Source organism: Cedecea selenatireducens, assembly GCF_042138895.1.
Taxonomy (GTDB): Bacteria; Pseudomonadota; Gammaproteobacteria; order Enterobacterales; family Enterobacteriaceae; genus Cedecea; species Cedecea selenatireducens.
In genome coordinates, this window is the sequence record NZ_JBHIKW010000007.1 from 115,344 (window position 1) to 173,014 (window position 57,671).

Sequence of the window (57,671 nt, forward strand, 5' to 3'; positions counted from 1 at the left end):
ATGCACTTGATAATGCTTCATCTATTACTTGGTACTCCCGTGGAGGAGATGAGCGTATTATTCATGAATCATTGCTACCTCTAATTGAACAATATAGATATGTAACATATATACCGCAAAAAGTTGACTGGACGCATGAGCGTGAATGGCGGTGGCCATATCGAGGTGATATTGATAAATACCTCAGTCAAATTAAAGAGTATGGTATTTCTGAGGATGTTGAAAGCACACCTGGACTTGATCTTAAAACAATCAATATGATAGGGGGAGGAGTAATAGTTCCATTTCGTTCTGATATTCCAGTCATAGCGCATGATATACTAACGTTAATAGATCAAGGTATTATTAATAAAGATGCTTTTAAATTTATTATAGCAATGGATAATCTGCAGTCATTGGACAGCATTTTTGAACCAGAGAAGTTGCTTTATTATATCAATGAAAATACTTTTGATTTCGACATTTTCTTTGATTTACCTGAGTCAGAAGTGAAAAGTTGTGCTAACTCTGTTATGCAATATGTAGATGATTTACTTGCGGATAAAAGCTATTTTAATACTGCTTTTCCTAAAGAGTATGGTAATGCTTGGGTCTGGATTCAGGATAATCAGTCTCCAACGGTTAGAGCATTAGTGCAGGCTGGTTTGATTAAAGTTAATAAGGAAGGTAGATATTTACTAGATATTAAATTAGGTGGAAGAGACTGGGAATTAAGGAAAAAAGAGGCGTTTGCTAGCCATGTTGCTGATTGGCTGGTCAATCGTTTTGATTTACAAGCTACGAGTTTTTCAGTCGCAGGTTCTTACGACTATGATAGGTTGCCATATTATACTGATCCATTAGAGGAACAGCACCCTTTCTATAATAATACTATAGAGATTGATTGGTGACTTCTAATGAGTTGAACGGAGGTCATGTTTTAATATTTGTTAGGTGAGCGCAAATAAATTTTAATAAATACGCATATAGAGTATTCTCCATTGGAGATAGCAGCACTAAGTATTATTGGTGCTGCTCTAATCTGAATTTATAAGTAATAGTTAATGGGATAAATGTAAGTTTCTCAATGAAATATGCCAATGATTATATGTCGACTGAAATCGTATTTTGCAAGCTGCGATGGGAATATTTCTATTAGTACTAATAGTTGGAGGGTTTACTGAATTTATAGATGCCATGAAAATTAAATTTAATAATAAATGGTGTATTTATAGAGTGAGTTGCTGGCTCAGTTAACTGATGCTTCACAAGCCAATAAATTGAGATAAATACCATTATGGCAAATGTGATAATATTTTCACAGGGCTTCCTTTTGGAATGAAATATTAATTACCTTACCCAAAAGGAACCCGAATGTTATTTAGTGATTATAACCCTGACACGTTTATATAGAACTGACCTTTACCTTCATCATTTTTTTGTATCCGGTAGGTGATTGGCAGAGAATTTTGCAGATCAGGTTTTGTGAACGTTAAATCAGCCGCACACTGATAAACGTCAAGACCTGATTCATGGCTTATTGTTCTGACATTTTCAACTGAAATCCGCACATCCTTATCCAGTGTCATGCCTTTCTCGATTGTCTTTCTTGCAATATCTACGACCAGATTTTTTGCATCATCACTACTGCATTTTGGCGTTTTTTCGCCGCAGCCAGCCAGAAAACCAGCAGCAATTAATACCAGAAGTATTGCTCTTTTCATCTATAGTTCCTTCGTAAATTAATGATACTTTTATTTCTTATTAAACAGACCATCCATTGCGCCTGCCGCAGAAGCCCCGCAGTATCCCTCGCAACCACGAGTCATAATGCTGGTCTTACCGTTTTTCAGTTCACTGATAATTGCAACACACTGGCTGGTATTGTCATTCCAGACCCAGCGACGCTTCTGGCTTTCTCCGGCAGCTATTTGCTGTGCTGTCCCCTCCATATTGCATACGCCCGAACCATCCCCCGTTGAGGCATTAATGTTGAATTCAGCATTGTCTTTTCCCGGATTCAGGGTTAGAACTGCTCCGGGTTTTACGTACTGCGCTGCTGCGACAGGTAGCGTTATGGCTGCCATCAATAAGGCCAACAGTTTTCTGTTCATTAATTAATTCCCTGTTAAGTGATACGGATGTTTTTGGCTATTTTCCCCAGTGCCAGCGGTCTGCGTTTTTCCACAAAGAAATAAACGACGTTGAATGCGGACTTGCGATGATTCCCTCGACCAAGAGAAGGCCAGTTGCGGAAGGATTCGATCTGTTCTTCTGAATAAGGCGTGTCAGAGAAGTCAAACAGCACAAGCAAGGCTTTGCCATCGTGCTTCATCAATTTCTTTACTTCTGTACTGTTGACGGTCGCGGAGACATTGGAACGTGCCGCAGTTGGTTTACGTACTGCAAACTCAACGGCTACATCATCAATGACAAAATCAATGTAACCGTGCCCGGATACAGTTCCTGGCAGCTTGCTTTTTACTTCCGGTGAGACATTATCTGCAAACCAACCCAGCAAATAGCAACGTACCAGAGGCAGTAATTCCCGCTCGCTACATTCGTTCAGACGTAGGGTTTTGACGAACTCCCTGCGATAAAGAGAACTGAAAAAGTACTCAAAGCATTCCGTTATTTCAGTGATGGTGGCTGCCATGGCTGCATCATTTACCTGCTATTAGGTCCATTTTTAAGGGCATACCTTTCCGGCCATAATGTTTCCGGTGTCGTATCCAGAGCCCCGGCAATAATGCGCTCAGCTCTGGGGTAATGACGCTCTAAGGCGTTATTTAATGTACGTGGCGCAAGGCCGTGACTGCGTGAAAGTGACGCCAGCGTTAACCCTCGCTTGTGAAGTGCTGCCACAATATCGGCACGATGCCAGTTCCCTGAACTTCCTTTGCTCTGCTTTTTCTGCGATGCTGTTGAGTTACGCACAGTATTAACTCCATGGAATCATTACATGGATATTAAATGCGAATAAAAGATACCTTTCAAGTTTTTTTGGTATCTATTTGTGGGTTTTCATATTAACGCATTGATATCTGGTGAAATTTATATGAGCAGTAAGAGATCAGTATCGGCCATACCGACCCATCCTGAAGCTTCTGTTGAAGAGGCTAAAGACTGGCTGACAGCAGAGGAATTCACTCATATTGAGGGAATGCCGGGCACTGCGCGTGGCGCCAGGATGCGCCTGGAAAAGCTGGCATCTCTGCACCCGGAAATACGTCGTAAAAGGACTGCCGGGAAAGGCGTGGTTTACCATATCAGCGCAGCCACAATGTCGCTTGATGATGAGAGAAACAGGGCTAAGGGCGAAGCGTTTGCTCTCACCGACAGCGATCGCCAGCTTAGCCTCTGGATACAGTTGTATCGCAATATGTCACCAGCTTCGCGGGCGCAACTGATGGAGCAGGCCCTCAGGCTGGTAAAGGACGATCTGATGTCTCAGGGACCTGATCTTTCTGAACTGGCGGTACAAATCATGAAACTGCCCGAAGATGAGCGTAAGTGCCTTTTTGAGAAGCTGAACGGGAAGGTGTGATAGCGTCAGTTTTCTGCCATGTCAGACAGAAGGAACCACCCCGGAATCCTGACCTGTCTGACATGGCAGAATGGAAAGTATGCCATCACTTAATAATGAATAAAAACCTATTATCAGTTATTTCATTTCTGAACTACATATTAGTTTCTTATTGTTACTATTTGCATTAAAAGTATGTTTTTGATATAATACTATTGCTGATGAATTATATTTTACCCAGTCAGTACGTTGTCATGCACTTACCATTTATTAGGTGATTAAACCCCACCTATGCTGGTACAGACATAACGTCTTGTCAGAATATGTTGAACAGGAAAATCACTGATGAATATTGTCCATCAGGAAGGGCTAGCTATGCCCGTAGATCAGGAATTAATAAATATCATATTAAATGAAGCGGGAAATCCAACACCGCATAAAGCCAAAATTACAGCCGTTAGTCTGTTATTTAAAGACCTGAGTTACAGCGCTGAAAAGGGCGGTTACCATCCTGTCGAAATACGGCTTATTTCTCGTAATGACGAATGGTATTTCGATTACATCACCGACTTCAGTTATATGGATGTGGTTTACACCGAACTGGAAAAGGAAATTGATTTTAGCTGGAGTCAGCAATATGTCTTTCTGGCTCATGTTGGTGACTTGCCTGTTAACGCCGGAAGGGAGTTATTTGAAATCTGGCAATCCAACTTTATCCAGTATCACGCCATGAACATCTACACCATTACCGTTCTCTGGGAAAGCTAATCCCACCGCACTAATTATCACTACTTTATGGGGAATTATCTGTGACGACTGACAGAGGGATACGTGCGTCTCAACAGGGCGAACTGGACTGTCTTTGCGGTGCTTATTGCGTGGTTAACATGCTGAGCTGGTTGTATGACGGCAGGGTGAAACGACGCCCGTTAATGAACCGGCTTATTCAGGCTTATCAGCAGCGCTGGCCTTTGCATGAATGGCTGACTGAAGGGATTGAAGAGGACCGTCTGGACTGGCTGATAGCGCAGGTGTTGCAGAAAGGGCACTACAGCCGCCAGTTCCCGGTTCAAATCACCAGACCCTTTGCAAGGAAGCGGGGAGTAACAGACGGGCGACTGTTCAGGGAAATGCAGCGGTTTCTTGATGTTACTGATCACTCCCGCCTGATTATGCTCAGCGACCAGTTTCACTGGTCCCTTCTGGTCAAAATGGATGAGGAAACGCTCTGTTTCTTCGACAGCAACGGGCGAACCACCATGCCCCGTAAAGCTTTCTCCCTGCGTACTGGCGTAACCCGCCGCCAGCTGTTTCCCGGTGCCATTTACTTCATTGAAAGGGCGTTCTGACATGACCATGTTTACCCAACGTGAAACCCGTATCCTCGATCAGGCGCGTGACATTATTAGCCGGTACTATCAGCGAGGGGTTCAGCTCTGCTCCCCTGATGATGTTCGACGGTGCGTGATGGTTGAGCTGGCACCGCTTGAACATGAAGAGTTTGGCATCATCCTGCTCGATAATCAGAATCAGCTGCTGCACCGCGAAATCCTGTTCAGGGGTACGCTAAACTCGGTCAGCGTTCACCCCCGTGAAGTTATCAAACGCGTGCTTAAATATAATGCTGCCGCAGTCATCCTTGTCCACAACCATCCCAGCGGCGAGCCTGAGCCCAGCCGTTGCGATATCAAGTTGACTAAAAAGCTTCAGGAGCTACTCGAAATGCTGGATGTGCGGTTACTTGATCACTTTATCGTGGCAGGAACTGAAACGGTGTCGATGGCTGAACGGGGGCTGGTGTGATGCTGAAAGTTACCTGGTTTAATGTACGTTATCACGGGTTACGCGCATGAGCAGGGCAGCGTTACGTCAGGTCGTGCCGGTGGTGCAAACCACCGTGTTCGATGCGTATATTGTCGGTCTGGCACCATCGGGACGGCGGGGCATCACCAGCCTGTTAAACCGCAGTGCCAGCATACTTAAACGCGGTTCGGGCGCAGATAACTATCCGTGGGAACAACTTAACTACGCCACCGTCGCCAAAGTACGTGCGGCACTGTTGGATGACGGTTACGCCGTGTCGTCGGTGAACATGGCGCTGTCAGCACTGCGGGGCGTGGCACAGACGGCCTTTAATCTCAATTGCATGGATGCCGAAACGCTGGCACGTATCCGGTCAGTGAAGCGCGTTAGCGGCGATATCCAGCGTAAGGGAAGGGCGTTAGACAAGTCGGAAATTCGGGCGCTGATTCATGCCGCAAAACAGCATCCGCAGACGGTACGGCGCTGTCGTGATACCGCCATTGTGCTGACACTTTGCGGAACAGGTCTGCGGGCCGGGGAACTGGTCAAACTTGAGCGCCGGGACTATGACAACGGCATCCTGACAGTGAGGCAAGGGAAGGGGCGAAAATACCGTGAAATTCACGTGGCAGATGCAGTGGATAAGGCCATACGCGCATGGCTGAAAGTCAGCGCAAGCGAAGCTGATGGTGCGTTGTTCGGACGAATTCAGCGTAACGGTAAGGCCGCCAGCCAACCTCTGACTACGACGGGGTTAACGGGTATCCTGGCTGAGTTACAGCAGACGTCAGGTATTGCACGTTTCACCCCACATGACATGCGGCGCACCTTCATCACCCGTTTACTGGAGCAGGGCGTGGATATCAACACCGTCCGCCAACTGGCAGGCCACAGCGACATATCCACGACAACCCGCTATGACTGTCGTGGTGAGAGCATGAAAGTCAGCGCCAGCAAACGCATCAGGTGTTTTTAGCTTTTGAGCCGTTTCCAGACGCGGCTTTAGTTTTATCTTCAGCACTCAACCGCGCGTACTTTTGATTCTGGACGTTAATCAGTGCATTGATATTTTCAGGCTGAAGTACCCACGCAACATCCTCACGCGCCCATTCTTTACCGTCAGAGAGTCGTTTTAACCGGGGTTTCCATATTCCATACTCATTAAGTTTTTCTGCTACCGAAGCATATTTCTCACGATCTGACTCCCCCGTATGAAGCTTGTCAAAACGACCTTTTACAAGCTGGTAAACAGTGTAGATTTCCAGTGCCTTAGGGGACCTGGCCGGGACTATCATGGGGTGTTCCTCCGACCTATAAATCCCGTTTAGCTCTCCCTCATTGAGCAGGTCATTAAACATGTGGTTCACGCAGGCACTCAGCACATCCGCCGCTTTCTCTGCAGCGAATTTATCCGGGCTAAAACCCGCTCCCGTCAGTTTCCGGGCAATCAGTGCCAGCTTTTGCCGGGTATCCCGCCCCAGATAGAGCTTCTTCTCCAGAAATTCAAAGACCTCGTTACTGCTTTTCCGTTCCCGGTGGCATCTGGCGTCAGCCTTGTTGCTTTGGTTACCAATCATAGTCACCTCCATGAGAGCATTTTGTACAAAATATCACCATTGAGCCTCAGTGAAAATTGCTTCTTTATATGACCGTTTTGGAGACAGAAATAGATGATCTCGAATGACATCCACATTAAAGATGTCCTTAAAGTGCTCAACGAAGGCATCGTTGAGTGAATCCTTGCGTTTTTTGGTGGTTGTAAATAACCCCGCTCCTGAAACAGCTCAAAGGAGCACAAGCATGAACACCAACCGTATTTTGCGTAAAAAAGAGGTTCTTCATCTGACGGGGATCTCGTCAGCGACGTTGTACCGACTCATCTCGAAAGGAGTCTTTCCTTTGTCAAAGAAGCTAACGGGCGACAGTGGCCGGGCGGTGGGTTGGCTGGAGAGTGATATCAATAACTGGGTTAACAGTCGTATGCAGGCGGGAGAATAAAATGAAAGAGATAATAGCTAAAACAAGTTCTGCGAAAGAAATAGCAGTCCCCTGGTTTGAAACCATGGGGAAACAGGTTGGGTTATCGAAACGTACTACCGCTGCCATATTAAGGGAACAACAGTTGCGGATACGTAAGCTTAACCGGGTATCTGCACGGATTTTGTCTGATGCCATCAAAAGAGGGGAGCACTGGTGGGAGGATGAGTGCAACATATACGGTAAAATAGCGTGTATTCTTGACAGGTGTAAATACATTCCATGTGGAAGTGGAGCCTGTGCGCAATGTAACGCTGCTAAACAATTACATTACCAGGGCGTTTCGGTGGGGAATAGTTTACCGGGTCATACGACGTTAAATTTAGATTATTTAAGGCCGACTGATGATGAATATTCATCTGGCTGGACTGCAAATGACTTAGTTGAACGGCATCAGGATATTTTTTAATCCTTAACAGGATATAGCAATTTTGCCTGAATAAAAACCGGACACATTACCCTGTTGCTTTACTCAGGTGGCAGGGTAATGAATACAACCAGGAATATTAAATGAACGAATCTTATTACTTCAGAACATCAGACCCGGATTACATTCGCCACGCACCGTCAAGGCTTGAGATTTTAAGCAAAGCATTCCCCACTATTATTACGCAGCAGGAAAGTGAGCATGAATTGCAGCGTCTTATTCATTTACTAAATAAACTGAAAGGCAGCAATCGCTGCTACAACATCATTGCTCAAAGACTCAGGCAGTGCAGAAACGGATCTCCATGCAACAGTCTTATATGCCCGCATTGCCAGCGGGAACGCATTCTGGCGCAACTGGCTATGCTGCATGTCCTGCCGGGGAATTCAGCAGAATATGTGGGAGTGGTCCTGTTTTTCAACAAGGATACGCAAACTCCGCCGCCATGGAAGAACACCGATGCGCTCAGGGCGCAAATTGGTCGTTATAAGCAGAGGATAAGCCGGGTACTTAACCGACTGGGGTACGCCGGTCCGGCCACAGGCACCTTTAGTATGATGCGCCATATGCCTGATGGCCCAGCGCGTATTTTCTGGGTTCCACAGTTGTGTTTGTTCCTGCCCAATGACAGTACGTTGATTAAGGGGCTAAAAGCGCATATGTCGCGAAGTAGTGGGGAATTTATTGATGCGACGACAGTTAACACGCCGGTGATCGTGCCCAGGTATAAAGACCCCGCCAGGCTACTTTCATGCGCCCTGGAGCCCGCCTGGCACACAACGGATTATACACTGACTGATAAAGACGCTCTTGTTAAGTCCAGAGTAGCGCCATTGAAAGGTCGGACACTGTTAAAAAGTTTACTGGCCCTGGACTCACTGGGAACAGGTGCCGTTTCTTTTTCGTTTGGGCAACCCCAGGGAAAGTGCATTGATTTCCCGGTAATGCAGCCACTGCAATGCACTTTTGTTGTTGATCAAATTGCAGTGGAACGACGGGTAACACTGGCAACCACTGCATTTTCGTTGTTGTAAAACTGCAGCGCTCGCCTGTGATTCTGCTGGCACTGATGCACTTTAAAATTCCAACTGTTCCGGTTTTAGCGTAACTGTCTGTTTTCTGCAGAGTCTTACGGATGCCTCTGTGCACCCGATCCTTGCCATCAACTGACGGGTTAGCGCATCTGCGAGGACTTTCTGCGTTTCTGCCAGTGAATATTCTACACACAATGGGGGGAGCGGTCAGCGAGCACCATTGCCATTGAGCGCAACGGAGAGCCTGGGGACACGCAGCATAACGGAGGCTTTATCCGCTTCTCCAGTCATGAAACAACATGGCGAACGAGCGCAGCGAGTGAGGGAAGGCGTCAGCCTGAACAGGGGGAAAGATTTGCGACCGGAGTGGAGCAAATCATGGGCGGAGCCCATCCTCGCGACTGGGGTTTTGACTTTCAAATTACCCGACTTAAAAACTGGTGAAATGGTCTGCGTAAGAGTCAACGTAATAGCTGATGCAACAACACCATGCTGAGACGGGGCCGTGAGTACTGAAAAGGATTATCCAGTGAGGATCCCTAAGTGGGTTTATGACCGTATTACTGAAATAACGGATTATGTCGTGGGGGATACGCAATGGGCGGTCACCCGGCGGCAGACATTACGGTGGTTCCTGGCCCACATATGGCTGGAAACAGACGATGATGGATGGACTATATGCACTGTCCGAGATATCCGTAGCAGCTACGCCAGTCTCCTGGGACAGTGTGAAATTAGTTACCAGGGGGAGTACTTTATGTCCACGCTAACTGATTTCCTGCCGACACTGTCGGATATTGAATTTCGTGCAGGGAAAGCGAGCAAAGACCCGGAAAAGCGTAAAGCCAATGCTTGGCTGTTCAATCCCAAGTGGACTATGTGTGATGAGGCTCAATTGGGCAAGCTAAATCTAGTTGACCTTGAAACCGGTGAGTCTGTCAGTTTTAAAGCTCTGCTTAAGGCGAACGGGAAAGCTCCTAGGCATGCGATAGATGTTGAGAAGCGTCAGACTGACCTAAAACAAAGGGAAAAGGCGTTCCTGGGCAAGGTTACGCGGGGGCGCATGCACATCAACCTGGTGAAGGAATTACGTAGCCGGGAGCCTGATTCCTATTACCGTGCAGGAATACGCAGCCTTAACCATCTCTACAATGGCAGGATTGAGGGACAATATGTCACTTATGACCATCATTATCGTCTGACATTTGGAGGGCGGTATTACGATCAGGTGTTCCAGAATCTACCCAATGAGTTGAAAGCGAAGTTTCGTTGCGGGTTACTCAACTATGACATCGAAGCCTGCAATCTGGCCTGTCTGAACCATCTGTTCAGGGAATATGGTGTTGATTGCTGCGTGGATGCTTCTATCTATGCGGAGATGATCGAACATACCGGGCTGACCCGGAAACAGTGCAAGTCCATAGTCCATACCACCACCTACAGAATTGGGCGTGTGACTATCGGTATTAATGATGGCCTTGGAGCAAAAGTTTATCAGTGGTGCGGTAATAGGAGGAAAAAGGCGCTGAAGATCCTGCGTTGGTGGAACCAGTATGTCAGCCCGTTGAGATGCTCACTTGAGTCATTGCTGGAGCGTGTGCATGACGCACACCGCAAAAGTTGTTCATCACCGCGTAACTATCACAGGTACGCCAATGAAGTCGGTTTAATACTGGATCTGAATAGTGAGGAGTATCAGCGTGAAAAGACTCACCATCAGCAATATGCGCGAAATAAGGCACTGTTGGCGTTTATGATCTGTGGTGTGGAGCAGGCGTTTATCCGTGAGGTTGTGAGGTTGAATCCTGGCAAAGCCTGTATGCTCGATCACGATGGGGTAGTGGCAACGGGCGCGCTTTCACTGCCGGACTGGCATGGTTTCACAATGAAAGAAAAGGAGTAAAGGGCTACTGCATCAGAATTGAACTGGGACGCAGAATTCAGTAAGCCACAACAATATGAACGGAGAAGCCAAGGTGAATGAAAACAGAAATTACTGTACTATCGCAGCACTTATCTCGGATTGAAGCTTAGTCAATCTATTTTCATCTTGAACAGAACAGATAAAAATTATGTCAGAGATCGGCGCAGCGCCCGAGCAGGGCCAAATCGTCAAACTACGCCACAAGATATGGGCAGTAACCGCAGTAAATATCACCAAAGCTCAAACAAAACATGTGATACATAGGCTCTCTCTGGAATGTCTGAGTGATGATGCGCTTGGCGAAAATATCCAGGTGATTTGGGAACGAGAAATCGCTCCTGCAGTTGTCGAATCAACCTCTTTGCCTTGTATCACAGGTCACGACGATCCGATCCTCTTTGATGCATTTATTCGTTCTCTTCAGTGGAGCGCAAGCTCGTTGGCTGTTGGCGATATTCTGCAAGCCCCCTTCCGTGGTGGTGTACAGATGGAAGAGTATCAGTTGGCGCCTGTTATCCGCGCGAATAATATGCCCAGGGTTCGACTTTTGCTGGCAGATGATGTTGGTCTGGGTAAAACCATTGAAGCGGGCTTAGTCACTCAAGAACTGATCCATAGCCATCGAGCAAGTCGTGTACTCATTGTTTGTCCGGCGCACTTACGAATTAAATGGATTGATGAGATGGCTGAAAAGTTCGGCCTCGAGTTCAAGATCATCGATCGAGATTCCGTTCTAAAAATGCGGAAGGAGTACGGACCTAGTATTAACCCTTGGGCCAGCTTTCCTCGTCTTGTGACATCAATTGATTATCTCAAAACAGAGCACCCTCGCCGTTTGTTTGATGAGTTTATTCGGCGAAGACTAGAAGAAAGTCCTAACAACAGGCCCTGGGATTTGCTGATCCTCGACGAGGCTCATAACGCAGCACCGTCTGGCAAAAAACAATATGTCCGAGACTCTGAGCGCACATCGCTGTTGCGTTCGATTTCTGAACAATTCGAACACAAGATGTTTCTCACCGCTACACCCCATAATGGTTATCGTGAGAGTTTTACGGGCCTGCTGGAGATTCTGGACAATCTTCGTTTTTCTCGTGGCACTGGCCTTGATAAGACGCAGCTTTCAGCCGTTACGATTCGACGTCTGAAAGAAGACATCACCAACCCAGACGGCTCACTACGTTTTCCAAAGCGTGTAATCATGCCTAGAGATGAAATAATAGACCCACAGCTGTATGTCACACTAGGCCATGAAGAACAACGTCTATTCAATCTTCTAAATACTTACACTGAAAGCCGATTGACCTCTGTCGACAAACGTTCTGAACGCCCTCTACAGTTCATCCTAACGTTGCTGAAAAAACGAGCTTTATCTTCACCATTGGCGCTACGCGAGAGCCTTATCGTACACACAGAAAATGCTGGCATTAAGGGTGAGCTTGGTATTGGCGAATCATTGTTTAACAGCTTCGAGCAAAAAGAATTGGAAGATTGGAGCGATGATGAAGATAAAGAGGACAACCTAGAGGCTACGACAAGAGCCGCCTCCAAATTGATTTTAGAGCTGTCAGCAGATGAGAAGGAAATGCTTCAGCGTATGTTTGAAATTGTTGATACGCAGGTATCACATTTTTCAATTCAGGAAGATAGCAAGGCGGCAGCGCTAATCGGGTGGATCAATAGAAGTCTTCGCGATGGCGATCAATGGAATGGCGAACGTGTCATTATCTTCACAGAATATAAGCACACGCTCAATTATTTAGAACGGATTCTTGAAAAGCATGGATTCCTTGATTTCACCAAAACCATCATTGGCGGCATGAAAGACTCTGATCGGCAAAAGATCAACGATGAATTTCAATCACCAAACAACGAAACTAATATCCGTATCTTACTCGCTACGGATGCTGCCTCTGAAGGCGCCGATTTTCAGAAGCACTGCCGGAATCTGATTCATTATGAAATCCCCTGGAACCCGACCCGACTTGAGCAGCGTAACGGCCGTGTAGACCGTCACGGGCAAAAAGCAGACGAAGTTCGCATTCATCACTTTGTGTTTAAAAACCAAGAGGACTCCGAGTTTCTTAAACTTATCGTCGATAAAGTCGAAACTATAAGAAATGATCTAGGCAGCGTTGGTGCTTTAATAGCAGATAACGTAAGAAAGAAAGCGCTGGGACAAGCTGTTAACCTTGCTGCCATTGATGATGACGCTCGCAGACGGCTTGCACGAGAAGAAATGGCGCTAGAAGCTCGGGATAATGAAAGCGTCACGCAAATGGTCGATGCTTTGAACCGAGCTCGCAGTGCACTTGATATCTCTGAAAGTAATCAGCTTGACCTGCTATGCCAAGCGTTGAGTCTGGAAGGCTGTACTGAAGCAATCATGGATTTGGGTGATGGCGAGTTTTCATTAATACACGTGCCAACGGCTTGGACAGAATGTAAAGCCTATGTCAGCACAGAGTACCTACAAAAGCGTTTTTCATTTAATCGAGACAAAGCTCGTGCAGATGATGCAGTGGGTATTGTTCACCTTGATCACCCACTCATGCGACGGGCAATTTCTACCTTTCGTGTGCAGATGTGGGGAGTTCAATCAACCAAAAACCAGTTAAACCGTGTAACCATCACAGAATCATCCGAGATTATTGTACCTGTCATCATTGCCTGGGGACGTTTAGTATTGCTGGGGCCAGAAAATAATCTACTCCACGAAGGATTAGTCCGCTGTTCGCTCTTAATTCAGGAGAACACTCTTGTCCCGCAAGCAGTTTCTCGACCGGATGATGCGATTTATTTTACGGGCCATCTAGAGAGCGTAAAGGCACTTATTGCACCGCTTATTGAAGCTATTACGCAACAGCTTTCGAACGCTGCCACAGAAGAAACTAAAGTATTAATCACTACTCTAAATGAGCGTGGCGAGGTGGCCCGTAAACATGCACAAAGCCTATCGACAGAACGAGTTATGGCAATTCGTAAGGCTATCAAAGATTGGCAGAGTCGCTCTTTGGAGATGCAGTTACAGTTTGTGTTTGATGACGAAGAGCAAGATCAGCGAGAGCAGGATTTAATTGCCCTACAATACAGACTTGAACAGCTTGAACAAGAACGAGAAGCTGAGCCAAAACGCCTACGAAATTTGTATAAGGTTACAAACAAAAAAATGTATCCGGTTGCACTAGAGGTAATTTTGCCTAAGGGGACTTGCTGATGGCAATCAATAAACGTATCGCAAACCGGCAGCACCGCTGGCTTTCCAGTGTTGAAATTACCGGCGTCGTATTAAGCGAACCCGTTCTCGCTGATGTAGGCAATTTTCGCTCGCTCGATAAGGCAGAAATTGCAGTATTCAGAAAGCAGCGGGAAATCTGGAATCTGCCTAAGGGTATGGTGGCAGGAAATGGCCAGCCCGCTTGGATTAACTTTATCCTCGAAGACTTTCTCGGTCTCAAAGACAAAGACTACTGGCAGGTAGGGGCGGCAATTCCAGCTGACAGGGTGGTTAACCTGCACGAACAGCAGGAAGTTCTACGCCCAACTCGCGTATTGCTCGATGAAGGCAACATGGTGATGTTGGTGCTGGAAGTGCCACGCGAGCAATCACTGGATAAGCCTTGGCTGCAAGACAAAGGCCGCTGGAAGGCATCGCCCACCACCAAATTCGAACGCTTATTGCGTGAAACAGGTGCTGAACTCGGCTTGCTTACCAATGGCGAAGCCTGGCGCTTGGTGGTGGCGTCACCTTCAGAATCCACCTCATGGATGACCTGGACAGTTCAAACCTGGAATGACGACACAAATACTCTAGCGGCGTTTAAGGATTTATTAGGTGAATCACGTTTCTTTGCAGGGCCGCGCGATCAGGTCATTCTTGAACTGATTAAAAAAAGCCGTCAGCGCCAGTTGGATGTGGCAGATCAGTTGGGTAATCAAGTACGCGAAGCCCTACAAATTCTGGTACATGAACTGGATAGAACCGATGCCGAGTTGGGCGGCCAATTTCTGGAGGGATACAGCGAAGCGGAAGTATTTGAGTCTAGCGTTGCCTTTATCATGCGCTTGCTGTTTACCCTCTATGCCGAAGAAAATGGTTTGCTGCCCCATGGTAATGTCACTTACGACAGGGCCTATGGCGTATTGCACCTACTCACTGAGCTTGAGGAAACTAGCCGTCTGGCGCCAGAAAAACTAAAACATTCCTATGCTGCCTATGCACGCCTGTTAGCTAGCGCGCGTATATTACATGATGGCAGTGTAGACCCGGATATCCGCATTGCCGCTCACGGCGGCCAATTGTTTGACTCTGACCGTTCACCATTGTTGGAGGGCCGGGCGAAGAATGGTAAATGGCTAACAGAGGTGCCGGAACCGCCTAAGGTCAGAGATGGGGCTATCCGCGATATTCTGCGCAGCCTGAAATATGCCAAAGCCGATGGTGTGCGCCAACTGGTGAGTTATCGTACGCTGGCTGTCGAGCAAATTGGCCATATGTATGAAGGATTGCTTGATCGCCGCGTGGCCAGAGCACCAATCAACCAAACTCTGCTGCTATTGCAAGGAGGCCCGAAGATCGACGAACCCGCTCCCGTGAATGCAAGCGAGTTTGTCGGGCTTAACGAAGCTGCGCTGATCAAAGCCTTGGCCCAGTTCACCAGTAAAACGGCAGGCACTATTAAGAAGGTATTGGAACGCAACGAAGAGCGACAAACATTGGTGAACCTCGGCACCGATGATGCTGAGTTGCTAGCGCAAGCAAAACCGGTTGAACGCTTTCTGCAACCTCTGGGCATAGTGCGGCCCGGTGGCCTGTACGTCACCCACGGCCAAGAACGCCGGTCCAGCGGGGCTCACTATACGCCGCCAACTCTGACCGAGCCGGTGGTACGCCGCACTTTAGAACATCAGGTCTATGTGAACGTGGAAGAAAAACCCGGTTTATTGGTTGAACCAAGGTTAATTAAAAACCCGCAGGAGATTCTGGCCCTTAAGGTCTGTGACCCAGCCATGGGTTCCGGTGCATTTTTGGTACAAGCCACCCGTTATTTGGCTGAGCGACTTGTGGATGCTTGGGAGCACATAGCAGCTGCACAGCCAGACAGCATTTTAACCATGCCCTTTGGTACCCTTTCGCAGGGGGAGGCCAGCGAAAACCTGATGCCGGAATCTCGTGAGGAACGTGTTGTATTCGCTCGTCGTTATGTGGCGGAGTATTGTATCTACGGTGTTGATATCAACAAGCTCGCAGTTGAAATGGCTAAGCTATCGCTTTGGTTAACAACATTATCCAATGATCGCCCTTTTACTTTTCTAGATCATTCACTCAAACATGGGAACTCTCTTGTTGGTCTTACTCCGGCGCAGATTAGTGAATTCACTTGGAAGCAGGTTAGTAATAAGTTCGGCCCGCTGCTTGCGAGTAAGCCTGAGCAAGAAGTCGAGGAGGCAGAGCAACACCGCAAAGCGATTCATAACATTGCCGATCAAGATTTCGTCAGTAAAGAAAAAGAAAACCGCATGGCCGAAGAGGCTCTTGCCTGTATTCGCATGAAGGCAGCCTTGGCGATTGCGGCTTTTTTTGATGGTTCTAACGCCAAGCAGCGTGAAGCCAAATTAATCGAATACCGTTACTGGATGGAGGTCTTGGAAAAGAATGAAAAGGCTCCTGCTGAAATAGAGAGAATAATTTTAAGACTTACTACCGGTGACAATCCTATTAATCCATTTTGTTGGGAAACAGAGTTTCCTGAGGTTTTTCATCGTGAAAGTGGTGGTTTTGATGCTCTGATTGGTAATCCTCCATTTATTGGGGGAAAGAAAATAAGCACAAATCTTGGGAAGGAAACCGCTGACTATCTAAGTCTATACAAAAATGGAAACAAAGGTGCTTGTGACTTAGTCACATACTTCTTGCTTAGATGTTCCTTCGACTTACTTAGAGGCTCGAAACTCTCGAGCATAGGACTTATTACGACAAACACTATTTCTCAAGGGGATACTAGAGAGCTGGGGTTGCTTCGGATGTTGAACTCAGGTTTCGAGCTGTATCATGCAATACCGTCTTTGACATGGCCAGGAAAAGCTAATGTAATTGTTTCAATCATTCACGCTAAAAGAGGGCCATGGTTTGGTGATCGGACTTTGGGGGATGTCAAATGTGAGCTTATATCTTCCTACTTAGATTCGATCGCGTGTAACGAAACTCCGGCTCCAATTAATAGGAATTCCGGCCTGTGCGGAACAGGGGTATACGTTTATGGCAAAGGATTTGTTTTATCACCTGATCAAGCAGATCTTTTTCTGGTTGATCAAAAAAACAATGATGTCATTAAGCCATACTTAGTAGGTGACGACATAAACAACACACCCGGATCAATTCCAAGTCGTTTTTGTATAGATTTCGGGGATCTAGATATAGAGGACGCAAAGACATATGCACAAGTATTTAACCATGTTACAAAAACAGTAAAACCTGAGAGAGATAAGTTAAAAGGTCAAATACACGAGAGTCGCTACTGGATTCATTGGGATCGTCGAGAAGAATTTTTTGAGCTGTTAAAAAAGAAAGAGTTTTCTTTCGGTCGTTCAAGAGTCAGTAACTTACATCTTGTAGAAAAAATCGATAATGCATGGATCCCTTCTGACGCTGTCGTAATTTTTTCCACAGATGAGTACTCTGTGTTTGGAGTTTTGCAGTCAGTTTTTCATCAGGTTTGGGCGGAAAGATTTTCCACAACAATGAAAAATGATTTGCGCTATTCTATTAGCGACTCTTTTGACAACTTCCCCTTTCCTGACCGAGATGCGTTAAATTCTATCGAAGACAATGCTAAATCTTTCTATTTCAATAGGAGAAATATTCTCGGAGAAAAAAAACTATCCCTTAGAGAGCTACAAAAATTGGTCGATGACCACTCTTGTGAAGATGAGGTGATAAAGGATTTTCGTAGATCTATAGTCTTTCACAACGAACTTGTAGCTAAGGCTTATGGCTTTGACGATTTGGATTTGGAATTTGATTTCAGAAATGCTGGATGGCTTCCCCACAATCCGTTTGGCTATACCATTAAAATGGCTACCAGAGATGAAATTATCAAAAGACTGTTAGGCCTTCACGAAAAGCAAGTTCATCACTGACCTAAATAATCGATGAGTACTTGTTTCAACCTCAATAATTCGAAATGATCGGCAATCCGTTCACTGGGTTGCCCCTGCGCCCGAACGCCCATTTCCATATTGCGATCCAGCGCATACATGGTGAGATTGGCTGAAGTGACTAAGGCGTCGTGACGATCGGCGACTAGCACCTTGGCGTGTAGTTTAAGGTGCTTATCGTCAGCGGGGATTCTCCACGTAAGCAGTTTTGGCAAGGCAACCCCTTTGGGCCACAAGGCGATTAAGGTATCGCGGTTGTTTTTGCCGTAGCCTTTTTCGCCCTCGTCCAGCACCATGGTGACCTTTACACCTCGCGCGACGGCATGAGCTATCAACTCGATGATGTCATTGATGATGCCTTCGTAATCCTCCTTTCCCGCTAACCAATAGCCCACAACCAAAAGTTCTGACTCCGCGGCAGAGATAATATCCTGTACCACCTGACGGGTGGCGCGCAGGTACGAACCTTCCACTTTGGGGCCGGTCCAGACCACTTCGGTTTGCGTAGCTTCGCCTTCTGTTAGCAGCACAGCCTCTTTCAGCGCAGCCAACTGCAGGGCAAAGGCACCATTAGTGAGTGCCGAACATTCATTAGCCCAAATGGCGATCACATTTGAAAGTGCGCTTTGCACTGCACCACGCCCAGATGCAAGTTTGGCGATGGTGGCGGAGCCCGACTGTGCGCTTAGTACACACCTCTCCACCCCAGAGAGCACCTCGCCAAAGGCACCTGCATTTATCAACTGGCGTACTGCCTGCGCTAAAACATAGGCAGATTTATCTCTGATAGCAGACATGGCTACTCCCCGTTATTTGAAGTAGGCCATATTGCTGTATGCCATGGTGGGCACCAGGAAGTTGCGATCCAAAAAGCGGTTAAATGCCTCACAAGAAGTCTCTGGTGCCAGCACGCAGGCATGGCAAGCAGCCCCGTTAATGGTGGCATGTACATCGGGTTGGTGGTCTGCACACAGAGGGTCTGATGAGCAGCGTTTAGCATTTTCCAATGCGTTGTGTATTAAATTCGGGAAACGTTCTTTAGTGCCAAGATCCACCAGACCACCTAAGCTGCCTTCGGAATCCGCGCTGGCGGTGTACAACAGTATTCCGGCCATTTTGCGCTCGGGATCGGTACTGCTGTAGATACGCTCACGAACCGACGATTCGGAATAGCCGCAATCCAACGCCAATTGGCGCATCAGTACATGGGCCAGACTGTGCAGCAACACATAACGCGCGCCGGGGAAGTCATCTGCATCCACACCCCGCTCAGCGGCCCATTCTTTGTATTTTTGCTCGATGGCGGCAGCGCGCTTTTGTACGGCAGGCTCCTTTTCCCAGGCAGTTAAGGCTTCTTCTTTTAACTCCAAGAAGATACCTTCACCACGTACCTCGACGGCTGGCAACCAATCCTGCCGCTCTTTATAGATGGGCGCACGCGAGGCTCCCATACCGTCGTCATCCATGCCCGAAGCGTAATCGATGCGGGTAAAGCTGGTGAGTGCGCGCACTTCCAGAAGTTTGCGGGCCAGAACGATGCGATCAATTTTATCAGCGAGGAAATCGGGCACTTCGCCGGCTTCGAGAAAAAAGTCGGATTGATCGCCTTGGTTGCTGCCTTCGATATTGCGGAAGGCGTTCCACTCCGGCAGACGCAAATCAATCTCATCAGTTTCTATTTCGCCACGCTCTTTCAACAGGGTTTGCCAAATATCTTCGGCTTTGAACTCTGTTAGCGCTGGAAACATTTCCATATCCAGCAGTGTTTGCAGTTTTTCCTGTGAATCGATCTTTTCAACCTGATGTTGCGGACATTTCTTCAATGCCTGGCCAATCGGGCTGGCTGCCTCTTTAATTGATAAGGCGCTGCGCACCAAGGGGAACCATCCGTTTGTGGCACCGCGTTGAATCGCCCGTAGCTGACCGGCGTGTTTACACTCATGCGGATCTTTGTTTTTTATCCCCAGCCAAGGACGCTTGCGGGTACATTCACCCAAGGCAAGACTGCGGTTTTCGCCAAACGCATCACTTACGCTTCGTTTCTTTCCACAAGCACAATAGACCCATATATCTGAAACCGAGCCGGTCGTACCAGAATAAACCAACTGCATGCGCTGCCTGCACGGATCACCAGCATCACGATGCACGTAAGCATGCCATGGGAAATCATCTATATGCCCACTCGGGCAAGCCACAACGAATGGCGCAGGTACAGTAGGCGCCCGCTTACCTTTACCACGTCCCGAACAGTTTGGAGCTTTACACTCAATTTCTTGCGTGATGTCGTTGTAACGGCATAGGTGATTGAAATTAGGATCTCCGCCATATTCCTTTTTCAGTTTTTCGGTTCTGTTCTCCGAAGAGGGGTATCCATATTTCAAACCTTTATACTCAGACAAAGTTGCGCAATTCGGGTTGCTACATACTTGATACCTTGGAAAAACACTAACAGGGACGGTTCCTTTTTTATATCCAAACCCACTACTTACAGGCTCAGCTTGAAAGAATCGGCTTACTCTAAGGGCTCGCTCTAATCGAGGCTCCCGAATCACCAACTCCTCCTGAGGTCGCCAGGTATCTATGCCAGAGACGATGACCGACAAAGTTTGTAGATCGACAATCGCACCGGGGCCAAATGTGGTGATTACCTGACTGGGACGAACGTCGCCAATCGCTCTTTTACTCGACATCCGTGTTACTCCTCATCACTCAGATAAAATGCCGCTGTTGGCTCAACTTCCCGCAGTGATCCGGGGGTATACCATTGGCCTTCGTTATCAGTACCCGACGTTTTCAGCAAAACCCGGGCATTGTTTGGTGGGCGCTCGCCACTTTTCAGCCAAGAATAGCGCAGCAGGTCATCTGCATAGTGTGCCCAATCATCTCGGCTGGACATCAGGCGTTCGTTAACCAGTTTGGCGTTTTTCTTGCCGACCAAGTCAGCTGCGCGCAAGGTAATGTCGGTGATCATCAAATCTGTTCCAGGCACTGCAGGATCAAAATTCTGAGCCTGCACTTCTCTCGCCATATTTTGGCCACCCAAACGCTGCATCGCAGCAAAGGCGCCACGCAAACCACGATCTAATGCGCGAGAAGAAAAAGGCGTGACACTGATGGCTTCCACATACCGGTAAAGCGCTGCATGGTAGCCTCGGAAGTGTTCGTAATGTGAAAGATCACGCGCACCCAGCCAGTTATACATGGTAATGACCAATCCTGGGTGTTTGCGACCTACGCGGCTGGTTGCCTGAATGTATTCAGCGGTGCTTTTAGGCTGGCCAGTTACGACCATGAGACCTAAGCGGTCAATGTCTACACCAACTGAAATCATATTGGTGGCCAGCAAGACATCAACTGGGTGCTGCTTACCCTGCTCGCGTGGAAATCTGTTATCAAGACGTTTTAACAGACCAGGGATACGCCAGGAATCCAGTCGACTGGTCAGCTCATCAGGATCATTGATATAGCGTTGCGGGAATCCTCGCTGCTGGGATAAATAGCGAAGACGCTTCTTAATGTCGTCTTCAACCAGACGACGAGCGCCGCCCAATGCGCGCAGACTGTTGAAGTAGCCAACAACTGTTGCATAAGGGTCTGCGGCTTCATGGTCTCGCGTAATTTCGGCTTCACCCGCTGCCAACAGCGCTGCATAAACACGCACCAACAAGGTTTTGGTACTGGAGCCAGGGGCGTTCAATCCGACATAGAGGCGGCCGGCAGTTTTGTCGTCATCCTCTTTAATTTCCTGCTCTTTGGCAAAGAAGGAATCTTTAGATGACAAACCGCTAGGAGGAAAGATCGATAGGTCGCGGTTGTAGAGCTGACGAATTTGCTCGCGAGCTCGGCGAATGGTCGCAGTAGAGGCAATAATCTTAGCCGGTATCGAAACACCAGTTTCGACTTCCACCCGGGTGAGAAAATCTACTGCAGTCTCGTATAGGCCGACCATGGTACCCAGTGGGCCAGAGATCAGGTGCAATTCGTCTTGAATAATCAATTCTGGTGGCACCAACCGACGTGCTCGCTGAGCGTCTTTGACGACACGCTGGTTTGGCTTTTCACCATGCCCTGGCGTTAGATGCCCGTAGGTTGGGCTATATCTGTCGCGCAGGCCGAAGAGTGCCTGAGTTTCGCCCTTGAAGGGCATGCGAGCAAATTTGTCCACTGTAGCAATAACCAGTGAAGGACACTCGCGGTAGATTTCGTCATCGACAACAACAACTGGTAAACCTTGATCATTTGACTTACGTGCACAGAATTCGCACTTTGGATTGGGGCACCGAACAAGTGTTCTTAGCCGCACATTATCAAAATCGTAAGTTTGATTTTCAGGTTTGCCTTGCTGGGTTACCAGTGAGGTGCCGCAGCGAGGGCACGACACCAACTGAACCGGACTACCATCTCGTGGTTTTTTGCCTTCGTCTAAATCTTCCAACGCCTTTCCAGATGCTTTGGCATCGTTTGGCGTAGTTGCTTTACCCACCCAAAGGCCAATTTTAAAGGGCTCCTGTCCCCACTTTTCAGAATTGCTCTTACGCACCAATTCACAGGCGCAGATTAGTGCCGTGGCTCGTTGAAACTGCTGGACCGTAAGTAGGCGCAAGGTATAGCGCATGATGATGGAAACGCCAGCGCTGGAGTCTAGGCCATTAACATCGCCGCGCAAGCGCCGATAGGCCAGTGTAAATGCCGCGAGCCCGAGATAGGCCTCCGTCTTACCACCACCCGTTGGGAACCAAAGTAGGTCAACGAGTTTGCGGTCTGCTGCAACTTTCTCTCCGGATTTGGGTTTATTCACCATACTGGCGATGTTGAGCAAGATGAAGCCCATCTGGAACGGACGCCAAGTACGGTTGCCCGAATTATTAATATCTTCGTCGAAAGGCGATCCAACTGTTTTTCCATCAGCACTATCTTTTGTGCGGCCTGCCCAAATGGCGTGAATGCGCTGATCCCACATAACGTGATTGGAAAATAAAAATGCCTCAAACGCATTATTCTCGTCTCTGATTAGCTCCAGTCCTTCACGCATTCTTCGGGCAGCATCTTTGCAGCACTCAATAAGCACCTTAGACGTATCAATATTTTCAGGCGTCGAGTTAAAGGGCACTCTCTGCGTTTCCGCTTTTCTATCGGCCACCCATTTCTCGTAGGTCAGTACGAGCGGTTCGATAGCTTGGAACAAATCATTGGGCGTTGCGCATTGGCTTAGCTCCCACATATCCAAGTTAAGACCGGAAATCGCTCCACTTTGGGCTATCAGGCTTGGCACTTCGAAGTTCGGAATAAAATCCGTGAATAATAGGCTGGCGCGGTCACGGGTGACGTTTAGGCCATCCCATCCTGCAGCGACCCCGTGCCCTGTGGCGAATTCTTTGGCATCACGATAGAGCATATTGGCTGCCGCAATTTCAGGATCTTTGGATATGTCTTTATCGAAATCTTTGGCGATGAAGATCGGGTATTTGTCAGCCCCAAACACCTGTAGTTTTGGTTGCATTAACCATTGTTGATCTTTTGCTTTGTCAGAATCGTCACCTTTAGGTCGGCGATTTACCAGAAATAAACTGACCGCCTTGGCGCCATCAATATGGTGAACAACACCCTCCAGAAAAACCTGACCATCACCGTCGCCATCTTCTCCTTGATGTCTAAAGCCATCTGGAGTAACAGTGACTGACGCGGGCGCATTGGATTTTGATAAGGGAATCGGACTCAGTTTGCCAATTTTATCAACCGGTATGCCCTCTACTAAAACGGATCGCTGATAGCGTTTCCAATAGGTGCGGCCTTCAGATGAATGTTTTTCGCGGCGATAGTCGCCCCAGAAAGCATTGGCATGGATGGTTTTTGTTTCCAGCGAAACCAGAAAGGACAGTCCCATAGATGAAGGGCTAAAGCCTACAATGAGCGGAGGTTGTGATTCGTACCCTCCACCCTCATCATCGTCATTGCCCGCAGCTAGTTCATCTTTTTCATAGTCGGGAATTTCAGACTTGAGGGGCGCCAAACGACCTATGATATATCGGGTTGTCGGAAATTCATTGATTGATTCGTCAGCTGTTGTTGGCCCCATTAATTCCCGCTCGAGAGCTTCTAGAATTCGTGAGCGCGACTCTCGTTTGCTGCTATCAGGCATTGGCTTGTTCCTTTTGTTCGCGTTTTTGTGCTCTTGGACCTTTTCCTGTTCCTGGGTGGGCATCGTGAGTGCCACTTAAAGACAAGTATTTTTTCGGTACTGCTTTAGGCTTTTCCGGTGGTGGGCAATCGTTACGTCTTTTAGGAATCAAATTCAGCTTTTTACGAACACGCTCACCAAAGAACTGGCGCCGAATTTCCAAGCCAAAAAATTCGCCAATTGCCGGCGGAACCGCATTTCCAATTTGCATGTGCGCCGCACGTCGATCTCCGGAAAACTGAAAATTATCAGGAAAAGTTTGTAGGCGGGCTAGTTCACGAATCGAAAGTAGTCTGCCTTTCCAGTGGAAAGGTCCTGTTGCTGGGCCTGGCTGAGCTTGAATCGTCCAACTTGGTTTGTCTTTCGCGAGCTTTAAAAGAAATGACCAAAAGCGAGTTCTCCAACCGAATAAGGGAAGCCCACCCATTTTCTCGGTATGCCAGAGGTAGTTTTGGCCTTCAGGAATTGTTGGTAAAAGCTCCGCCCATTTGCCTGAAGGTTTAACCTCATCCAACCAAATATCGACATCCAAATCGCCAATCGAATCCCACGTAGTTAAATGAGGTTGCCCATGACCATTTAGTTTATCAGGATCGAAATGCGTTGGCGCAGGCAGTTTAAAATGCTTTCCATCTCTGTTGGCAACGATAAATACACGTTCTCGTGACTGAGGAATACCATAGTCAGCTGCGTTTAGAGATATTACATGTGGATGGTAATTAGTTTTTTTCTCTCGATTGATCTTGTTCAGCTCATTTACCAACAGTTGTAACCCTTCATCCTTGTCGGAATAAGCAATGCCTTTGACGTTCTCAAGCAATATCACTTCCGGCTGTGCTTCGCGGACGATATCGAGATAGGCCTTCAGGGTTTTAGCTCTCGGGTCGGTTAGTCGATCAGTATCGCCTGTAACCCAATATCCAGACTTGGAAAATGGCTGGCAGGGCGGCCCACCGGCAAGCAGGGTCAACTCTTTGGGCTTTAGTCCTGACTGTCTTAACAATTCACTGGGAGCCAATGCATGAATGTCACCCGGTGAGGCAAGTTTCCACTTGGGGTGGTTTAAAGCGAGAGTTTGCTGTGCAATGGGATCAATTTCTACGCAGAGCTTGTTAGTAAATCCGGCTGCGCTCAGCCCTAAGTCTAAGCCTCCGGCTCCGCTAAACAAGGAAATCATGGTTTTTGCCTGCTTACTACTCATGTATTGTTCTCGCCTTTTTGATATTCGAGCAGCTCGCCTACAGAAACGGAGAGATACTCACAGAGAGTATTAATCGTTTCTAAATCAATCCTCACCAGGGTCTCGTGATACATCCTCGTCAGGGTCCCCCTGTTTATCCCAGTGTCTCGCGAAACATCTGAAATTTTGAGTCTCCGCTCCCCCATCAACCTAGAAAGATGGCTTTTGATCATCCAAGATACCCATTATGACCTGCAAGAGGTAATTTTCGTCTGTTTGTGCTCACTTTACGTTATTAGATGATATTAGGGCAAGTTGCCAACATCACAGCATATTAGTCATTAGGTGTGGAGATATCGTACTGAATCGACTCTAAGTAGTTATTATTCTAGGCATCTTCACGATGCCCACTTTTGGCACTCAGCAGACGTTCGTAGAACTTACATACTGTACACCGAAAGCTTTTTGGAAAGGTATGTGATCCCACCCATGTAATGTGGACACAGCCCTAAGCGAGATTTTCGTTTTCAAATTGTACCGGGCTGCGACCGTCACAGGCACTGTGACGACGCCACCGATTGTAATCACACTCGATATAATTAAACACCGTCGTCCGCATTATTTCCCGGCTGATAAAGCGTTCCTCGTGGATACACTCTACTTTCAGCGAATGAAAGAAGCTTTTCGCATTCGCATTATCGTAGCAGAAACCTTTTGCGCTCATGCAGCTGTGCAGGCTATGCCGCTTCAGCAATACCTGATAATCCGCTGTTCAGTACTGGTCACCACGGCTTGTATGAACGATAACTGACTGGGCTGAACTTTTGGCTGGCTTTCGCCCGCAGTTCCTGACTGCGCAGTTTGGCGGCGATGGTTTTGAAATTGTATTCAGGCAGTTCTTCGGCGAGACGAGGCACACCAAAACGCTGCTATGCCCCAGTGAATGCCTGACTGACAGCAATATCACAGATGAGCCGGAACTGGTGGTTTGGGCCGGCTTGATGGCGACGTTTGAGCCGCGCATACAAACCGCTTCGGGCAATCAGGAGCACGCGACACACGGCTTTGACGCTGAACTCAGCCTGATGCTTTTCGATGAAGACATACTTCATTTAAGGCGCTTCGCGAAGTCTGTCGCGGCCTTTGGAGAATGGCCAGCTCCTCTGCCTGCTCAGCCAGTTAGCGTTTGAGGCGGGCATTTTCAGCAGTCAGTTTGTTCTCCCGTTCTGAGAATGTCATTTGCTGCTGTTGTTTACTGCGCCAGTTGTAGAGCTGTGATTCATACAGGCTGACTTTACGGGCGGCGGCAGCGACACCAATACGCTCAGCCAGTTTCAGTGCCTCATCGCGGAATTTGGGTGTGTACTATTTACTGGCTGTTTTGCTGGTTGATGCTGGTTTTGTCATGAGTAATCGACCTCTGGTCGAGAGTTTACTCACTTAGTCGCGTGTCAACTAATAGTGGGTAGTATTAATGAAGTGAGAGGGGGGCCTGCAGGGCTTTGAAGTATATGGCTAAGCGTGCTGAACAAAAATTCCAGCAACTATGAGCATCTGATATTCACTGCTCACATATTCTATAGGTAGAATTGTAGGTTTAAATAATATATAAATAAATATCTATATTATTCAATAATAAAACACCAATGCATCATGGGCGTATTGGCGTCGAAGGTTTCGCTAGTGCTCATGGCGTGGTGATGTCCATTTCTTTGAATTTTAAGTGGTTAGTGATTTTTTTGGTTCTCATTGTTGCTCACTAATACGGAATAAACTGTTCAGGGAAATCGTCCCGCAGATGGCCCATGATAACGGAGTATCAGGGGCAGGAAAACAGCGGAGGTTTGCGTGGATCGGGGCGTCGCGTTTAGAAACATATTTTTCTCCGTTCAGCCAGGAACTGAATTTTTTGCCAGCCACTTACCAGAAAACATCCCAACATCGGAGATAACCATGTTTTCTGCAGTCGGTCAGTCAAATCGCATTCAGCCCGCCGCCCTTAACGCCAGCGGAAGGATTCATCCTGATATTAACATTAAGCCGCCGGTGAACGATCCCGTTCAGGCGCTGGCAAACCTGTTCCGCGATAACAAGCTTGCCTATCTGGGCGATGTGCATGGTCAGCTTGCGATCCCTGAGTTTGTCGGACATGCCATTCCCGAGTTGAAAAAGGCTGGAGTAGATCTGCTGGCGATAGAGTTTGTGAAGTACAGCGATAACGCCTTGTTTCGCGAAGCGCTGGCGCATGGCAAAGAGGCGACAAAAAACTTCATCATGAATGCCTGGTCAAAACACGGTGAGGCCTGGGTGGATAAGGTTGCCGGGGCAGTTTATGAAGCGCACAAAGCCGGCATTTCCGTCGCCGGCATTGACCGGCATATTCCCGGTGCTGCGCCCAAAACGCCGATGGAAGCCATCAAATATATGAACAAGCGGCTGGCGCTCAATATTGCCTGGAACGCTGCGACAGAAAAGGAAGAGCGTGCCATTGGCGCTCGTAAAACGCTGGTCTGGGGCGGCGGTGGTCATTTTCATCATAGCCGTGAGCAAGGGCCTAAAGATATGCGCCCTGGCCCCGTGGTTTCCTTCAGTGTGAGCGATAAAGCCCCTGGCTGCTCGCTGAACGATAAGGACGACAACAGCCACCTGGTGATTAATTTCCCGAAATAAAAATAGCGGGGAGTCTCAGCTCCCCGCCGTCGACAATTCTATTAAGCTGCGCCGCCGCCCGCTGAGTATTCACTTTCCTTTGTTTATTGTTGGAAGGGACGTGAAAAAATTGATAACCGGGGAATAAACTTCCATTTCGTTCGTCCTATGTGCTCAACAGCCAAATGCCGTTTCATCATTGTGAGCCGAACCTATGCGAGAACCCCGTCCGTCTTTCTGCGCGTTGTTTAAAAATTTGCGCTATCCGCAGCAATTTTTGCTGCGTGGCGCCGTGATAGTCGCCATTCCGTTAGCCCTTTGCCTGCTGTTTGCCTGGGCGTGGGGAGCCCTGACGCCGGGGCGTTTATCCCCCGACAAGCTGGTTAATGCGCTGGAAAAAACGGGAGGGGAGCATCCCGGCTATCGTCGCAATCATGCCAAAGGCGTCTGCGTGGCGGGGTATTTTGACTCCAACGGCAGCGCCAGCGCCCTGTCAAAAGCAACGGTGTTTCTGCCTGGCAATACGCCAGTTATTGGGCGTCTGGCGATTGCCGGCGGTAACCCCAACGCGCCTGACGGTGCGGTTCCGGTGCGCAGTATGGCGCTGCAGTTTATCACCCGCGATGGCCAGGAGTGGCGCACGGGGATGAACGCGCTGCCGTTCTTTAGCGTTGCTACACCTCAGGGCTTCTACGATCAGCAAATGGCGGGTATTCCCGATCCTAAAACGGGCAAACCCGATCCGGCCAAAATGAAAGCTTTTATCAGCGCTCACCCGGAGGCAAAGCCGTTTTTTGCGTGGGTGAAGAGCTATGTGCCAACGTCAAGCTGGGCCAGCGACAGCTACAACAGCCTGAATACCTTCTTGTTTACCAATAAAGCAGGGGACGTTCGCGGCGTGCGCTGGAGTATGCAGGCGCAAACTCCTGGCGTGCCGGTGACGGCGGAAGACAAAGCTAACCCGTTGTTCCTTCAGCAGGACATCAGGCAGCGCCTGCAGCAGGGGCCGCTAAAATGGGATTTAATTATCAGCGTGGCTGAAAAGGGAGACGCGACCAATGACGCGACAAAAGCCTGGCCCGATAGCCACCAAAAGCTTAACGCAGGCACGCTGGTGCTGACTTCCGCACAAGATCAGGCCGACGGCGGCTGCCGCGACATTAACTACGATCCGCTGATACTGCCGGATGGCATCTCTGGCTCTGACGATCCGCTGCTGAGTGCCCGCTCTGCTGCTTATTCGTCATCCTTCAATCGCCGCACGCATGAAGAAGCTCAGGCAAACAAAGGAGCAGGATTATGAACAAGGTGACCTATTTTCACCCGCTGCTGCGCGTTGTTCACTGGGCGATGGCGCTGATGATTATGGCGATGTTGTTTATCGGCGTGGGTATGGTGTCCACCGTGTCAGGTCTGCACGCGTTTTTATACTCGTTGCACAAACCCCTTGGTGTCGCCATTTTGCTGCTGGTTATTCTGAGGGTGTACCTGCGTCTGCGCTATAAAACGCCGTCGCTCCCGGCTCATTTACCCGCTTTTCAGGTGGTTGCTGCACATTTATCCCACTGGTTGCTGTATTTGCTGATGGCGGCTCAACCGCTGGTAGGCTGGGCTATGCTTTCTGCTGCGGGCTACCCGGTGACGTTAGGGGCCGGTATAACATTACCGGCGCTGGTGGCTAAAAATATCGAACTCTATGCGTTGCTGCGGCCGCTGCACACGGGGCTTGCGCTGCTGCTTTTTGTCACCGTTATCCTGCATCTGACTGCCGCACTGTTCCATGCGCTGCTGCTGCGTGATGGGGTGTTCAGCAGTATGACGGGCTACAAAGGCCGTGGTTAACGTCGCGCAGCGGAGTAAATCATGTCAACACTGAGCGAACAGGAAATACGGGAAATGCTGCCACATCTGCAGCGTTTTGCCTTATGGCTCACGCGTAATCCTCATTCCGCAGAGGATTTGGTGCAATCCTGCCTGGAAAAAGCTTTTACGCGAAAAAAGGATCTGGCCGATCGAGAGAGCCTGCGCAGCTGGCTGTTCTCGATCCTTTATCGGCATTTTATTGATGGTGAACGGCGTAAAAGGCGCTACCAGCGCATTTTGTCGCTGTTTACCGGTGATGAAAACCAGGTCGCCGCCTCAACGGAAGAGATGCTGATCAATGACGACATGCTCGCTATCTTCAGCCAGCTCCCGGTTGAGCAGCGCGCGTTGCTGTTACTCATCAGCGTTGAAGGGCTGAGCTATAAAGAGGCGGCGGAGTCGCTGGATATTCCTTTAGGTACCGTGATGTCACGCTTATCACGTGCCAGAAAACAGCTGCAAAAGTGGGATGAGGATACGTCATCCTCCCCGGCGTTAAGGAGATTAAAATGAAACCGCTCCTTCCTGAAGAACAGGATCTCCATGCCTGGGTTGACGGGCAACTAGATGAAGAGCGCAAAAAGTGGGTTGAACACTATTTGCAGCAGCATCCGGAGCTGGCAGCACAGGTGAGAAAATGGCAGGCGGATGCCCAGCGCCTGCGCCTTTCTGTTAATGAGTATGTGCCCCAGGTTTCTCCTGCCAGCGCGGAGGTGAAGCTGGTTCGCCAGCGGATCCGCCGCAGCCGTCAGTGGCGTTTTGCCTTTGCCTTTAGCCTGCTTTTTGCCGTGGGTATCGGCGGCGTGACCGGTTGGCAGCTGCATGCCAGTGAGATTTTGCGGCAAATGCTGCCGATGGAGGATGCCGTGCAGGCCTACCGGCTGGTGAACAACGGCAACGTTAAGGCGCTGGACGTTGTTGCCAGCGATCGCGTTACGGTAAATGGCTGGATGAGCCGCTACTTTATTGATGGCGCGCAGGCCCCTAACCTGGATAATTACGGTTTTACGCTGGTGGGCGGGCGCTTAATGGTTACCGAGCAGGGCCCGGCAGCGCTGGTAATTTACCAGGACGCGCAGGGAACGCGTGTCGCCTGGTATATCCGGCCTTCAGGCTCAATAACCTTGGGCAAAGGGGAGCGGCAGGCCGATAACCTCAAGGCGCAATACTGGAGCGATCGTCGCTATAACTATGCGATGGTAAGCCCGGCTAACGACAGCCAGACGGCGGGGCTACAAAAAGCGGTGCAGCAGTATGCAGGCGATGCCAGCTCGATTTAATACAGCTGCCTGTTTATTCGCCAATACCAGAAAAAATATACCATTTTTGCCGGAAGGACTTATCCTGAATGGAGTGAAGCGGCGCCCGGACTCCCCGACGCTGCTTCTGTCATTCCTGAAGGATAAAACATGGTATCTACACATATTGGCTTCCCGACCGAAACGGTGGCGGTGTTTCTTGCGCTCTCGGTGGGTGCCATTTTCATCGACCTCTTTATGCACCGCAAAGACGAGCCCATCTCGCTGAAAAGTGCCGCATTGTGGTCGGTGTTCTGGGTTGCAGTGGCAATGCTTTTTGCCGGTTTTTTATATCTTCATCACGGGGCGGAAGTCGCCAGCCTGTTTGTCACCGGCTACGCGCTTGAGAAAGTGCTTTCGGTTGATAACCTGTTTGTGATGATGGCGATTTTTGCCTGGTTCGGTATTCCGGACCGCTATCGGCACCGCGTGCTGTACTGGGGCGTTATCGGGGCGATCGTTTTCAGGGGCATTTTTGTTGCCATCGGCACCGGGCTGCTGTCTCTTGGGCCTTATGTTGAAATCGTCTTTGCGCTAATTGTCGCCTGGACGGCGGTGATGATGCTGAAGGGCGACGGCGGGGAAGAAGAGGTTGAGGACTATTCTCAGCATCTGGCCTACCGGCTGGTTAAGCGCTTTTTCCCCATTTGGCCCAAGCTTGCCGGGCGTAAGTTCCTGCTTAACCAGGCCGAAGTCGACCGGGAGCTGGAGAAGCCAGAAAACCAGGCCATCACCGTTGGGCGAGTCAAAAAAGCCGCGCTTTATGCTACGCCGCTGATGCTGTGCGTGGCGGTGGTTGAGCTTTCTGACGTGATGTTTGCTTTTGATTCCGTGCCGGCCATTATTGCCGTCAGCCGTGAACCGCTTATCGTCTACAGCGCAATGATGTTCGCGATACTCGGCCTGCGTACCCTGTATTTTGTGCTGGAAGCGTTAAAACAATATCTCGTTCACCTGGAAAAAGCGGTGGTGGTGCTGCTGTTCTTTATCGCCGTTAAACTTGGGCTTAATGCCAGCGAACACATCTGGCATCATGGTTACAGCATTTCGGCCACCGCCAGCCTGTACGTTGTGCTGGGCGTGCTGGCCGTGGGCATCATCCTTAGCGTGATGTTCCCGGCAAAAGCTGAATCAAGCGACAGTAAGAACTAAGCAATTGAAGGACGCCTTCAGGCGAAGGCGTCCTGATGACGCGACTCAGAGATGTTTGTCGAGGCGCAATCTTTCGATAGGTGAGCGGCGGCGAGGCCTGGAGCGATGGAAATAGCGCCAGTGGTAATCCCTTGCGGCGGTCAGCAGCTCATAGTCCCCTCGTGAATCTCCCCATGCGCGCAAATGAAGCTGATTCAGCGGGCCATAGACCTGCTCCAGACGCTGAATTTTCTGATCGCAGCGGCAGTTATGGCCGTTAATGCGGCCGGTCAGCATGCCATCAATCACTTCAAGCTGAGTACCAATAAGCTTAACGCCAAGGCGTTCGGCGAACGGTTGCAGCACAATAGCCGGAGACGCAGAACACAGCGTCACTTCGGCGCCAGAACGCAGCTCGGCGGCGACCGCCATAAGCCCGCGCGGACGCATCATTTTTTCGAAGTTTTTCGCGCAATAAACTTCGGCTTTCTCTTTAACCCACTGCTCGTTGACGCCGGTTAAGAAGGTGGAGATCAGCACTTCTTTTAATTCATCTCGGGTCAGTTTCCGGCGCAGGCATTTGAGCGTCGGTAATACCATGCGCATCATTTTGCGTGCAAAGGTTCTGCGCCCAAACGCAAACCGCAGGAACGGGACAAAGCTATCGCTATGGGTTAGCGTACCGTCGAAATCAAAGACCGACAGTACGCCAGGCGAAGGATCATTCATAACAACCATAGTTTCCCAAATTTCCCTTTTATCTGTACGTCGCGAGGGGATCTTGCGAACGATAGTGAAATTATAAACTTTTAAATCCCGCTACGGAAACCGTCGCGAAATGTGATAGGGTAGCGCAATGAACAGAAAACACACCGCCTTTATCGTTACCCGTTGGTGGCTGTCTCTTTAGAGGCGGCAGGAATTCGTTCACCCTTTTCTAATAGCCGCCGGAAGGCGGCTATTTCGTTTTATCCGTTCGCCCTCCGGCCAGATTTATCAGTCTCAGGAGGCATTTATGAACAGCTCACATCCTTTGCAGCAAACCATTCTTACCGGCGATCGCCCAACCGGGCAGCTTCACCTCGGGCATTATGTTGGCTCACTTCGCCAGCGCGTTCAGCTTCAGCACCAGCATCAACAGTACATTCTGGTAGCCGACCTGCAGGGATTAACCGATAACGGCAGCCGCCCTGAGCGCGTCGCAGGGAATATTCTGGAGGTGATGGCGGACTATCTGGCGGTGGGCATTGACCCGCAGAAAACGACTATCTGCCTGCAGTCCTCGCTGCCCGCGCTGGCTGAACTCACCATGCTGTATATGAACATCGTGACCGTCGCTCGTGTGGAAAGAAATCCGACGGTGAAAAGCGAGATTGCGCAGAAAGGTTTTGCCCGCTCTCTGCCTGCCGGGTTCCTTGTTTACCCGATAAGCCAGGCCGCCGATATCACCGCTTTTAAGGCGGCTCTGGTCCCGGTTGGCGACGATCAGCTGCCGATGATCGAACAGACCAATGAAATCGTGCACAAGATGAATAGCCTGACGGCGACGCCGCTATTAACCAGCTGCAAGGCGCTGCTTAGCCCGGTAAGCCGCCTGCCGGGCGTTGACGGCAACGCCAAAATGTCAAAATCCCTGGGCAACACGCTCACCCTTTCTGCCAGCGAGCAGCAGATTCACCAGGCGGTGAGCGCCATGTTTACCGACCCGGATCATTTGCGCGTCAACGATCCGGGAAAAGTTGAAGGTAACGTGGTGTTCACCTACCTGGATGCATTCCATGAAGACAAAGAGAAAGTGGCTGCGATGAAGGAGCACTATCAGCGCGGTGGCCTGGGCGATCGGCAGTGTAAAAACGAGCTGGAAACCTGCCTGCAAAATCTGCTGGCGCCAATAAGAGAGCGGCGGAATCGTTTTATTGAGGACAAGGCGTATCTGAGCGAAGTGCTGAAGGCCGGGAGTGAAAAAGCACGGGCACTAACCCAGCAAACGGCTGATGAAGTGAAGCGAGCTCTTGGGTTGCCGGTATTATTTTAAAGGCAGAAGGGCAAAGAGAGGCATACTCAGATGAGTGATTATGGATTACCATTATTGGGAAACTTTCGCGAACATTCACAGGGACAGCCCATCAGATGCGTTATTCAGCCGCAGCACTTCTTCCTATCCTGGTTTTACTCTCCGCCTGTAGCAGTAAGCCGAAAACCGCCGAACAGCAGCAAACAAGCGGCACGCCGTCGGGTGGTTTTCTGCTGCAGCCGCAGCACGATGTCTTTATGCAAACCGGGGACTTCGCTAACAACCCGGAAGCAGAGAAATTCATCGACAAAATGGTGAATGAGCATGGCTTCGACCGCCGCCAGCTGCATGAAGTGTTGTCCCAGGCTAAACGTCTGGACTACGTGCTACGCCTGATGGATCAGCAGGCGCCGACTACCGCCCCACCGGCCGGGCCGAACGGGGCGTGGCTGCGCTACCGCGGTAAATTTATCACCCCGGATAACGTGCAAAACGGCGTTAAGTTCTGGAACCAGTACGAGTCTGCGCTGAACCGTGCTTACCAGGTTTATGGCGTACCGCCGGAAATCATCGTCGGGATTATCGGCGTTGAAACCCGCTGGGGCCGCGTGATGGGGAAAACGCGTATTGTGGATGCCCTGGCTACGCTTGCCTTTGCTTATCCACGCCGCGCGCAATACTTTGCGGGCGAACTGGAAACCTTCCTGCTAATGGCGCGTAATGAAGGTGATGACCCGCTGGCGCTGAAGGGCTCTTTCGCCGGAGCAATGGGCTACGGGCAGTTCATGCCTTCTTCGTTTAAAGAGTACGCGGTGGACTTCAACGGCGACGGCCACGTGAACCTGTGGGATCCGGAAGACGCTATCGGCAGCGTGGCGAACTACTTCAAAGCCCACGGCTGGGAGAAGGGCGACATGGTTGCCGTCCCGGCTAACGGCCAGGTACCGGGGCTGGCTAACGGCTTCAACACCAAATACTCCGTGGCGGCACTTGGCCAGTCCGGCCTGAGCCCGCAGGGTTCTTTAGGCAACCATCAGGAAGTGAGCCTGCTGCGCCTGGATATGGGCGATCGCTACCAGTACTGGTACGGTCTGCCGAACTTCTATGCGATTACCCGCTATAACCACAGCACCCATTATGCGATGGCGGTGTGGCAATTAGGGCAGGCCGTGGCGCTGGCCCGCGTTCAATAAGTGATTTTATCGCCCTCGTAGGAGGGCGATAAGCACGGACTATAAAATGCCTGCCTGATGAAAATCATGCAGGTTGATAGCCCCGAGCAGCCTGCCGTTTTCATCCACCACCGGCGCGGCGCTAATGCGTTTCTTCATTAAGATCTCTTTGGCATCTATCGCCCTGGTTTCGGCCTTTAGCACCGTGCCGTGTTTTGTCATGGCTTCGTTGATGCCGGCTTCTAGTTTGCCTCCCCCTACCAGCCAGCGGCGCAGGTCACCGTCGGTAAAGACCCCGGCCACTCTTTGTTCTTTGTCGCAGACGGCAACCAGCCCCAGCCCCGTGCGGCTTAGCTCCAGCATGGCATCCATCACCGTGGCGCGGTCTGCGACCTGCGGCAGCCGTTCTTCGGTCCGCATCAGGTGATGCACCCGGTTTAGCAAACGCGCGCCTAACGCACCTGCAGGGTGTGAGCGGGCAAAATCCTCTTCGTTAAAACCGCGCTCCTGCATCACGGCCATTGCCAGCGCATCGCCCATCATTAAGGTGTTCACCGCACTGGAGGTCGGCGCCAGACGCATAGGGCAGGCTTCGCGTTCTACCGAAATATCCAGCGAGGCAAGCGCGGCTTTGGCCAGCGGCGACTGGGCTTTGCCGGTAATCGCAATCAGCGTCACGGCCTTTTCCTGCAGGCGAGGAATGATTAAATCCAGCTCCTTCGCATGGCCGGAATAGGAGATAAACAGCAGGATGTCGCGGCTTTCAATCATCCCCAGATCGCCGTGTAACGCTTCGGCAGGATGGACGAAGAAGGCTGGCGTGCCCGTGCTGGCAAGCGTTGCGGCGATTTTCTTGCCGATATGCCCGGATTTGCCCATGCCGGAGACAATCACTTTCCCCTGGCAGGTGAGCACGGCATTGGCGGCGGCAACAAAGCTTTCTCCCAGCCTGTCCGGCAGGCGGCTCGCTTCCTGTAACTCCAGCAGCAGGGTTTCTCGTGCGGCGTTAATCATTCGCTGATTCATCTTCTTCTCCGGTGACAATCACTTTCACGCCCTTTTCGCGCAGCGCGGTGAGGAATTCATGGCTAATGCCGCTGTCGGTGATGATGGTATCGACGCTTTCCAGGCCGCAGACGATGTTCGGGCTTTTACGACCAAACTTTGAGGAGTCTGCCATCAGAATCACTTCGCGGGCTGCGTTACACATCGCTTTGCTGACGGTATAAACCTCGTTATAGGTCGTGACCCCGGCGTTGAGATCGATGCCATCGGTGCCCATAAACAGCCGGTCAAAGCTGAAGTGCTCGAAGGCGTTTTCCGCCAGCTGGCCGTGAAACGAGGCTGATTTCTTACGGAAGGTGCCGCCGGGCATCAGGATGGTTTGTTCGTTATCCAGCTCAGACAGCGCGTTGACGATATGCAGGCTATTGGTCATCACCGTGATGTTATTGAAGCGCTGAAGCAGCGGCACCATCTGTAATACGGTGCTGCCCGCGTCAAGAATAATGGAGTCACCATCATGGATATACTTGACCGCCGCATCGGCGATTTGCTGTTTTTGCAGGGTATTGATCAGCGTTTTGTGATCAATCGGCGGGTCGGGTTCGTCCTTGCTGAGCACTACGCCACCATAGGTGCGAATAACGGTCCCGGCAGTTTCGAGCAGCACCAGATCTTTACGGATCGTGGTGCCGGTGGTTTGAAAGTGCTGCGCGAGATCTTCTACCGAGCATTTTCCCTGTTTTTGCAGGTGTTCGAGGATCGCCGCCTGTCGTTGACGTGGTTTCATAGGCTCTTATTACCTTGCAATAAATTTCGATTCGGTAATTTCGCAAGAAATAAGCATTCGAAACGAAATTAACCCTGTTTCAATTTAAGCGCTAATGATAGAGCATTCTGACAGTTCCGATCATGGGGAAAGATCACATCAGGCTGCAATTCCTGCCGATTCATGCCGTGTAGCTGAGATAAAGGCTGTGGCAGCGCGAAAACCGTCAGGCCTTTCATTATCAGGCTGTCGCGAACGTTCTGCTGCTCGTCAAACGCCAGGGCGATCACCACCCGAGGCCTGAAGCGCCCGGACGAGCGGCCAACGCCAACGGCGCCCTGTCGGCAGAGTCGGTCAAAGGCCCGGTTAAACAGGCGAATCTGCCAGCCGCCGAGCAGTAACTGGCTTAGCCACGCGATCGTTGCGAGAGCGATAAGGGCGTTTATCATGATGTTTCCTCCCTGGGTTCCCCCATTCCCGAAAAGAAGGGGGAACCGGTGACCTGATGGTTAAAACATGACCTGCCCGCCGGTGACGTTAATCGACTGCCCGGTACAGTAAGAGGCTTTATCGCTGGCGTAAAACAGCAGCGTGTTAAGCACGTCCTGATAGTCGCAGCCGCGCTTTAAGGGGACTTTGTCGATGTAGTATTGCTCCACTTCGTCAGCGGCGATGCCGAGCTTTTCCGCGTACTGAGGCAGCAGCGACTGGAACATCGGCGACTTGAGCAGGTTACCCAGCATCAGCGCATGCACCGTGATGCCGTATTCCGCCAGATCCAGCGCTAAAGACTGCGTCAGCCCCACGCCGCCAAACTTCGCCGCGCTGTAGCCGGAGTTATGCTTGCTGCCCACTTTGCCGGACTTCGAGTTGATCTGGATGATGCGGCCTTTGATGCCGTCACGGATCATCAGGCGCGAGAACTCTCTGGCGCACAGGAAGTAGCCCACCAGGTTCACCTGCAGTGAACGATCAAAATCCCCCAGCGCGAAATCGCCAATAAACGCCGCTTTGGCGATGCCCGCGCTGTAAACCAGCAGGTCAACCTGGCCGAAAATCTCATCCACGCCGTGGGCCAGGGCGGTAACGCTTTGCTCGCTGGTGGCGTCAGAGCCAAATCCCCAGGCGGTGCCTGGCCCGTACTGTTCGTTTATCTCCTGCGCCACGCGGGCGGCTTTCTCACTTTGGATATCCACTACGGCGACTTTGTAGCCTTCCTGGGCCAGCCCATGGCAGAGAAACGCCCCGAGCGTTTGCCCTCCACCGATGACAACGGCAACCTGGTTCATGTTTTGCTCCTTTTGTTTAAAGACAATGTTTATGCGACAAACTTCAGCCGACAGCCCGGCTCAATGCCCTGCGGCAGCGGGCCGTTGACGTGAACGGTGCCCGGATATTCCGCCTGTGCCTCACCGTCGAAGCGCAGGGTGATGTGCCCCAGCTCCTGCAAATTCTGCTGCGCGACGTCCCCGACGGCGGTCACGGCATAATGCTGGCCGTTAAGTTCAAAACCGATGCCCGGTTTAAGCTTGCCGGTGAGTTCGCCGTGGCAGTGGATAAAGCAGTAATCCTGAATATCCGCCGGCGCGCCTTCCCGAAAGGTAATCAGCATGTTGTCTTCCAGCGCCTCACGAGCGCACCGGCCAATGTGGGTGATGGTGGTCTGGTAAATGGTTTGCATGTTGCGCTTCCTTATTGATAGATGAAGCCGGACACCAGCCAGGCAATAAGCACGGTGGGCGCGCCCGTCAGAAAACGCCCGACCAGCACGGAAGGAACGCCGACGCGCACCGTGTCCTGCCTGGCTTCAGCCAGCGACAGGCCAACCGGAATAAAATCGCAGGCGGCCTGGGCATTAATCGCAAACAGCGCGGGCAGCGCCAGGTGAGGAGGGATATGCCCCTGACCAATCTGCACGCCAATTAACACGCCGATGACCTGCGCGATGACCGCGCCCGGGCCGAGGAAAGGTGAAAGTAGGGGAAACGAACAAATCAGGGCGAGGGTAATCAGGCCGACAGGATTGTTGGCCAGCGGAGCCAGGCCATGCGCAATCCAGTCGCCCAGCCCGGAAGCCATGATGATGCCAATCAGCGCCGAAACGAACGCCATAAAAGGCAGTATCGTTTTCAGAACCGTATCGATAGTGTCGCGCCCGGCCTGGAACAGCACGGCGACGGCGGAGCCCATTCCCATGCCCACTTTTGCCAGCAGGCCGTCGCTTTGTTCGGTAATTTTTTTGCTGGTGTCGTAGTCGCGTGCCGGGGCTTTTTTCAGCCCGGCCTGCGGCTCGCCCTGGGCCCAGGCGATGTTTTCTTCCCTGACGCCTGAGACATAAATATCCTCCACGATGTATTGCGCCATTGGCCCGGATTTCCCGGTCGCATGGATATTTATCGTCGGAATGCGCCGTTTAGGGTAGAGCCCGCAGCGCAGCGTGCCGCCGCAGTCGATGATGGCCATGGCAATCTCGGCTTCCGGAGGCTCGCCGTCTTTAAAACCGTCTACTGCCTCGCAGCCGGTCATTTCACTGAGCTTATCCACTATTGCCGGGCGCGTCCCCGCGGTGATGTATACGATCTTCTTGCTCGGGTCGACCGGGATAATCAACGGGCCGCCCCATCCGCCCTGGCCTTTTTCAATACGAATGCTTTGAGTCATGATTTTTCCTTAGAGACGTACCTGACGTTCCAGCTCGATACCCATTTTTTTCTCGAAAATGGAGGTGGTGAGATCGGTTATCCAGCCGCGGAAGAAGTTGGTGACCAGCCCGACCAGCAGATAGCTCACCGCCAGCGGCGCCAGCGGCAGGCCCAGCGTCGTCAACCCGCTGGCTATCCCGAGATAAACAAACAGCTCGCCGGGGTTGATGTGGGGAAATAAACCGTTCATCGAATGGCAGCTATACGATGCGGCGGCGTAATAGCTCGGTTTGTACTTCTCAGGCATGAAGCGGCCAAGGCTGAGCGTCATCGGATTGCAAAACACGAAGGTGCCGATGCAGGGCAGCAAGAGGTAACGCGATACGGGGTTGCCGGCGCAGCGTTGCGCCATGCGTTCAATGCGGTGCTGGCCGATGAAGTTAATCAGCGCGTTCATTATCACCAGCAGGCTTATCAGCAGAGGAAGAATACCGGTCACCATGCCGGTAAAGACCTCCCCGCCTTTCTGAAACAGGCCAATAAACCATTCCGCCCCGTGGGTAATCATGTCGATCATTTTTAGCTCCTGTAGGGTTATGTGCTCACCGTTGATCCCGGCGATGGCTCATATTAATCATTTTGAAACCTGTAAATATGTTATTTAGATCTCATTGTGAAATATAAAACTATCGATTTGAAAGCTTTTGGGGTGTGAAAGAATCGGTGAAGCTTTTGCTTTGCTGACGGATGAGCGAAAAAGAGGTCGATTGAGGGTTCGTTTATCCCGAGGTGTAAAACAGAAATTTACAAGGTCGGCTCGGTAGATTATGTTATGTTATAACGAAACAATATTGGTATCGGTATGTCCGCTGTTGCTCCCTCTTCCTTATTCAGCCTTTCCGGGCTGCTGCGCGTGGCCCTTGTGGCAGCGCTGATCCTCATACTTTGGGGCGCCATTCACTGGGCGGTTATCCTGCCATGATCGAATTGAAGAACCTTGAGCTGGGCTATTACGGCAATGTGGTGGTGTCGGCTATTAGCGGCCGATTTCAGCGGGGCAGCATGACCGCAGTCATCGGGGCTAACGGCTGCGGTAAATCGACGCTGTTAAAAACCTTAGCCGGGCTGCTGCCGCCGATTTCCGGTCGGGTAAACTTTCAGGACGATGCCCGGCCGCGTATCGCCTGGCTGCCGCAGCTGGGTGAAATGGACAGGCAGTTTCCCGCCACGGTTTATGACGTGGTTTGCATGGGAAGCTGGCCGGGGCGCGGGCTATTTTCTGGCCTGCGTCGTAAGCACCGTGAACGCGTGATGGAAGCTATTGAGCGCGTGGGCTTAACCGAGCATTACCTGCGTCCGATTGAGGTGCTCTCCGGGGGGCAGTTTCAGCGCATGCTGTTTGCCCGCCTGCTGGTTCAGGACGCGCCGCTGGTGTTGCTTGATGAGCCGTTCACCGGCGTGGATGCACAGACCAGCGAATTTTTGATGGAACTGATGTGCCAGATGCATCGGGATGGAAAGACGCTTATCAGCGTGCTGCATAACAACGAGCTGGTGCGTCGCCATTTTCCTGAAGTCTTGCTGCTCACGTCAGATGGTTACCAGTGGGGCAACGCCGACGAAGCCTTAGCGCAATACGCTTCCTTTCGCCCACGGCTGGTACAAACCGCATGATTTATCACCTCTTTATTGAGCCCTTTGTGGCCTACGGTTTTATGCGCCGGGCGCTGGTGGCCTGCCTGTCGCTTTCCCTGAGCACCGTTCCTCTTGGCATTTTTCTCCTGCTTCGCCGCATGAGCCTGGTGGGGGATGCGCTTTCTCACGCCATTTTGCCCGGCGTCGCCGTGGGCTATTTAGTGGCCGGTATGTCGCTGGTGGCGATGGGCGTCGGAGGGTTTGTCGCCGGCGTGCTGGTCGCTTTGCTTTCCGGCTGGGTGAGCGCGAGGACGCCGTTAAAAGAAGATGCCAGCTTTGCCGGATTCTACCTTGGTTCGCTGGCGCTCGGCGTGACGCTGATTTCTTTGCGCGGTTCAAGCGTTGACCTGCTGCATCTTCTATTTGGCTCGATTCTCGCCGTTGATGGCGAGGCCATTAAGTTTGTGGGCCTGATTGCGAGCGTGACGCTGATTGCGCTGGCGTTGCTCTATCGCGGGCTGGTGATGGAGTCGTTTGACCGCAGTTTTTTACAGGTCAACAACCGGCTGCTGCCGTCGCTGATCCACGGCACATTTCTGGCGCTGCTGGTGCTTAACCTGGTCGCCGGTTTTCAGATCCTCGGCACATTAATGTCCGTGGGCCTCATGATGCTGCCCGCCATTGCCGCGCGGTGCTGGGCTAAGACGCTGCCGGGGTCGATCGCGCTTGCCGTAGTGTGCGGCCTGATTTGCGCCTGGTTAGGGCTGGTGTGGTCTTTCTACGCCTCGTTACCCGCCGGGCCGGCCATCGTGCTTACGGCGAGCGTCGCATTCTTTATCTCAATACTTTTCGGACCGCGCAGCGTGCTTGCAGGGAGCCTGCTGCGTAGGAAATTGGCAATCATAAAGGGGGTTAAATGAAACGTTTAGGGATAGGTATTGCGCTGGCACTGGCGCTTTCCAGCCAGATGGCTGCGGCTAAAACGCTGAATGTGGTGGCAAGCTTTACCGTGCTGGCCGACATGGCTAAACAGGTTGGCGGTGAGCATGTGAAGGTCACCAGCCTGGTTGGGCCGGATGGCGACCCGCATAGCTTCGAGCCGTCGCCAAAAGACAGCGTGGCGCTGCGCAACGCGGATGTGGTGATTGTTAGCGGGCTAGGCATGGAAGGGTGGATGGATCGCCTGGTGACGGCATCCGGCTATAAAGGGAAAGTTATCGTCGCTTCGCAGGGGATCAATACCCGCAGTATGGAAGAGGACGGCAAATCTATTACTGACCCACATGCGTGGAACAGTGCGGCAAACGGGGCAACCTACGCGGAAAATATCACCGCGGCGCTGGTTGCAGCCGACCCACAGGATGCAGCGGCTATCCGCAAAAGCGGTGATGGCTATGCAGCACGCCTGAAGCAACTCGATAGCTGGGCGAAAAAACGCTTTGCGGATGTGCCTCAAACTCACCGTAAGGTGCTGACCAGCCACGATGCGTTCGGGTATTTCGGCGAAGCTTATGGCGTGACGTTCCTGGCGCCGGTGGGCTTTTCAACCGAAGCGCAGGCGAGTGCCAGCGATGTTGCTTCTCTGATTAAACAGCTGAAAGATGAACATATCTCCACCTACTTCATCGAAAATCAGACCGACCCACGCCTGGTGAAACAAATCGCAGGCGCAACAGGTGCGAAGCCTGGCGGTGAGCTTTATCCTGAGGCGCTTTCAGGCCCTGGCGGCCCGGCAAGCACCTACGAAATGGCGTTCAAGCACAACGTGAACACCATCGCCAACAGCATGAAATAGTCCTCTCCCTCCGGCCAGCTTTCGCTGGCCGTTTCAATTCTGGAACCTTTCCCGAGCATCCTGATGTAATCCCCTGCAACGCCCGTAAAGTGCTATCGTGTTGGGTAATGATATGTCTACAATCGGAGCCAGCATGACAGACAGCGCATTGTTTGAGCTAAGCAAGCGGGTAGGGAATGCCCTCGGGCAGCTTGGGGCCACCGTGACCACCGCAGAGTCCTGTACCGGCGGCTGGATAGCGAAAGTCATTACCGACGTGTCGGGGAGTTCAGCCTGGTTTGAGCGGGGCTTTGTGACCTACAGTAATGAAGCCAAGCATCAGCTGATCGGCGTAAATACGCTGACGCTGGAGGCCTATGGCGCCGTCAGCGAAGGCGTGGTGCTTGAGATGGCGCAAGGCGCGCTTGCCGCAGCAAAAGCTGATTATGCCGTGTCCGTCAGCGGTATTGCCGGGCCAGACGGCGGCAGTGATGAAAAACCGGTGGGTACCGTATGGTTTGGCTTTGCTGAAAAGCAGGGCCGAGCGTCGGCAAAGGTGCAGCGCTTTGACGGAGACCGGGATGCCGTTCGTCGGCAAGCGACGGAATATGCCCTGCAAAGCCTGTGGAATGATTTTCTAAAAAATAAACTTGATACTGTATGACTGTACAGTATAATTGCCTCAACGAAACAGTATTGAGAACGCGGGGTTGCGAATCATCGCATCACTCAGCATGACAGGAGTAGAAATGGCTATCGACGAAAACAAACAGAAGGCGTTAGCGGCAGCACTGGGCCAGATTGAAAAACAATTTGGTAAAGGCTCCATCATGCGCTTGGGTGAAGACCGTTCCATGGACGTGGAAACGATCTCTACCGGTTCACTTTCTCTGGACATCGCGCTGGGCGCAGGCGGCCTGCCAATGGGCCGTATCGTAGAAATCTACGGGCCTGAATCTTCCGGTAAAACGACGCTGACCCTGCAGGTTATTGCTGCCGCGCAGCGTAGCGGTAAAACCTGTGCGTTCATCGATGCCGAGCACGCGCTGGACCCGGTATACGCTAAGAAACTGGGCGTTGATATCGACAACCTGCTGTGTTCCCAGCCGGATACCGGTGAGCAGGCGCTGGAAATCTGTGACGCGCTGGCACGTTCCGGTGCGGTTGACGTCATCATCGTCGACTCCGTTGCGGCGCTGACGCCAAAAGCGGAAATCGAAGGCGAAATCGGCGACTCTCACATGGGCCTTGCGGCACGTATGATGAGCCAGGCGATGCGTAAGCTGGCGGGTAACCTGAAGCAGTCCAACACGCTGCTGATCTTCATCAACCAGATCCGTATGAAAATTGGCGTCATGTTCGGTAACCCGGAAACGACCACCGGCGGTAACGCGTTGAAATTCTACGCTTCCGTGCGCCTCGATATTCGTCGTATCGGTGCGGTGAAAGATGGCGAAAACGTCGTCGGCAGCGAAACCCGCGTGAAGGTTGTGAAAAACAAAATTGCAGCGCCGTTTAAACAGGCTGAATTCCAGATCCTCTACGGCGAAGGCATCAACTTCTACGGTGAGCTGGTTGACCTGGGCGTGAAGCACAAGCTGATTGAAAAAGCGGGTGCCTGGTACAGCTACAACGGCGAAAAAATCGGTCAGGGTAAGGCAAACGCCAGCAACTTCCTGAAAGAGAACAAGCCGATGGCAGATGAGATTGAGAAGAAACTGCGCGAAATGCTGCTGAATAACCAGGACGGCACGCCAGACTTCACGGTAGATGACCACAACGAAAACGCGGTCGAAACCAACGAAGACTTCTAAGTAATACAAAGGGCCGCTAACGCGGCCCTTGAGACTGCTGACAATGTTCATTGCTCTAAAAAGTCCGAACCCAGGTCTAATAAAAACAATGAATAATGTTCTCTGGTTTACCCCAAACAGTCGAAAATCACGTTTTTCGGCTGTTTGTCATCAATACAAAGGGCCGCTAACGCGGCCCTTGAGACTGCTGACAATGTTCATTGCTTTAAAAAGTCCGAACCCAGGTCTAATAAAAACAATGAATAATGTTCTCTGGTTTACCCCAAACAGTCGAAAACCACGTTTTTCGGCTGTTTGTCATCAATATGAAGGGCCGCTAACGCGGCCCTTGAGACTGCTGACAATGTTCATTGCTCTAAAAAGTCCGAACCCAGGTCTAATAAAAACAATGAATAATGTTCTCTGGTTTACCCCAAACAGTCGAAAACCACGTTTTTCGGCTGTTTGTCATCAATATGAAGGGCCGCTAACGCGGCCCTTTGTGCTTTCTCCCACCCTGATATCGACCTGTGCCACACGACCCTATGCCCGATAACATCACCTCCCCCCGCCGTAGTCCCTTTGCCCGTCTTTTGGATAAGGCAACCCGTATTCTGGCCATGCGCGACCACAGCGAGCACGAACTGCGCCGTAAGCTGGCTACGCCTTCTGCCTTTGCGGCCAAATTTGCCAAAGAGGATGAGCCTGAGATAGCGCAGGAGGATATCGATAAGGTCATTGCGTGGTGCTATGAACATCGCTGGCTGGACGACGTCCAGTTTGCGTCACGCTTTATTGCCAGCCGTAGCCGTAAAGGTTACGGGCCACAGCGTATTCGCCAGGAGCTGAAGCAAAAGGGCATCGATCGGGCCATTGGCGAGTCGGCAATGATGGCCTGTGACATTGACTGGCAGCCGCTGGCGCGCGAGCTGGCCGAGCGAAAGTTTGGCACACCGCTGCCAACGGAGTGGCAGGCGAAGGCGAAAGTGCAGCGTTTTCTTCTCTATCGTGGCTTCTTTATGGAAGACATTCAGGAGATCTGGCGAAATTTTGCTGATTAGGGCCACACTGGATTTTACTTCCCACGCCAGAAAACTTATCTTATTCCCACTTTTTTCCAGGTAAGCTGGCCTGAGCCGTCCGCGTTACGGCCGTCATGGCAGGTTTACAACTCTTCGTTAGCTTGATTCCAGGATAATTATGAGCAAGAGCACCGCTGAGATCCGTCAGGCGTTTCTCGATTTTTTCCATAGTAAAGGCCACCAGGTTGTAGCGAGCAGCTCCCTGGTCCCGAACAACGATCCGACTTTGCTGTTTACCAATGCCGGGATGAACCAGTTCAAGGATGTCTTCCTGGGTCTCGACAAGCGTAATTATTCCCGCGCCACAACCTCTCAGCGTTGTGTTCGTGCAGGCGGCAAGCACAACGATCTGGAAAACGTCGGTTACACCGCACGTCACCATACCTTCTTCGAAATGCTGGGTAACTTCAGCTTTGGCGACTATTTCAAACACGATGCGATCAACTTTGCCTGGGAACTGCTGACCGGTGAAAACTGGTTCGCGCTGCCGAAAGAGCGCCTGTGGGTGACCGTCTACGAAACCGATGACGAAGCCTATGAAATCTGGGAAAAAGAAGTCGGTGTGCCGCGCGAGCGTATTATTCGCATTGGCGATAACAAAGGCGCAGCCTTTGCATCCGATAACTTCTGGCAGATGGGCGACACCGGTCCTTGCGGTCCGTGCACCGAGATTTTCTTCGATCATGGCGATCACATCTGGGGCGGCCCACCGGGCAGCCCTGAAGAAGACGGCGATCGCTATATTGAGATCTGGAACATCGTGTTCATGCAGTTTAACCGTCAGATTGACGGCACTATGCTGCCGCTGCCAAAACCATCGGTGGATACCGGTATGGGGCTGGAGCGTATTGCGGCCGTACTGCAGCACGTTAACTCCAACTACGATATCGACCTGTTCAAAAAGCTGATTCAGTCCGTAGCGGAAGTGACCGGCGCGACCGATCTGTCTAATAAATCCCTGCGCGTTATTGCGGACCATATCCGTTCCTGTGCGTTCCTGATTGCCGACGGCGTCACCCCTTCTAACGAAAACCGTGGCTACGTTCTGCGCCGCATCATTCGTCGCGCTATTCGTCACGGTAATATGCTGGGTGCGAAAGACACCTTCTTCTACAAGCTTGTTGGGCCGTTAGTCGAAGTGATGGGTTCTGCAGGCGAAGAGCTGGCAAAACAGCAGGCGCTGGTTGAGCAGGTTCTGAAAACCGAAGAAGAGCAGTTCGCTCGTACGCTGGAACGCGGCCTGGCGCTGCTGGACGACGAGCTGGCGAAGCTGAAGGGCGACACGCTGGATGGCGAAACCGCTTTCCGCCTGTATGACACCTACGGTTTCCCTGTGGATCTGACGGCTGACGTTTGCCGCGAGCGCAACATTAAAGTTGACGAGGCGGGCTTTGAAGCCGCAATGGAAGAACAGCGTCGTCGTGCGCGTGAGTCCAGCGGTTTTGGTGCAGACTACAACAGCATGATCCGTGTGGATTCTGCTTCTGAATTTAAAGGCTACGACAGTCTCGATCTGAATGCGAAAGTGACCGCGCTGTTCGTTGACGGCAAGTCCGTTGACCAGGTGACTGCGGGTCAGGATGCCGTCGTTGTGCTAAACGAAACGCCGTTCTACGGTGAGTCCGGCGGCCAGGTTGGTGACAAAGGTACCGTGAAAGGTAACGGCGTCGACTTCGCGGTCAACGACACCCAGAAATACGGCCAGGCGATTGGCCACCTTGGCAAGCTGGTTTCCGGCGTGCTGAAAGTGGGCGACAGCGTTGAGGCGAAAGTTGACGAAGCCCGTCGCGCTCGCATTCGCTTGAACCATTCCGCAACGCACCTTCTGCATGCTGCGCTGCGCCAGGTTCTGGGCACTCACGTTGCTCAGAAAGGTTCTCTGGTAAACGATAAAGGCCTGCGTTTCGACTTCTCTCATTTTGAAGCGATGAAGCCGGCTGAAATCCGCGCTGTAGAAGATATCGTCAACGCGCAAATTCGTCGTAACCTGCCTGTCGAAACCAAGGTTATGGATCTCGAAGCGGCGAAAGCGAAGGGCGCAATGGCGCTGTTCGGTGAGAAATATGATGACCACGTGCGCGTTCTGAGCATGGGGGACATCTCCACCGAACTGTGTGGTGGTACTCACGCTTCTCGTACAGGTGACATCGGTCTGTTCCGCATCGTTGCGGAATCCGGTACGGCGGCTGGCGTGCGTCGTATTGAAGCTGTGACCGGCGAAGGCGCACTGGCTAATCTTCATGCGCAAAGCGACCAGCTGCACGACATTGCTCAACTGCTGAAAGGCGATAGTCAGAACCTGAACGAGAAAGTACGTTCGGTGCTGGAACGCACCCGCCAGTTGGAGAAAGAGCTGCAGCAGTTGAAAGAACAGCAGGCTTCGCAGGAGAGTGCAAACCTCTCCAGCAAAGCGGTTGAAGTAAAAGGCGTTAAATTACTGGTAAGCGAGCTGAGCAACGTCGAACCTAAGATGTTGCGCACCATGGTCGATGACCTGAAAAATCAGCTCGGCTCCGCCGTGATTGTTCTGGCCACCGTGGCAGAAGGGAAAGTGTCTCTGATTGCTGGTGTCTCCAAAGATGTGACCGACCGCGTTAAGGCGGGGGAACTGGTGGGGATGGTTGCACAGCAGGTTGGCGGCAAAGGGGGCGGTCGTCCTGATATGGCTCAGGCCGGTGGTACAGATGCGGCGGCACTGCCGGGCGCACTGGCCGGTGTTGAAGCCTGGGTTACGGCAAAACTCTGAAAATAACTAAAAGTGTATTGCGCCATAACTGTTCTCAGTTATGGCGTACTAACATTTACACATTATCAATAATGATAAAGTCAGGTTGAAGTTGTGTATATCGGCTAAACTTAGATATAACAGAGTGTAATGCTATGACAGAGTCCGTTTTATCTATTTGTCATCCGCTACATTTTCGCGTTATATGATGGATAATGCCGGGATACAGAGAGACCCGACTCTTTTAATCTTTCAAGGAGCAAAGAATGTTAATTCTGACTCGTCGAGTTGGTGAGACCCTTATGATTGGGGATGAGGTGACCGTGACTGTGCTTGGGGTAAAAGGCAACCAGGTACGTATTGGTGTTAACGCCCCGAAAGAAGTCTCTGTGCACCGCGAAGAGATCTACCAACGTATCCAGGCTGAAAAATCCCAACAAACGAATTTCTAAAGATATCGCGTCTCGCTGGGCTACAGCGAGGCGCACCTCTCCTGCAGTTTCCTTTCTCTCTCCAGTTCATACTCCTTTTGCTTCGTTTATCGTCGGGCCGTTTCTGCACGCTTATCGCCGTTTGCCTGTTGATAAAACACTCTTTTTGTCTCCAAATTACGCTAATCGAGCGTGATTTGTGCAATCGATAGCGAGTCGGGAAAAATTGTTTGACTTATAAGTCCCAGAAAGTAATATGTGCGCCACGCAGCGACGAGAAGCTCTTATGAGTAACTCGAAGCACTCGAAAGAGGCGTGTGTGGTGAGGTGGCCGAGAGGCTGAAGGCGCTCCCCTGCTAAGGGAGTATGCGGTCAAAAGCTGCATCCGGGGTTCGAATCCCCGCCTCACCGCCATTTTGCATCCGTAGCTCAGCTGGATAGAGTACTCGGCTACGAACCGAGCGGTCGGAGGTTCGAATCCTCCCGGATGCACCATTTCCCCCCGAGTCATTAGCAATGACAGTGTGACAGAGAAATAAATTTCTCCGCCAACACCAGGGAGGATAACGTTGCTTAGCAACGGCCCTTAGGGCGAGCAAACGGCGAATCATTTTCCCGAATGCACCATCTTCATCAGTGTTGCGGCATGATGAGTGACATTGATTCAGTAGTAAAAGCAGTAATCCCGATGCATCCGTAGCTCAGCTGGATAGAGTACTCGGCTACGAACCGAGCGGTCGGAGGTTCGAATCCTCCCGGATGCACCATTTTCTTGCCAGTCATCGGCGATGACGGTGTGACAGAGAAAGTTAATTTCTCCGCCAGCACCAGGGAGGATAACGTTGCTTCAGCAACGGCCCTTTAGGGCGAGCCTTCGGCGAGTCATCCTCCCGGATGCACCATCTTCTCCCGATTATCAAATGTTGATAATTGAGACGCGTAGTAAAAGCAGTAATCCCGATGCATCCGTAGCTCAGCTGGATAGAGTACTCGGCTACGAACCGAGCGGTCGGAGGTTCGAATCCTCCCGGATGCACCATATTCTCCCGCATCATTAGCGATGACAGTGTGACAGAGAAAGTTAATTTCTCCGCCAACACCAGGGAGGATAACGTTGCTTCAGCAACGGCCCTTTAGGGCGAGCCTTCGGCGAGTCATCCTCCCGGATGCACCATTTTCTTCCCAGTCATCCTCCCGGATACACCATTTTTCCCCGCACTTTTTAATCCCCTATTAGCACGTTTTCTCCAATTTTTAATACTCCTTTTTCGCAACACCCCCCGGACCACAGACAGCGACAATTTCAGCCATTTACGCTAAAGTAACGCCTCGACATTCAGCGAAGTGAGGGTGAGATGTACGACCGCTATGATGGTTTAATCTTTGATATGGACGGCACAATTCTCGATACGGAACCGACTCACCGTAAAGCCTGGCATGAAACCCTTGGCCGCTATGGTATGAGCTTCGACGAGCAGGCGATGGTTGCCCTGAACGGTGCGCCGAGTTGGAAAATTGCCGCCGCAATTATTGAAAGCCACAATGCCGATCTCGATCCCCACAGCCTGGCAGCCGAAAAAACTGCTGCTGTACGCGCGATACTGCTAGACACCGTGCGCCCGTTGCCGCTGATTGAAGTGGTAAAAGCCTGGCATGGCCGCCGGCCTATGTCGGTCGGCACAGGTAGCGAAAGCGATATCGCAGAGGCCCTGCTTAAACACCTGGGCCTTCGCCACTATTTTTCGGCGGTGGTGGCAGCAGATCATGTTAAACACCATAAGCCTGCACCTGATACCTTCTTACGCTGCGCCGAACTGATGGGCGTAGCGCCGCAGAAGTGCGTTGTCTTTGAAGATGCCGATTTTGGCCTTCAGGCCGCGCGCAGTGCGGGAATGGATGCGGTAGATGTGCGCTTACTGTGAGCGACACGCTGTCGCTCCTCTCACTGTTCAGCAGCAGCTTCCTGAGCGCAACTCTGCTGCCGGGCAGCTCGGAAGCGGTGCTCGTGGCGCTTCTGGTCGCCGGTAGCGGTCCGGTATCGGTTCTTGTGATAATAGCAACAATCGGTAATAGCCTTGGCGGTATGACTAACGTTATTCTGGGGCGCTTTTTCCCGCAGCGTATACAATCGCGCTGGCAGGGGAAAGCGACCGACTGGTTGACTCGTTTTGGCCCAGCCACGCTGTTATTGAGCTGGATGCCGCTAATAGGCGATCTGTTGTGCCTTCTGGCCGGGTGGCTACGCCTGAGCTGGGGGCCGGTGATATTCTTTTTATGCCTTGGTAAAGCGCTACGCTACATCGTTGTCGCGGCTGCAACGGTACAAGGCATGGCGTGGTGGCACTAATTGCGTGGGATGAGTCTTCATCACCGGCGAAAACAATTATGCTTATTAAAATAAATTCGACAGGCGGGAGGTCAATTTGATCCCGGACGTATCACAGGCTTTGGCCTGGCTGGAAAAGCACCCTGAAGCAGTAAAAGGCATTTGCCGTGGTCTTGAGCGTGAAACGCTACGCGTGACGCCAAAAGGCGATTTAGCCACCACCGGGCATCCTGAAAGCCTTGGTTCAGCGTTTACTCATAAATGGATTACCACGGACTTCGCCGAAGCCCTCCTGGAATTTATTACCCCGGTTGATGGTGACATTGACCATATGCTCACCTTCCTGCGCGACGTTCATCGCCATACGGCGCGTGAGCTGGGCGAGGAGCGTATGTGGCCGCTGAGTATGCCGTGCTACATCGATGACGGTCAGAACATCGAGCTGGCTCAGTATGGCTCTTCTAACGCGGGCCGCTTTAAAACGCTCTACCGCGAAGGGTTGAAAAACCGCTATGGCGCGCTGATGCAGACCATTTCCGGCGTGCATTACAATTTCTCCCTGCCGATGGCTTTCTGGCAGGCAAAATGCGGCGTGCAGGACGCTGAAAGCGGCAAAGAGGCGATTTCTGCCGGCTACTTCCGCCTGATCCGCAACTATTACCGCTTTGGTTGGGTTATTCCTTACCTGTTCGGTGCTTCTCCGGCTATCTGCTCTTCGTTCCTGCAGGGCAAAGAGAGCGCTTTACCGTTTGAGAAAACCGAATGCGGCATGTATTACCTGCCGTATGCTACCTCGCTGCGTTTGAGCGACCTGGGCTACACCAACAAGTCGCAGAGCAATCTGGGTATTACCTTCAACGATCTAAACACCTATGTTGATGCGCTGAAGCGGGCGATTAAAACGCCGTCGGAAGAGTACGCTAAGATTGGTTTGATGAAGGATGGCAAGCATTTGCAGCTCAACACTAACGTGCTGCAAATTGAAAACGAACTCTATGCGCCGATTCGTCCAAAACGCGTGACGCGTGACGGTGAATCGCCGTCAGATGCGCTGCTGCGCGGCGGCATCGAGTATATCGAAGTGCGTTCGCTGGATATCAACCCGTTCTCGCCGATTGGCGTGGATGAGCAGCAGGTTCGCTTCCTCGATCTGTTTATGATTTGGTGCGTGCTGGCCGATGCGCCGGAGATGAGCAGCGACGAGCTGCTGTGTACCCGCACCAACTGGAACCGTGTGATTCTGGAAGGGCGTAAGCCTGGGCTGACTCTGGGCATTGGCTGTGAAACGGCGCAACATCCGCTGTCAAAAGTGGGTAAAGACCTGTTTGCTGACCTGCGCCGCGTGGCGGAAACGCTCGACGGCATGACCGACAGCCAGGAATACCAGCAGGTTTGCGACCAGCTGGTTGCCAGCTTTGACGATCCGGAATTAACGTATTCAGCGCGTATTTTGCGTTCTATGATTGATAACGGGATTGGCGGCACCGGCCTGGCTCTGGCCGAACAATACCGTCAGCAGTTGGTTCAGGAACCGTTGGAAATTTTAACAGCGGATGCGTTGCAGAAGGAGCATGATGCTTCATGGCAGCGTCAGCGGGATATCGAAGCGGCGGATACAGAGTCGTTTGATAGCTGGCTTGAGAAGAAGGCCTGACAAAAAAGAAAATGGCCACATACTTGTGGCCAAACATTCATCTCTGAATAACAGGGATGATGATAACAAATGCGCGTCTTTCACATACTCAGACTCGCGTGCGTAAAAATAGTTTCAATTATTTTAAAAAAAATCATTTTATCGGAGGTGACCAGATGCCGTTGTTGGATAGCTTCACAGTCGACCATACTCGTATGGGTGCGCCAGCCGTTCGTGTAGCCAAAACTATGCACACGCCACACGGTGACACTATTACGGTGTTTGACCTGCGCTTTTGTGTCCCGAACAAGGAAGTGATGCCGGAAAAAGGGATCCATACTCTGGAGCACCTGTTCGCCGGTTTTATGCGTGACCACCTGAACGGAAACGGTGTTGAGATTATCGACATCTCCCCGATGGGCTGCCGCACAGGGTTCTACATGAGCCTGATCGGTGTACCTGCAGAGCAGCGCGTGGCCGATGCCTGGAAAGCGGCAATGCAGGACGTGCTGAAGGTGAAAGAGCAGAACCAAATCCCTGAGCTGAACGTTTACCAGTGCGGGACGTATCAGATGCACTCTCTGCAGGAAGCGCAAGATATCGCGCGCCACATCATCGAGCATGACGTTAGCGTCAACAGCAACGATGAGCTGGCCCTGCCGAAAGAGAAGCTGCAGGAGCTGCACATCTAGCGGTGTGCCAACTGTAAAAAGGAGCCTTATGGCTCCTTTTTTTACGTCTGCGGTATGCTATCGTCATCTTTTTGCTCGCGAAATAAACTATGTCCACCAGCCTGCAATTCAGCTTTGCCACGCGCCCGCTGGTTCCGTTTGCCCATGACTATACTCATGGTGCAACGGAGCCGTGGCACAGTCATGACTGTGCGCAGCTATTGCATACGCTGAGCGGAGTGGTGCGAGTCGAAACCGAAAAAGGTATCTGGGTTGTTCCACCCGGACGTGGCGTCTGGCTGCCGGCGGGGACTCAGCACCGCCTGCAAATCACCGGCAACGTGGCGGCGCGCACGCTTTTTATCGATCCGTTCGCCCGGGCTGACTTACCCTCGGTGTGCCAGGTTGTGCAGATATCCACTTTACTGCGCGAGCTGATTATCACCTCTCTTCAACTGCCGGAGGCCTACGCCGCTGGCAGCCGGGCGGAGCGTATTTATGAGCTGATCCTCGATGAAATCAGAGTGATCGCCGTGCTGCCGTTCAACCTGCCTGAACCTCAGTCTCCCGGCCTGCTGGCTTTATGCCGACAGATTCAGGCCGAGCCCGGTAAACCGTGGACAAACGCGCTGGCCGCTGAGCGGCTGAACGTCAGTGAACGAACGCTGCTGCGCCATTTTCGCCAGCAAACGGGCCTGGCGTTTAGCGAATGGCTGCGTAGGGCAAGGCTGATGGAAGCCCTCAACCGCCTTGCCCTGGGGCAGTCCGTGCTGCGTGTTGCGCTGGATCTGGGCTATGAGAGCCACAGCGCCTTCAGCGCCATGTTCCGTCGGACGCTCGGCGTTTCACCGAGCGATTACTTCCTCTCTGATTAACCCGCTGGCAGCGCATTTAACAGCGCCTGCAGCGAAGCGCGTGAGACGTCGTTATCAATGCCGGTTCCCCAGCGGCTCATGCCTTGCTTAAAGGTACAGCGGATATAGGCTGCCGATCGGCTTTCGCTGTGTCTGCCTAACGTATGCTCATGATAATCCTCAATAGAAAGCGTCAGAGCAAAGCGAGACTTGATGGCGTCCGCCGCGGCGGAAAGCAAGCCGTTGCCCTTGCCTTGCAGAGTGATAACGCCGTCCTGCGTCTGAACGCGGGCCCACAGCTGGAGCGAGCCGTCGGCCTGGCTCTCCGTCCGGTAGTCCTGTAGCTGACGTGGCGCGGTTTGATGCGGGCCATAAAGCTCGCGGAACAGCTGCCACAGAGCGCTCAGCGTCATCTCGCTTCCTTCTCTGTCGGTCTGCGCCTGCACGTGACGGCTAAAGTCCTGCTGCAGCCCTCGCGGCAATACCAGGCCATGGTTTTGTTCCAGCATCCAGGCGGCACCGCTTTTCCCTGACTGACTGTTGACGCGGATCACTGCCTCATAACTACAGCCGATATCGTTCGGGTCGACCGGAAGATAGGGCATCTCCCACAAAGCTGAACTGGATTCCCCACGTGCGGTAAAACCTTTCTTGATGGCATCCTGATGCGAGCCGGAGAAGGCGGTAAACGCGAGTTTTCCGGCATAGGGATGGCGAGGATGTACCGGCAGCTGATTACACTGCTCGACCAGCTCCACCACCTGCTTCATATCGCTGAAGTCCAGCTGCGGTGAGATCCCCTGGCTATAAAGGTTCATCGCCAGCGTGACCAGGCAGACGTTGCCGGTGCGCTCCCCGTTGCCGAACAGGCAGCCTTCAACCCGGTCTGCTCCGGCAAGAATGGCAAGCTCGGCGCTGGCGACGCCGCTGCCGCGATCGTTGTGCGGATGCACGCTGATACAGACCGCATCGCGGCGGGAAAAGCGGCGGCAGAAATACTCAATCTGATCGGCATAGACGTTGGGCGTGTTCACCTCCACGGTAGCGGGCAGATTGATAATCATTGGGCGCTCGGGCGAGGGCTCCCAGACGTCTGCCACCGCCTCACAGATTTGCAGGGCAAACTCCGGCTCGGTAAAGCAAAAGGTTTCCGGGGAATATTCATATCGCCAGCGCGTCTGTGGATTTGCCTCGCACAGCGCTCGCACCTGGCGAGTGGCGGTCACCGCCAGCTGAATAATCTCTTCTTTACTCTGACGGAACACCAGCTTGCGGAACAGCGGCGCCGTGGCGTTGTAAAGGTGCACAGTCGCGCTGTGGGCACCTTCAAGCGAAGCAAAGGTACGCTCAATAAGGTCGCTGCGCGCCTGGGTCAGCACCTGGATGGTTACGTCTTCGGGAATACGATTTTCTTCAATCAGTTGACGCACAAACTGAAAGTCGGTTTCTGAGGCGGAAGGGAAGGCGACCTCTATCTCTTTAAAACCGCACTTCAGCAGCAAATCCCAGAAGCGCAGCTTGCGGGCTGCGTCCATCGGTTCGGCCAGGGCCTGGTTGCCATCGCGCAGGTCGGTGGAAAGCCAGCGGGGAGCCTGCGTCAGGGTTTTGTCCGGCCACTGGCGGTCTGCTAATTGAATCGGCGCGTGGGCGAGGTATTTTTGCGATGGGTTGGTCAGCATCAGGATCCTCCAGGTCGTGTGGTCTGTTTATCCTGGAGAAGAACGACGTTTGATACTGGCGCAAAGCTGACAACCTGTATGGCGAAACCGCCAGGTTCGGGCAAAGAAAAAGGAGCCCGAAGGCTCCTTTATAAAGTGCACTAGTGCGCGCCACCGCCTCCGCCGCCCGCCCCGAAAGGCGGCCTGGCAAACCACACCAGACCAAGCAGCAGAATAAATACCCCTGCCGAGAACCAGAAAATCTCGTTGGCGGAGATGATCAGCCCCTGGTTGGTTATCTGCTGGGCGATGTAGCCGGAAGCCTGCTGCTGCGTCATACCTAAGCCCTGAAGCTGGTTGTAGGTTTCAACCGAGTTCGGGTTAAACGGCGTGATCGACTCCGTCAGCTGCGCATGGTGCAGCGACTCGCGGTTCGTCCACAGCGTGGTCGTTATCGAGGTGCCAATCGAACCCGCCAATGTACGGGTAAAGTTCGACAGGCTCGACGCCGCGGCAAGACGCTCCGGCGGCAGCCCAGAGAGGGTAATTGTGGTCAGCGGCATGAAGAAGCACGCTACCGCAAAGCCCTGAATAAACTGCGGCCATGCCGACGCGGCAAAGTCCATCCCCGGTTCAAAGGTATACGCACGCCAGTAGAAGCACACCGCATACATAATGAAGCTGAAGGTGACCAGGCGACGCATGTCGAGCTTATGCGCGAAGCGGCCGATAATCGGCGACAGCAGCACCGGGATTATCCCTACCGGCGCGGACGCAAGCCCGGCCCAGGTCGCGGTATAGCCGTACACTTCCTGCAAGAGCTGCGGCAAGAGCACAATCGCGCCGAAATAGAGCATGTAGGCGAGACTGATACACAGGCAGCCGATGGTAAAGTTTCTCGACTTAAACAGCGACAGGTCGACTATCGGGTTGTCGTCAGTGAGTTCCCACACAATCAGGAAGCTGATAGTGACCACCGCCACGACCGTCAGCACGATGATTTCCGTCGAGTTGAACCAGTCCAGCTCTTTACCGCGGTCGAGCATGATCTGCAGGCTACCAATCCCCAATACCAGCAACGCCAGCCCAATGCCGTCAATGCGGCGCTGCTCGGTGCGGGTTTCGCGGCCTCGCAGGGCCTGCAGGCCCATCAGTACCACGACAATGCCGATCGGCACGTTGATGAAGAAGATCCAGCCCCAGTGGTAGTTATCGCTGATATAGCCGCCCAGAATTGGGCCGCAAATCGGCGCGACGATAACCGTCATTGACCACAGCGCCAGCGCAATGCTGCGTTTGGCGG

The 57,671-nt window shown here is 51.6% G+C and carries 53 protein-coding genes, 4 tRNA genes and 1 pseudogene (2 of these 58 cut by a window edge); 37 read left to right on the top strand and 21 right to left on the bottom strand.

Annotated features, from left to right (window positions below):
* Positions 1–890, top strand: the 3' portion of a protein-coding gene (locus ACE38U_RS13335; protein WP_375529907.1) for a DUF4427 domain-containing protein. 376 nt of this gene lie to the left of the window's left edge; 890 of the gene's 1,266 nt are visible here — the last part of the coding sequence; its start codon lies off the left edge, out of view; its stop codon occupies positions 888–890.
* Between the two features lie 477 nt (positions 891–1,367).
* Here ACE38U_RS13335 and ACE38U_RS13340 read toward each other — a convergent pair whose 3' ends face one another.
* From ACE38U_RS13340 to ACE38U_RS13355, 4 genes are read right to left on the bottom strand one after another with little or no spacing between them, the layout of a single operon-like run.
* On the bottom strand, positions 1,368–1,703 hold the full coding sequence (locus ACE38U_RS13340) for a hypothetical protein (protein ID WP_375529908.1): 336 nt from the start codon (positions 1,701–1,703) through the stop codon (positions 1,368–1,370).
* 30 nt (positions 1,704–1,733) lie between these two features.
* Positions 1,734–2,093 (bottom strand): acyl-CoA dehydrogenase, encoded by a 360-nt coding sequence (locus ACE38U_RS13345; protein WP_375529909.1) that lies wholly within the window; start codon positions 2,091–2,093, stop codon positions 1,734–1,736.
* 14 nt (positions 2,094–2,107) lie between these two features.
* The gene (locus ACE38U_RS13350) at positions 2,108–2,635 is read right to left on the bottom strand and encodes a hypothetical protein (protein WP_375529910.1); all 528 of its coding nucleotides are present in this window, start codon (positions 2,633–2,635) and stop codon (positions 2,108–2,110) included.
* 11 nt (positions 2,636–2,646) lie between these two features.
* Positions 2,647–2,916, bottom strand: a complete 270-nt coding sequence (locus ACE38U_RS13355) for a helix-turn-helix domain-containing protein (protein ID WP_001669504.1) — start codon at positions 2,914–2,916, stop codon at positions 2,647–2,649.
* 121 nt (positions 2,917–3,037) lie between these two features.
* Here ACE38U_RS13355 and ACE38U_RS13360 point away from each other — a divergent pair, with 121 nt between their 5' ends.
* The 5 genes from ACE38U_RS13360 (at position 3,038) to ACE38U_RS13380 (ending at position 6,284) form a co-directional block, all read left to right on the top strand.
* Positions 3,038–3,526, top strand: coding sequence for a hypothetical protein (locus ACE38U_RS13360; protein WP_375529911.1), 489 nt, complete (start codon positions 3,038–3,040; stop codon positions 3,524–3,526).
* Positions 3,527–3,880: 354 nt separating this feature from the next.
* A complete protein-coding gene (locus tag ACE38U_RS13365) occupies positions 3,881–4,273 on the top strand; it encodes a DUF2787 family protein (RefSeq protein ID WP_375529954.1) in 393 nt (130 codons plus the stop codon).
* Positions 4,274–4,392: 119 nt separating this feature from the next.
* Positions 4,393–4,854, top strand: a complete 462-nt coding sequence (locus tag ACE38U_RS13370; protein WP_375529955.1) for a hypothetical protein — start codon at positions 4,393–4,395, stop codon at positions 4,852–4,854.
* A gap of 1 nt (position 4,855) precedes the next feature.
* The gene (gene radC / locus ACE38U_RS13375) at positions 4,856–5,308 is read left to right on the top strand and encodes a RadC family protein (RefSeq protein WP_375529912.1); all 453 of its coding nucleotides are present in this window, start codon (positions 4,856–4,858) and stop codon (positions 5,306–5,308) included.
* A gap of 46 nt (positions 5,309–5,354) precedes the next feature.
* The gene (locus ACE38U_RS13380) at positions 5,355–6,284 is read left to right on the top strand and encodes a tyrosine-type recombinase/integrase (RefSeq protein WP_375529913.1); all 930 of its coding nucleotides are present in this window, start codon (positions 5,355–5,357) and stop codon (positions 6,282–6,284) included.
* On the opposite strand, the gene ACE38U_RS13385 is transcribed toward ACE38U_RS13380, so the two are convergent.
* Entirely contained in the window at positions 6,271–6,885 is a 615-nt protein-coding gene (locus ACE38U_RS13385; RefSeq protein WP_016248782.1) for a hypothetical protein, read from the bottom strand. The genes ACE38U_RS13380 and ACE38U_RS13385 overlap by 14 nt on opposite strands.
* Positions 6,886–7,108: 223 nt before the next feature.
* On the opposite strand from ACE38U_RS13385, the gene ACE38U_RS13390 reads away from it, so the two are divergent.
* The 6 genes from ACE38U_RS13390 to ACE38U_RS13415 all read left to right on the top strand — a co-directional run bounded on the left by ACE38U_RS13390 (position 7,109) and on the right by ACE38U_RS13415 (position 17,870).
* The gene (locus ACE38U_RS13390; protein ID WP_001357429.1) at positions 7,109–7,306 is read left to right on the top strand and encodes a helix-turn-helix transcriptional regulator; all 198 of its coding nucleotides are present in this window, start codon (positions 7,109–7,111) and stop codon (positions 7,304–7,306) included.
* Position 7,307: 1 nt separating this feature from the next.
* Positions 7,308–7,754 (top strand): hypothetical protein, encoded by a 447-nt coding sequence (locus tag ACE38U_RS13395; protein WP_016248780.1) that lies wholly within the window; start codon positions 7,308–7,310, stop codon positions 7,752–7,754.
* 101 nt (positions 7,755–7,855) lie between these two features.
* Positions 7,856–8,806 (top strand): hypothetical protein, encoded by a 951-nt coding sequence (locus ACE38U_RS13400; protein ID WP_375529914.1) that lies wholly within the window; start codon positions 7,856–7,858, stop codon positions 8,804–8,806.
* 757 nt (positions 8,807–9,563) lie between these two features.
* A complete protein-coding gene (locus tag ACE38U_RS13405) occupies positions 9,564–10,709 on the top strand; it encodes a hypothetical protein (protein ID WP_233444150.1) in 1,146 nt (381 codons plus the stop codon).
* A 169-nt stretch (positions 10,710–10,878) separates the two neighbouring features.
* Complete coding sequence (gene drmD, locus ACE38U_RS13410; protein ID WP_375529915.1) at positions 10,879–13,947, top strand: DISARM system SNF2-like helicase DrmD; 3,069 nt, start codon at positions 10,879–10,881, stop codon at positions 13,945–13,947.
* The gene (locus ACE38U_RS13415; RefSeq protein WP_375529916.1) at positions 13,947–17,870 is read left to right on the top strand and encodes an Eco57I restriction-modification methylase domain-containing protein; all 3,924 of its coding nucleotides are present in this window, start codon (positions 13,947–13,949) and stop codon (positions 17,868–17,870) included. The genes drmD and ACE38U_RS13415 overlap by 1 nt, the downstream gene beginning before the upstream one ends.
* On the opposite strand, the gene drmC is transcribed toward ACE38U_RS13415, so the two are convergent.
* The 6 genes and pseudogenes from drmC to ACE38U_RS13445 form a co-directional block, all read right to left on the bottom strand.
* A complete protein-coding gene (drmC, locus tag ACE38U_RS13420; protein WP_126354931.1) occupies positions 17,864–18,685 on the bottom strand; it encodes a DISARM system phospholipase D-like protein DrmC in 822 nt (273 codons plus the stop codon). The two genes, ACE38U_RS13415 and drmC, sit on opposite strands and share 7 nt — an antisense overlap.
* 12 nt (positions 18,686–18,697) lie before the next feature.
* Positions 18,698–20,578: a DrmB family protein gene (gene drmB / locus ACE38U_RS13425; protein WP_375529917.1), complete on the bottom strand. Its 1,881-nt coding sequence runs from the start codon at positions 20,576–20,578 to the stop codon at positions 18,698–18,700.
* A gap of 5 nt (positions 20,579–20,583) precedes the next feature.
* On the bottom strand, positions 20,584–24,027 hold the full coding sequence (gene drmA, locus ACE38U_RS13430) for a DISARM system helicase DrmA (protein WP_375529918.1): 3,444 nt from the start codon (positions 24,025–24,027) through the stop codon (positions 20,584–20,586).
* The gene (locus tag ACE38U_RS13435) at positions 24,020–25,267 is read right to left on the bottom strand and encodes a DNA cytosine methyltransferase (protein WP_375529919.1); all 1,248 of its coding nucleotides are present in this window, start codon (positions 25,265–25,267) and stop codon (positions 24,020–24,022) included. Before ACE38U_RS13435 ends, drmA begins: the two co-directional genes overlap by 8 nt.
* The gene (locus tag ACE38U_RS13440; protein ID WP_119936007.1) at positions 25,264–25,479 is read right to left on the bottom strand and encodes a helix-turn-helix domain-containing protein; all 216 of its coding nucleotides are present in this window, start codon (positions 25,477–25,479) and stop codon (positions 25,264–25,266) included. Before ACE38U_RS13440 ends, ACE38U_RS13435 begins: the two co-directional genes overlap by 4 nt.
* A 275-nt stretch (positions 25,480–25,754) precedes the next feature.
* Positions 25,755–26,653 (bottom strand): annotated as a pseudogene (locus tag ACE38U_RS13445) (IS3 family transposase).
* A gap of 546 nt (positions 26,654–27,199) precedes the next feature.
* On the opposite strand from ACE38U_RS13445, the gene ACE38U_RS13450 reads away from it, so the two are divergent.
* The 6 genes from ACE38U_RS13450 (at position 27,200) to ACE38U_RS13475 (ending at position 32,208) form a co-directional block, all read left to right on the top strand.
* Positions 27,200–27,916, top strand: a complete 717-nt coding sequence (locus ACE38U_RS13450) for a Type III secretion system effector HopBA1 (protein WP_176981188.1) — start codon at positions 27,200–27,202, stop codon at positions 27,914–27,916.
* 193 nt (positions 27,917–28,109) lie between these two features.
* The gene (locus tag ACE38U_RS13455) at positions 28,110–29,198 is read left to right on the top strand and encodes a catalase family peroxidase (protein WP_375529920.1); all 1,089 of its coding nucleotides are present in this window, start codon (positions 28,110–28,112) and stop codon (positions 29,196–29,198) included.
* Complete coding sequence (locus tag ACE38U_RS13460) at positions 29,195–29,737, top strand: cytochrome b (protein WP_176981189.1); 543 nt, start codon at positions 29,195–29,197, stop codon at positions 29,735–29,737. The genes ACE38U_RS13455 and ACE38U_RS13460 overlap by 4 nt, the downstream gene beginning before the upstream one ends.
* A 21-nt stretch (positions 29,738–29,758) precedes the next feature.
* On the top strand, positions 29,759–30,271 hold the full coding sequence (locus ACE38U_RS13465; protein ID WP_038479480.1) for an RNA polymerase sigma factor: 513 nt from the start codon (positions 29,759–29,761) through the stop codon (positions 30,269–30,271).
* Positions 30,268–31,038, top strand: a complete 771-nt coding sequence (locus tag ACE38U_RS13470; RefSeq protein WP_375529921.1) for an anti-sigma factor family protein — start codon at positions 30,268–30,270, stop codon at positions 31,036–31,038. The genes ACE38U_RS13465 and ACE38U_RS13470 overlap by 4 nt, the downstream gene beginning before the upstream one ends.
* 129 nt (positions 31,039–31,167) lie before the next feature.
* Positions 31,168–32,208 (top strand): TerC/Alx family metal homeostasis membrane protein, encoded by a 1,041-nt coding sequence (locus ACE38U_RS13475; protein WP_375529922.1) that lies wholly within the window; start codon positions 31,168–31,170, stop codon positions 32,206–32,208.
* 45 nt (positions 32,209–32,253) lie between these two features.
* Here the strand turns inward: ACE38U_RS13475 and ACE38U_RS13480 are convergent, their stop codons facing one another.
* The gene (locus tag ACE38U_RS13480) at positions 32,254–32,925 is read right to left on the bottom strand and encodes an HAD-IB family hydrolase (protein WP_144244055.1); all 672 of its coding nucleotides are present in this window, start codon (positions 32,923–32,925) and stop codon (positions 32,254–32,256) included.
* 277 nt (positions 32,926–33,202) lie between these two features.
* Between ACE38U_RS13480 and trpS the strand changes: the two genes are divergently transcribed.
* Positions 33,203–34,222: a tryptophan--tRNA ligase gene (trpS, locus tag ACE38U_RS13485; RefSeq protein WP_375529923.1), complete on the top strand. Its 1,020-nt coding sequence runs from the start codon at positions 33,203–33,205 to the stop codon at positions 34,220–34,222.
* A 95-nt stretch (positions 34,223–34,317) separates the two neighbouring features.
* A complete protein-coding gene (mltB, locus tag ACE38U_RS13490) occupies positions 34,318–35,394 on the top strand; it encodes a lytic murein transglycosylase B (protein ID WP_038479491.1) in 1,077 nt (358 codons plus the stop codon).
* A 39-nt stretch (positions 35,395–35,433) separates the two neighbouring features.
* Here mltB and gutQ read toward each other — a convergent pair whose 3' ends face one another.
* The 7 genes from gutQ to srlA form a co-directional block, all read right to left on the bottom strand.
* Positions 35,434–36,399, bottom strand: coding sequence for an arabinose-5-phosphate isomerase GutQ (gene gutQ / locus ACE38U_RS13495; RefSeq protein WP_176981192.1), 966 nt, complete (start codon positions 36,397–36,399; stop codon positions 35,434–35,436).
* Entirely contained in the window at positions 36,380–37,165 is a 786-nt protein-coding gene (srlR, locus tag ACE38U_RS13500) for a glucitol operon DNA-binding transcriptional repressor SrlR (protein WP_176981193.1), read from the bottom strand. The genes gutQ and srlR overlap by 20 nt, the downstream gene beginning before the upstream one ends.
* Positions 37,166–37,233: 68 nt before the next feature.
* Entirely contained in the window at positions 37,234–37,593 is a 360-nt protein-coding gene (gutM, locus tag ACE38U_RS13505; RefSeq protein ID WP_038479500.1) for a transcriptional regulator GutM, read from the bottom strand.
* 60 nt (positions 37,594–37,653) lie between these two features.
* Positions 37,654–38,433, bottom strand: a complete 780-nt coding sequence (gene srlD, locus ACE38U_RS13510) for a sorbitol-6-phosphate dehydrogenase (protein ID WP_038479503.1) — start codon at positions 38,431–38,433, stop codon at positions 37,654–37,656.
* Positions 38,434–38,462: 29 nt separating this feature from the next.
* A complete protein-coding gene (gene srlB / locus ACE38U_RS13515; protein WP_038479506.1) occupies positions 38,463–38,825 on the bottom strand; it encodes a PTS glucitol/sorbitol transporter subunit IIA in 363 nt (120 codons plus the stop codon).
* A gap of 11 nt (positions 38,826–38,836) precedes the next feature.
* A complete protein-coding gene (gene srlE / locus ACE38U_RS13520) occupies positions 38,837–39,805 on the bottom strand; it encodes a PTS glucitol/sorbitol transporter subunit IIB (RefSeq protein ID WP_038479509.1) in 969 nt (322 codons plus the stop codon).
* Positions 39,806–39,814: 9 nt separating this feature from the next.
* Positions 39,815–40,363: a PTS glucitol/sorbitol transporter subunit IIC gene (gene srlA, locus ACE38U_RS13525; RefSeq protein WP_008458272.1), complete on the bottom strand. Its 549-nt coding sequence runs from the start codon at positions 40,361–40,363 to the stop codon at positions 39,815–39,817.
* 401 nt (positions 40,364–40,764) lie between these two features.
* Here srlA and ACE38U_RS13530 point away from each other — a divergent pair, with 401 nt between their 5' ends.
* The 17 genes from ACE38U_RS13530 (at position 40,765) to ACE38U_RS13610 (ending at position 54,731) form a co-directional block, all read left to right on the top strand.
* On the top strand, positions 40,765–41,460 hold the full coding sequence (locus ACE38U_RS13530; protein WP_038479513.1) for a metal ABC transporter ATP-binding protein: 696 nt from the start codon (positions 40,765–40,767) through the stop codon (positions 41,458–41,460).
* On the top strand, positions 41,457–42,341 hold the full coding sequence (locus ACE38U_RS13535) for a metal ABC transporter permease (RefSeq protein ID WP_038479516.1): 885 nt from the start codon (positions 41,457–41,459) through the stop codon (positions 42,339–42,341). Before ACE38U_RS13530 ends, ACE38U_RS13535 begins: the two co-directional genes overlap by 4 nt.
* The gene (locus tag ACE38U_RS13540; RefSeq protein ID WP_038479519.1) at positions 42,338–43,216 is read left to right on the top strand and encodes a metal ABC transporter substrate-binding protein; all 879 of its coding nucleotides are present in this window, start codon (positions 42,338–42,340) and stop codon (positions 43,214–43,216) included. Before ACE38U_RS13535 ends, ACE38U_RS13540 begins: the two co-directional genes overlap by 4 nt.
* 133 nt (positions 43,217–43,349) lie before the next feature.
* Positions 43,350–43,859: a nicotinamide-nucleotide amidase gene (gene pncC / locus ACE38U_RS13545; protein ID WP_375529956.1), complete on the top strand. Its 510-nt coding sequence runs from the start codon at positions 43,350–43,352 to the stop codon at positions 43,857–43,859.
* Positions 43,860–43,944: 85 nt separating this feature from the next.
* A complete protein-coding gene (gene recA, locus ACE38U_RS13550) occupies positions 43,945–45,009 on the top strand; it encodes a recombinase RecA (protein ID WP_038479525.1) in 1,065 nt (354 codons plus the stop codon).
* Between the two features lie 524 nt (positions 45,010–45,533).
* Positions 45,534–46,049: a regulatory protein RecX gene (locus ACE38U_RS13555; RefSeq protein WP_176981195.1), complete on the top strand. Its 516-nt coding sequence runs from the start codon at positions 45,534–45,536 to the stop codon at positions 46,047–46,049.
* A 139-nt stretch (positions 46,050–46,188) separates the two neighbouring features.
* On the top strand, positions 46,189–48,816 hold the full coding sequence (gene alaS, locus ACE38U_RS13560; RefSeq protein WP_375529924.1) for an alanine--tRNA ligase: 2,628 nt from the start codon (positions 46,189–46,191) through the stop codon (positions 48,814–48,816).
* Positions 48,817–49,061: 245 nt separating this feature from the next.
* Positions 49,062–49,247, top strand: coding sequence for a carbon storage regulator CsrA (csrA, locus tag ACE38U_RS13565; RefSeq protein ID WP_008458257.1), 186 nt, complete (start codon positions 49,062–49,064; stop codon positions 49,245–49,247).
* A gap of 300 nt (positions 49,248–49,547) precedes the next feature.
* Positions 49,548–49,640, top strand: a tRNA-Ser gene (locus tag ACE38U_RS13570).
* 4 nt (positions 49,641–49,644) lie between these two features.
* Positions 49,645–49,721: transfer RNA gene (locus tag ACE38U_RS13575), tRNA-Arg, on the top strand.
* A gap of 195 nt (positions 49,722–49,916) precedes the next feature.
* Positions 49,917–49,993, top strand: a tRNA-Arg gene (locus ACE38U_RS13580).
* 195 nt (positions 49,994–50,188) lie between these two features.
* Positions 50,189–50,265 (top strand) — tRNA-Arg (locus ACE38U_RS13585).
* Positions 50,266–50,581: 316 nt separating this feature from the next.
* Entirely contained in the window at positions 50,582–51,148 is a 567-nt protein-coding gene (gene yqaB / locus ACE38U_RS13590; protein ID WP_375529925.1) for a fructose-1-phosphate/6-phosphogluconate phosphatase, read from the top strand.
* On the top strand, positions 51,145–51,573 hold the full coding sequence (locus tag ACE38U_RS13595; protein ID WP_038479537.1) for a YqaA family protein: 429 nt from the start codon (positions 51,145–51,147) through the stop codon (positions 51,571–51,573). Before yqaB ends, ACE38U_RS13595 begins: the two co-directional genes overlap by 4 nt.
* A 76-nt stretch (positions 51,574–51,649) precedes the next feature.
* Positions 51,650–53,206, top strand: a complete 1,557-nt coding sequence (gshA, locus tag ACE38U_RS13600) for a glutamate--cysteine ligase (RefSeq protein ID WP_038479540.1) — start codon at positions 51,650–51,652, stop codon at positions 53,204–53,206.
* Between the two features lie 155 nt (positions 53,207–53,361).
* Complete coding sequence (gene luxS, locus ACE38U_RS13605; protein ID WP_038483231.1) at positions 53,362–53,877, top strand: S-ribosylhomocysteine lyase; 516 nt, start codon at positions 53,362–53,364, stop codon at positions 53,875–53,877.
* A gap of 89 nt (positions 53,878–53,966) precedes the next feature.
* Positions 53,967–54,731: an AraC family transcriptional regulator gene (locus ACE38U_RS13610; protein ID WP_176981196.1), complete on the top strand. Its 765-nt coding sequence runs from the start codon at positions 53,967–53,969 to the stop codon at positions 54,729–54,731.
* Here the strand turns inward: ACE38U_RS13610 and leuA are convergent.
* The gene (gene leuA / locus ACE38U_RS13615; protein ID WP_176981197.1) at positions 54,728–56,389 is read right to left on the bottom strand and encodes a 2-isopropylmalate synthase; all 1,662 of its coding nucleotides are present in this window, start codon (positions 56,387–56,389) and stop codon (positions 54,728–54,730) included. The two genes, ACE38U_RS13610 and leuA, sit on opposite strands and share 4 nt — an antisense overlap.
* Before the next feature lie 140 nt (positions 56,390–56,529).
* On the bottom strand, positions 56,530–57,671 hold the 3' portion of the coding sequence (gene emrB, locus ACE38U_RS13620) for a multidrug efflux MFS transporter permease subunit EmrB (protein WP_038479549.1). The gene runs 397 nt beyond the window's last position; only the last 1,142 of its 1,539 coding nucleotides appear in the window; its start codon lies off the right edge, out of view; it ends in the stop codon at positions 56,530–56,532.

Excerpts from the sequence above, each read along its gene's own strand:
- ACE38U_RS13340 (WP_375529908.1), bottom strand. The coding sequence starts at position 1,703 with ATGAAAAGAGCAATACTTCTGGTATTAATTGCTGCTGGTTTTCTGGCT.
- ACE38U_RS13345 (WP_375529909.1), bottom strand. The coding sequence starts at position 2,093 with ATGAACAGAAAACTGTTGGCCTTATTGATGGCAGCCATAACGCTACCT.
- ACE38U_RS13350 (WP_375529910.1), bottom strand. The coding sequence starts at position 2,635 with ATGGCAGCCACCATCACTGAAATAACGGAATGCTTTGAGTACTTTTTC.
- ACE38U_RS13360 (WP_375529911.1), top strand. The coding sequence starts at position 3,038 with ATGAGCAGTAAGAGATCAGTATCGGCCATACCGACCCATCCTGAAGCT.
- ACE38U_RS13365 (WP_375529954.1), top strand. The coding sequence starts at position 3,881 with ATGCCCGTAGATCAGGAATTAATAAATATCATATTAAATGAAGCGGGA.
- ACE38U_RS13370 (WP_375529955.1), top strand. The coding sequence starts at position 4,393 with ATGCTGAGCTGGTTGTATGACGGCAGGGTGAAACGACGCCCGTTAATG.
- radC (WP_375529912.1), top strand. The coding sequence starts at position 4,856 with ATGACCATGTTTACCCAACGTGAAACCCGTATCCTCGATCAGGCGCGT.
- ACE38U_RS13380 (WP_375529913.1), top strand. The coding sequence starts at position 5,355 with ATGAGCAGGGCAGCGTTACGTCAGGTCGTGCCGGTGGTGCAAACCACC.
- ACE38U_RS13385 (WP_016248782.1), bottom strand. The coding sequence starts at position 6,885 with ATGATTGGTAACCAAAGCAACAAGGCTGACGCCAGATGCCACCGGGAA.
- ACE38U_RS13390 (WP_001357429.1), top strand. The coding sequence starts at position 7,109 with ATGAACACCAACCGTATTTTGCGTAAAAAAGAGGTTCTTCATCTGACG.
- ACE38U_RS13395 (WP_016248780.1), top strand. The coding sequence starts at position 7,308 with ATGAAAGAGATAATAGCTAAAACAAGTTCTGCGAAAGAAATAGCAGTC.
- ACE38U_RS13400 (WP_375529914.1), top strand. The coding sequence starts at position 7,856 with ATGAACGAATCTTATTACTTCAGAACATCAGACCCGGATTACATTCGC.
- ACE38U_RS13405 (WP_233444150.1), top strand. The coding sequence starts at position 9,564 with ATGTCCACGCTAACTGATTTCCTGCCGACACTGTCGGATATTGAATTT.
- drmD (WP_375529915.1), top strand. The coding sequence starts at position 10,879 with ATGTCAGAGATCGGCGCAGCGCCCGAGCAGGGCCAAATCGTCAAACTA.
- ACE38U_RS13415 (WP_375529916.1), top strand. The coding sequence starts at position 13,947 with ATGGCAATCAATAAACGTATCGCAAACCGGCAGCACCGCTGGCTTTCC.
- drmC (WP_126354931.1), bottom strand. The coding sequence starts at position 18,685 with ATGTCTGCTATCAGAGATAAATCTGCCTATGTTTTAGCGCAGGCAGTA.
- drmB (WP_375529917.1), bottom strand. The coding sequence starts at position 20,578 with ATGTCGAGTAAAAGAGCGATTGGCGACGTTCGTCCCAGTCAGGTAATC.
- drmA (WP_375529918.1), bottom strand. The coding sequence starts at position 24,027 with ATGCCTGATAGCAGCAAACGAGAGTCGCGCTCACGAATTCTAGAAGCT.
- ACE38U_RS13435 (WP_375529919.1), bottom strand. The coding sequence starts at position 25,267 with ATGAGTAGTAAGCAGGCAAAAACCATGATTTCCTTGTTTAGCGGAGCC.
- ACE38U_RS13440 (WP_119936007.1), bottom strand. The coding sequence starts at position 25,479 with ATGATCAAAAGCCATCTTTCTAGGTTGATGGGGGAGCGGAGACTCAAA.
- ACE38U_RS13450 (WP_176981188.1), top strand. The coding sequence starts at position 27,200 with ATGTTTTCTGCAGTCGGTCAGTCAAATCGCATTCAGCCCGCCGCCCTT.
- ACE38U_RS13455 (WP_375529920.1), top strand. The coding sequence starts at position 28,110 with ATGCGAGAACCCCGTCCGTCTTTCTGCGCGTTGTTTAAAAATTTGCGC.
- ACE38U_RS13460 (WP_176981189.1), top strand. The coding sequence starts at position 29,195 with ATGAACAAGGTGACCTATTTTCACCCGCTGCTGCGCGTTGTTCACTGG.
- ACE38U_RS13465 (WP_038479480.1), top strand. The coding sequence starts at position 29,759 with ATGTCAACACTGAGCGAACAGGAAATACGGGAAATGCTGCCACATCTG.
- ACE38U_RS13470 (WP_375529921.1), top strand. The coding sequence starts at position 30,268 with ATGAAACCGCTCCTTCCTGAAGAACAGGATCTCCATGCCTGGGTTGAC.
- ACE38U_RS13475 (WP_375529922.1), top strand. The coding sequence starts at position 31,168 with ATGGTATCTACACATATTGGCTTCCCGACCGAAACGGTGGCGGTGTTT.
- ACE38U_RS13480 (WP_144244055.1), bottom strand. The coding sequence starts at position 32,925 with ATGGTTGTTATGAATGATCCTTCGCCTGGCGTACTGTCGGTCTTTGAT.
- trpS (WP_375529923.1), top strand. The coding sequence starts at position 33,203 with ATGAACAGCTCACATCCTTTGCAGCAAACCATTCTTACCGGCGATCGC.
- mltB (WP_038479491.1), top strand. The coding sequence starts at position 34,318 with ATGCGTTATTCAGCCGCAGCACTTCTTCCTATCCTGGTTTTACTCTCC.
- gutQ (WP_176981192.1), bottom strand. The coding sequence starts at position 36,399 with ATGAATCAGCGAATGATTAACGCCGCACGAGAAACCCTGCTGCTGGAG.
- srlR (WP_176981193.1), bottom strand. The coding sequence starts at position 37,165 with ATGAAACCACGTCAACGACAGGCGGCGATCCTCGAACACCTGCAAAAA.
- gutM (WP_038479500.1), bottom strand. The coding sequence starts at position 37,593 with ATGATAAACGCCCTTATCGCTCTCGCAACGATCGCGTGGCTAAGCCAG.
- srlD (WP_038479503.1), bottom strand. The coding sequence starts at position 38,433 with ATGAACCAGGTTGCCGTTGTCATCGGTGGAGGGCAAACGCTCGGGGCG.
- srlB (WP_038479506.1), bottom strand. The coding sequence starts at position 38,825 with ATGCAAACCATTTACCAGACCACCATCACCCACATTGGCCGGTGCGCT.
- srlE (WP_038479509.1), bottom strand. The coding sequence starts at position 39,805 with ATGACTCAAAGCATTCGTATTGAAAAAGGCCAGGGCGGATGGGGCGGC.
- srlA (WP_008458272.1), bottom strand. The coding sequence starts at position 40,363 with ATGATCGACATGATTACCCACGGGGCGGAATGGTTTATTGGCCTGTTT.
- ACE38U_RS13530 (WP_038479513.1), top strand. The coding sequence starts at position 40,765 with ATGATCGAATTGAAGAACCTTGAGCTGGGCTATTACGGCAATGTGGTG.
- ACE38U_RS13535 (WP_038479516.1), top strand. The coding sequence starts at position 41,457 with ATGATTTATCACCTCTTTATTGAGCCCTTTGTGGCCTACGGTTTTATG.
- ACE38U_RS13540 (WP_038479519.1), top strand. The coding sequence starts at position 42,338 with ATGAAACGTTTAGGGATAGGTATTGCGCTGGCACTGGCGCTTTCCAGC.
- pncC (WP_375529956.1), top strand. The coding sequence starts at position 43,350 with ATGACAGACAGCGCATTGTTTGAGCTAAGCAAGCGGGTAGGGAATGCC.
- recA (WP_038479525.1), top strand. The coding sequence starts at position 43,945 with ATGGCTATCGACGAAAACAAACAGAAGGCGTTAGCGGCAGCACTGGGC.
- ACE38U_RS13555 (WP_176981195.1), top strand. The coding sequence starts at position 45,534 with ATGCCCGATAACATCACCTCCCCCCGCCGTAGTCCCTTTGCCCGTCTT.
- alaS (WP_375529924.1), top strand. The coding sequence starts at position 46,189 with ATGAGCAAGAGCACCGCTGAGATCCGTCAGGCGTTTCTCGATTTTTTC.
- csrA (WP_008458257.1), top strand. The coding sequence starts at position 49,062 with ATGTTAATTCTGACTCGTCGAGTTGGTGAGACCCTTATGATTGGGGAT.
- yqaB (WP_375529925.1), top strand. The coding sequence starts at position 50,582 with ATGTACGACCGCTATGATGGTTTAATCTTTGATATGGACGGCACAATT.
- luxS (WP_038483231.1), top strand. The coding sequence starts at position 53,362 with ATGCCGTTGTTGGATAGCTTCACAGTCGACCATACTCGTATGGGTGCG.
- ACE38U_RS13610 (WP_176981196.1), top strand. The coding sequence starts at position 53,967 with ATGTCCACCAGCCTGCAATTCAGCTTTGCCACGCGCCCGCTGGTTCCG.
- leuA (WP_176981197.1), bottom strand. The coding sequence starts at position 56,389 with ATGCTGACCAACCCATCGCAAAAATACCTCGCCCACGCGCCGATTCAA.